At 65.8% G+C, this 57,671-nt stretch carries 37 protein-coding genes and 2 pseudogenes (2 of these 39 only partly in view); 20 read left to right on the forward strand and 19 right to left on the reverse strand.

The genetic code is table 11. From position 1 onward, the window contains the following. Together OEJ37_RS09405 and OEJ37_RS09410 are read right to left on the reverse strand one after the other, a co-directional pair. Nucleotides 1–125 carry the beginning of an SDR family oxidoreductase gene (locus OEJ37_RS09405; RefSeq protein ID WP_174417055.1) on the reverse strand. 664 nt of this gene lie to the left of the window's left edge, so 125 of the gene's 789 nt are visible here — the first part of the coding sequence; it begins with the start codon at nucleotides 123–125; its stop codon lies off the left edge, out of view. Between the two features lie 40 nt (nucleotides 126–165). Further along, nucleotides 166–1,413: a dienelactone hydrolase family protein gene (locus OEJ37_RS09410; protein WP_174417054.1), complete on the reverse strand. Its 1,248-nt coding sequence runs from the start codon at nucleotides 1,411–1,413 to the stop codon at nucleotides 166–168. Nucleotides 1,414–1,766: 353 nt separating this feature from the next. On the opposite strand from OEJ37_RS09410, the gene OEJ37_RS09415 reads away from it, so the two are divergent. Together OEJ37_RS09415 and OEJ37_RS09420 are read left to right on the forward strand one after the other, a co-directional pair. Beyond that, nucleotides 1,767–2,792, forward strand: coding sequence for an AraC family transcriptional regulator (locus tag OEJ37_RS09415; protein WP_208459205.1), 1,026 nt, complete (start codon nucleotides 1,767–1,769; stop codon nucleotides 2,790–2,792). A gap of 500 nt (nucleotides 2,793–3,292) precedes the next feature. Continuing rightward, complete coding sequence (locus OEJ37_RS09420) at nucleotides 3,293–5,497, forward strand: TonB-dependent siderophore receptor (protein ID WP_174417052.1); 2,205 nt, start codon at nucleotides 3,293–3,295, stop codon at nucleotides 5,495–5,497. Nucleotides 5,498–5,519: 22 nt separating this feature from the next. On the opposite strand, the gene OEJ37_RS09425 is transcribed toward OEJ37_RS09420, so the two are convergent. Then, the gene (locus OEJ37_RS09425) at nucleotides 5,520–6,326 is read right to left on the reverse strand and encodes a response regulator (RefSeq protein WP_152857923.1); all 807 of its coding nucleotides are present in this window, start codon (nucleotides 6,324–6,326) and stop codon (nucleotides 5,520–5,522) included. 80 nt (nucleotides 6,327–6,406) lie between these two features. Next, nucleotides 6,407–6,712 (reverse strand): hypothetical protein, encoded by a 306-nt coding sequence (locus tag OEJ37_RS09430; RefSeq protein ID WP_174417051.1) that lies wholly within the window; start codon nucleotides 6,710–6,712, stop codon nucleotides 6,407–6,409. A gap of 757 nt (nucleotides 6,713–7,469) precedes the next feature. On the opposite strand from OEJ37_RS09430, the gene OEJ37_RS09435 reads away from it, so the two are divergent. Continuing rightward, nucleotides 7,470–11,063, forward strand: a complete 3,594-nt coding sequence (locus tag OEJ37_RS09435) for a YadA family autotransporter adhesin (protein ID WP_174417050.1) — start codon at nucleotides 7,470–7,472, stop codon at nucleotides 11,061–11,063. A 272-nt stretch (nucleotides 11,064–11,335) separates the two neighbouring features. On the opposite strand, the gene OEJ37_RS09440 is transcribed toward OEJ37_RS09435, so the two are convergent. The 5 genes from OEJ37_RS09440 to OEJ37_RS09460 are packed head-to-tail and all read right to left on the reverse strand — an operon-like array spanning nucleotide 11,336 to nucleotide 17,355. After that, on the reverse strand, nucleotides 11,336–12,448 hold the full coding sequence (locus tag OEJ37_RS09440; protein WP_174417049.1) for a Rieske 2Fe-2S domain-containing protein: 1,113 nt from the start codon (nucleotides 12,446–12,448) through the stop codon (nucleotides 11,336–11,338). A 24-nt stretch (nucleotides 12,449–12,472) separates the two neighbouring features. Next, nucleotides 12,473–14,173, reverse strand: a complete 1,701-nt coding sequence (locus tag OEJ37_RS09445; protein ID WP_174417238.1) for an NAD(P)/FAD-dependent oxidoreductase — start codon at nucleotides 14,171–14,173, stop codon at nucleotides 12,473–12,475. A 58-nt stretch (nucleotides 14,174–14,231) separates the two neighbouring features. Next, nucleotides 14,232–15,317, reverse strand: coding sequence for a monodechloroaminopyrrolnitrin synthase PrnB family protein (locus tag OEJ37_RS09450; RefSeq protein ID WP_174417048.1), 1,086 nt, complete (start codon nucleotides 15,315–15,317; stop codon nucleotides 14,232–14,234). After that, a complete protein-coding gene (locus OEJ37_RS09455; RefSeq protein ID WP_174417047.1) occupies nucleotides 15,317–16,933 on the reverse strand; it encodes a tryptophan halogenase family protein in 1,617 nt (538 codons plus the stop codon). The genes OEJ37_RS09450 and OEJ37_RS09455 overlap by 1 nt, the downstream gene beginning before the upstream one ends. Beyond that, nucleotides 16,930–17,355 (reverse strand): hypothetical protein, encoded by a 426-nt coding sequence (locus OEJ37_RS09460; RefSeq protein WP_263344104.1) that lies wholly within the window; start codon nucleotides 17,353–17,355, stop codon nucleotides 16,930–16,932. Before OEJ37_RS09460 ends, OEJ37_RS09455 begins: the two co-directional genes overlap by 4 nt. A 385-nt stretch (nucleotides 17,356–17,740) precedes the next feature. Here OEJ37_RS09460 and OEJ37_RS35095 point away from each other — a divergent pair. After that, nucleotides 17,741–17,848 (forward strand): annotated as a pseudogene (locus OEJ37_RS35095) (IS5/IS1182 family transposase); the annotation flags it as partial. A gap of 100 nt (nucleotides 17,849–17,948) precedes the next feature. Here the strand turns inward: OEJ37_RS35095 and OEJ37_RS09470 are convergent. Continuing rightward, nucleotides 17,949–18,548, reverse strand: coding sequence for a LysE family translocator (locus OEJ37_RS09470; protein WP_263344106.1), 600 nt, complete (start codon nucleotides 18,546–18,548; stop codon nucleotides 17,949–17,951). A 243-nt stretch (nucleotides 18,549–18,791) separates the two neighbouring features. On the opposite strand from OEJ37_RS09470, the pseudogene OEJ37_RS09475 reads away from it, so the two are divergent. The 10 genes and pseudogenes from OEJ37_RS09475 to OEJ37_RS09520 form a co-directional block, all read left to right on the forward strand. Next, nucleotides 18,792–19,196, forward strand: a pseudogene (locus OEJ37_RS09475) (transposase); the annotation flags it as partial. A gap of 373 nt (nucleotides 19,197–19,569) precedes the next feature. Then, the gene (locus OEJ37_RS09480) at nucleotides 19,570–21,441 is read left to right on the forward strand and encodes a hypothetical protein (RefSeq protein WP_263344108.1); all 1,872 of its coding nucleotides are present in this window, start codon (nucleotides 19,570–19,572) and stop codon (nucleotides 21,439–21,441) included. 166 nt (nucleotides 21,442–21,607) lie between these two features. Then, a complete protein-coding gene (locus tag OEJ37_RS09485) occupies nucleotides 21,608–22,765 on the forward strand; it encodes a LacI family DNA-binding transcriptional regulator (RefSeq protein ID WP_263344110.1) in 1,158 nt (385 codons plus the stop codon). Nucleotides 22,766–23,214: 449 nt separating this feature from the next. After that, nucleotides 23,215–25,002: a hypothetical protein gene (locus OEJ37_RS09490; protein WP_263344112.1), complete on the forward strand. Its 1,788-nt coding sequence runs from the start codon at nucleotides 23,215–23,217 to the stop codon at nucleotides 25,000–25,002. A 47-nt stretch (nucleotides 25,003–25,049) separates the two neighbouring features. Next, entirely contained in the window at nucleotides 25,050–26,201 is a 1,152-nt protein-coding gene (locus OEJ37_RS09495) for an ABC transporter ATP-binding protein (RefSeq protein WP_263344115.1), read from the forward strand. A 79-nt stretch (nucleotides 26,202–26,280) separates the two neighbouring features. Next, nucleotides 26,281–27,519, forward strand: coding sequence for an ABC transporter substrate-binding protein (locus OEJ37_RS09500; protein ID WP_175920068.1), 1,239 nt, complete (start codon nucleotides 26,281–26,283; stop codon nucleotides 27,517–27,519). 58 nt (nucleotides 27,520–27,577) lie between these two features. Next, entirely contained in the window at nucleotides 27,578–28,501 is a 924-nt protein-coding gene (locus OEJ37_RS09505; RefSeq protein ID WP_263344118.1) for a carbohydrate ABC transporter permease, read from the forward strand. Next, on the forward strand, nucleotides 28,502–29,353 hold the full coding sequence (locus tag OEJ37_RS09510) for a carbohydrate ABC transporter permease (protein WP_263344120.1): 852 nt from the start codon (nucleotides 28,502–28,504) through the stop codon (nucleotides 29,351–29,353). Nucleotides 29,354–29,358: 5 nt separating this feature from the next. Then, entirely contained in the window at nucleotides 29,359–31,512 is a 2,154-nt protein-coding gene (locus OEJ37_RS09515; RefSeq protein WP_174417038.1) for an alpha-galactosidase, read from the forward strand. A gap of 312 nt (nucleotides 31,513–31,824) precedes the next feature. Continuing rightward, complete coding sequence (locus tag OEJ37_RS09520) at nucleotides 31,825–34,584, forward strand: UPF0182 family protein (RefSeq protein WP_263344123.1); 2,760 nt, start codon at nucleotides 31,825–31,827, stop codon at nucleotides 34,582–34,584. 18 nt (nucleotides 34,585–34,602) lie between these two features. On the opposite strand, the gene OEJ37_RS09525 is transcribed toward OEJ37_RS09520, so the two are convergent. Then, the gene (locus OEJ37_RS09525; RefSeq protein ID WP_174417036.1) at nucleotides 34,603–35,973 is read right to left on the reverse strand and encodes an MFS transporter; all 1,371 of its coding nucleotides are present in this window, start codon (nucleotides 35,971–35,973) and stop codon (nucleotides 34,603–34,605) included. A 132-nt stretch (nucleotides 35,974–36,105) separates the two neighbouring features. Then, entirely contained in the window at nucleotides 36,106–36,639 is a 534-nt protein-coding gene (locus tag OEJ37_RS09530) for a toxin (RefSeq protein WP_263344162.1), read from the reverse strand. Between the two features lie 272 nt (nucleotides 36,640–36,911). On the opposite strand from OEJ37_RS09530, the gene OEJ37_RS09535 reads away from it, so the two are divergent. Further along, nucleotides 36,912–37,676 (forward strand): SDR family oxidoreductase, encoded by a 765-nt coding sequence (locus OEJ37_RS09535; protein WP_174417034.1) that lies wholly within the window; start codon nucleotides 36,912–36,914, stop codon nucleotides 37,674–37,676. A 211-nt stretch (nucleotides 37,677–37,887) separates the two neighbouring features. Here the strand turns inward: OEJ37_RS09535 and OEJ37_RS09540 are convergent, their stop codons facing one another. Genes OEJ37_RS09540 through OEJ37_RS09570 form a run of 7 tightly spaced genes read right to left on the reverse strand, consistent with a single transcriptional unit; the run spans nucleotide 37,888 to nucleotide 44,595 of the window. Beyond that, entirely contained in the window at nucleotides 37,888–38,679 is a 792-nt protein-coding gene (locus OEJ37_RS09540) for a MarR family winged helix-turn-helix transcriptional regulator (RefSeq protein ID WP_263344124.1), read from the reverse strand. A gap of 2 nt (nucleotides 38,680–38,681) precedes the next feature. After that, nucleotides 38,682–39,638: an alpha/beta hydrolase gene (locus OEJ37_RS09545; protein ID WP_263344125.1), complete on the reverse strand. Its 957-nt coding sequence runs from the start codon at nucleotides 39,636–39,638 to the stop codon at nucleotides 38,682–38,684. Then, nucleotides 39,635–40,462 (reverse strand): SDR family NAD(P)-dependent oxidoreductase, encoded by an 828-nt coding sequence (locus OEJ37_RS09550; RefSeq protein WP_208457670.1) that lies wholly within the window; start codon nucleotides 40,460–40,462, stop codon nucleotides 39,635–39,637. Before OEJ37_RS09550 ends, OEJ37_RS09545 begins: the two co-directional genes overlap by 4 nt. A gap of 11 nt (nucleotides 40,463–40,473) precedes the next feature. Then, on the reverse strand, nucleotides 40,474–41,742 hold the full coding sequence (locus tag OEJ37_RS09555; RefSeq protein ID WP_175920072.1) for a Rieske 2Fe-2S domain-containing protein: 1,269 nt from the start codon (nucleotides 41,740–41,742) through the stop codon (nucleotides 40,474–40,476). Between the two features lie 24 nt (nucleotides 41,743–41,766). Beyond that, on the reverse strand, nucleotides 41,767–43,068 hold the full coding sequence (locus tag OEJ37_RS09560; protein ID WP_263344126.1) for a Rieske 2Fe-2S domain-containing protein: 1,302 nt from the start codon (nucleotides 43,066–43,068) through the stop codon (nucleotides 41,767–41,769). A 45-nt stretch (nucleotides 43,069–43,113) separates the two neighbouring features. After that, nucleotides 43,114–44,112 carry a PDR/VanB family oxidoreductase gene (locus tag OEJ37_RS09565; RefSeq protein WP_175947160.1) on the reverse strand — a complete coding sequence of 333 codons (999 nt, stop codon included), beginning with the start codon at nucleotides 44,110–44,112 and terminating at the stop codon, nucleotides 43,114–43,116. Nucleotides 44,113–44,142: 30 nt separating this feature from the next. Then, nucleotides 44,143–44,595 (reverse strand): bacteriohemerythrin, encoded by a 453-nt coding sequence (locus OEJ37_RS09570; protein ID WP_174417232.1) that lies wholly within the window; start codon nucleotides 44,593–44,595, stop codon nucleotides 44,143–44,145. Between the two features lie 288 nt (nucleotides 44,596–44,883). On the opposite strand from OEJ37_RS09570, the gene OEJ37_RS09575 reads away from it, so the two are divergent. The 5 genes from OEJ37_RS09575 to OEJ37_RS09595 all read left to right on the forward strand — a co-directional run. Beyond that, the gene (locus OEJ37_RS09575; protein WP_175920073.1) at nucleotides 44,884–46,032 is read left to right on the forward strand and encodes a porin; all 1,149 of its coding nucleotides are present in this window, start codon (nucleotides 44,884–44,886) and stop codon (nucleotides 46,030–46,032) included. A gap of 344 nt (nucleotides 46,033–46,376) precedes the next feature. Beyond that, nucleotides 46,377–48,113: an AMP-binding protein gene (locus OEJ37_RS09580; RefSeq protein WP_263344127.1), complete on the forward strand. Its 1,737-nt coding sequence runs from the start codon at nucleotides 46,377–46,379 to the stop codon at nucleotides 48,111–48,113. A gap of 14 nt (nucleotides 48,114–48,127) precedes the next feature. Next, nucleotides 48,128–48,916, forward strand: a complete 789-nt coding sequence (locus tag OEJ37_RS09585; protein WP_175920074.1) for an enoyl-CoA hydratase/isomerase family protein — start codon at nucleotides 48,128–48,130, stop codon at nucleotides 48,914–48,916. Nucleotides 48,917–49,490: 574 nt separating this feature from the next. Next, the gene (locus OEJ37_RS09590; protein WP_263344128.1) at nucleotides 49,491–50,060 is read left to right on the forward strand and encodes a type II toxin-antitoxin system HicB family antitoxin; all 570 of its coding nucleotides are present in this window, start codon (nucleotides 49,491–49,493) and stop codon (nucleotides 50,058–50,060) included. Between the two features lie 50 nt (nucleotides 50,061–50,110). Then, nucleotides 50,111–57,671: the 5' portion of a GH36-type glycosyl hydrolase domain-containing protein gene (locus OEJ37_RS09595; RefSeq protein ID WP_263344129.1), read on the forward strand. The gene runs 1,085 nt beyond the window's last position; the window shows 7,561 of its 8,646 coding nt (coding positions 1–7,561); the start codon lies at nucleotides 50,111–50,113; its stop codon lies beyond the right edge, outside the window.

The raw sequence follows: 57,671 nt of genomic DNA on the forward strand, positions 1-57,671 counted from the left end.
TTCTCGGTATCGAGATCGAGTATCGCGACGCACGCGCCGGCACGGGTCAGGTCCTGCGCGACCGCGGCGCCGATCAGCGTGGCGCCGCCGGTGACGATCGCGACTTTGCCAGCAAGGGTAGTCATGGGGTATCTCCCGGAATCGAAGGGTGACGGAAGGGCCGCGTCAATGCGCGTCCGGCGATGGTTCGCTGTCCTGCCAGCGGCGCATCAGGCCGTTGGACGGCACGGTTTCGTCGAGCAGCTTGCGCGCCGTTTCGACGCCCGCGACCGGCAGGCCGGCCGGATCGAGCAGGCCGATCTGCACGAGCACGCTCGCCTGATCCCAGTAGATGTGTTCGTGATAGAGCTTGTCGCCGCGAAACTTCACGATCGCGACGAGCGGGATCTCGACGCGCCTGCCGGTCGGCGCGACACCCGGCAGCATCCAGTCGATCTCGGTGGTGTGCGTGAAGCAGAACAGCAGTTCGTCGACGATCTGGCTCGCGCCGATCGTGCGCGAGATCGGCGTGATCGTGGTGTCGGGCGGATTCGCATGCACGAAGTGATGCGTGTAGAAACGCTTGAGCTCGTCGTAGCCGACACCGCCCGTCAGCGTCGGAATATGGTTGACGTACGGCTCGGCCACCATCGTGGCCATCGTCGAGTCGACGTTGCGCGTGTCGAACTCGTGCAGGAGATGCGCTTCCCACAGCGAGGAGAGGTCGTAGTGCGGCCCGAGCGCGGCGCGGAACGCGGCGATCGAGCGCTGATGCGCCATGATCGCGGCGGCCTTGTCGAAATGGTCGCCGCCGATGCGGGCGAACGCGTGATCGACACCCGGATAGACATACACCTCGACGCCTTCGCGCCCCGACAGCGCTTCGGCGATGCGCTGCTGCGCGTCGGGCGGGCAGAAGCGGTCCTGCGCCGCGATCTGCAGCACGAGCCGCCCGCGCTGGTGCACGGCCTCGTCCAGCGCGTGCTCGATGCCGACGCCGTAGTAGCTGACCGCGGCCGCCACGCCCGGCAGCCGGCATGCGGCGAGATACGCGAGCTTGCCGCCGAGGCAGTAGCCGAGCACGCCGGCTTCGCCCGTGCATTCCGGCCGTTGCGTGAGCACGCGCAGCGCGGCGCCGACGTCCTCGACGCCCTTGTTCTCGTCGTACTCGCGATAAAGCGCCATCGCGCGCTCGAAATCGGCAGGGGAATCGCCGAGCTCGATCCCCGGCGACTGGCGCCAGAACAGGTCGGGCACGAGCACCGCGTAACCTTCCTCCGCGTAGTAGTCGGCGGTTTCCCGCATGGTCGCGTTCGCGCCGAAGATCTCGTGGCACAGCACGATGCCCGGCCCCGTGCCGCCGGCCGGCGTGCTCAGGTATGCGCGAAACGTCCCGCCGTCCGGCGACGGAATCTCGATGTAACGTCCTTTCATGTGTCCCTCCATGCTGTTTGTTTCCGTGACGGGCCCAGTATTGGCGGACGAAACGCGCGCTTCTATCCGCTTTCTTCGGCCGGTATCCGCGAACTCCGGAAACCTGACGATCCGGCCGCCGCGCCAGGGCCGGCGCGCGGCCGACTGCGGGTATGTGCGGATACGGAAGCCCCGCACAGTTTTCTACGATGCGCGAACGGTCCGATTCTTGCGTCGTTTGCGCGGGACTTGCGGGTTCGGATGGCCGGACTGTCCGGATACTCCGGGCGCTATCCGGATCGTGCAGCGGGATTCCCCAATACCGGGAACGCATGCACGGCGCGAGTGCGATCGAGCATGACGGGAGAACTTCGATGGCGCAAATTTGCGAAACCGGCTGGCTTGCCGACGCCGCCTGTTTCAATCACGACAACCTGATGCTGCAGTCGGACGATGTCGACGAGGTGCGCGCACGCGTCGCCGATGTGTTCAAGCCGCACCGGCTCACGCCGATCGGCCAGTCGCGCGCGTTGCACAGCTGCATGCACCATGCGCGCTGGGGCAACCTGTCGTTGAACCTGCTCGATTACGGCGGCGGCGTCAGCATCGAGCCGGGGCCGCTCGAACACTTCTTCCTGTTGCAGATTCCGCTGCGCGGCGACGCCGAGATCGAGTGCGGCTCGACGCGCTTCGTGTCGTCGCCGGGCACCGCGTCGCTGATCTCGCCGACGCTGCCGCTCAAGATGCGGTGGGGCGATGCATGCCCGCAAGTCATCCTGCGCATCGAGCGCGAGGTGATGGAGCGCCACGCGCAGCGGCATTTCGGCGACGATCGGCGCGCGCCGGTCGAATTCGAACCGGAATTCAGCCTGTCGTCCCAGCAGGGGACGTGTCTGGCCCAGATGCTGCCGATCCTCGCCGGTGCGATCGCGACGGATGCGCATCCGCTGCGTCACCCGCTCGCGTTCGAGCAGCTCGAATCGACGTTGCTCAACCTGCTGCTGCACGGCCAGCCGAACAGCGCGCGCAACGGCACGCGGCACCTGCCGATGGCGCTTGCGCCGTTCTATGTGCGTCGCGTCGAGGAATACATCCGTGCGCATCTCGACGAGCCGCTGACGATCGAACGGCTCGCCGAGCTCGCCGGTGTCAGCCCGAGCACGCTGTTCGCCGGTTTCCGCAATCGCCACGGGATCACGCCGATGGGCTTCGTGCGGCAGTTGCGGCTGCAACATGTGCGCGAGGCGCTGCTGGCCGACGACACGCCGGGGCTCGCGTCGGTCACCGACATCGCGCTGAAATGGGGATTCGCGCACCTCGGGCGCTTCGCGATCGAATACAAGCGGGCGTTCGGCGAGTCGCCGTCGGCGACGCTCAGGTTGCGGCGCGTGCGGAATTGAACCCGTAGTGAGCCGCCGGCGCGCACGCGCCGTGCGGCTCCCCGGACGTTACCGGGTCGCCTGACGACAAGTTGCCCCCGGCACGGTGCGCAGCCGGCCGGCACGACCGCCAGAACGCGATGCAGCGCGGTCGGCCCCCGAACCTTCTCCCTTCACCGCTTTAGCGCAGCCTGCGCGACCGAGGCCGGTATCCGTTGCGTCGGCCCGCTGCCGAACGGCGGACGATCCGTCACGCGTCGGCGTTTCCTCGCCTGCCCCCACGCGTCGAACCCGTGACTCGCCCGGAAGCGCATTTTTTTTAAAGACCGCGCCACGTTCGACCGGTATGATCGCTGCGCTCGCGAAGGGCGCCATCGGCCAGTGCCGGCCAGTGCAGGCCGACTCGCGCGCGACCGACATCACCAGCACGACCATCAAGACAACACAGGACGGCCGCCGGCGACGCACCGCTCGTCGCCGGGGCCGAACGGGCCGAGACAGCACGACGGAGTATTGAAACAATGTTGACGGAGACAGGGGCGGTGCGACGCGCATGGGCGATCGCTGCCGGGGGAGCGTTGTGCGTGGCCGCAGCGGGCGGCGCGCACGCGCAGGCGTCGAACTCGGCGGCGGCGCCGCAGGCCGGAATGGCGGCGACCGTGCTGCCGCCGATCGACGTGAAAGGAACGGCCGGCGGAACGGCCGGCGGATCGTCCGTCGGGCTCGTCGGGCTACGCACCAGCGTCGGCACGAAGACCGACACGCCGGTGGCCGAGATCCCGCAGACGACCAACATCGTGACCGCGCAACAGATCGAGATGACCGGCGCGGCCGACCTGAACCAGGCGCTGCGCTACGTGCCGGGTTTCGCGACGTTCGGCGCCGACAGCCGGACCGACTGGTATGCGGCGCTGCGCGGCTTCACGCCGACGCTGTACGTCGACGGCATGCCGGCGCCGAATACGGCCGTCATCGCGAACTGGCGCGTCGACCCGTACACGATCGACTCGATCGCGGTGCTGCGCGGGCCGACGTCGGTGCTGTACGGCGCGGGCGAGCCCGGCGCGATCGTGGATGCGCACACGAAACTCGCCGACGGCGAGCGCGTGCGCGAAGCCGGCGTGCAGATCGGCAACGATGCGCGCAAGCAGTTCATGCTCGACGTCGGCGACCGGATCGACCCGGACGGCCGGTATGCGTATCGCTTCGTCGGCGTTGCGCGCGACGGCAATGCGGTGACCGGCCCGAACGGCGACCGGCGCGTCGCGCTGGCGCCGTCGTTCCGATGGCGGCCGAACGCTGACACGTCGCTGACGTTGTCCGCGTCGTTCCTGCAGGACAGCGGCGACATCTCGTCGAACTTCCTGCCCGCGTCGGGCACGGTGCTGCCGAACCCGAACGGCCGCTTGTCGCAGGACATCTACATGGGCGACCCGTCGTTCAACGACTACCGCAAGAAGCAATGGTCGCTCGGCTACGCGCTGGAGCACCGCGTGAATGCGATCTGGACGCTGCACCAGGACGTGCGCTGGTCGCACCTGTCGCTCGACGACGCGACGGTGTTCGGCATCGGCCTGGCGCCCCGCAGCACGACCAACATGATGCGTTTCGCGGGGCTGTTCCAGCTCAACTACAGCCGGCTCGATATCGACAACCACGCGCAGGCGCGCTTCGGCACGGGGCCGCTCGAACACACGCTGCTGCTCGGCCTGCAGTTCGACCGGCAGACGACCACCAACAGCGTGTGGCTCGCGCTGGCGCCGTCGCTGAACCTGTACCACCCCGTCTATCGGCCCGTGACGGCCGCGATCTTCTCCGGCCCGACGTCGCTCGGCCACGTCGACCAGTACACGGCGATGAACGCGGTCGGCGCGTACGCGCAGGACCAGATCCGCTGGCAGCGCTGGACGCTGACGCTCGGCGGCCGCGAGGACCGCGTGAATGCGCGGTTCGACGACCGGACGGCCGGCACGCAAACGCGGCAGGACGTCAGTGCGTTCTCCGGGCGCGTCGGGCTCACCTATCGGGGCGATGCGGGGCTGTCGCCGTACGTGGGTTATTCGACGTCGTTCGATCCGGTCATCGGCGTGCGGATGGCTGGCGGCGGTTTGCCGAAGCCGACGCGCGGCACGCAGACGGAAGCCGGGCTGCGCTGGCAACCGGCCGGCCGGAACCTGATGCTGAACGCGGCCATTTACCAGATCGACCAGACCAACGTCGTGACCCCGACGCCGGTGAATCTCGACCCCACCGGCACGACGTCCGTGCAGACCGGCAAGGTGCGCTCGCGCGGCATCGAGCTGAGCGCGGTCGGCAAGGTGACCCGCGAGCTGTCGGTGGTCGCGTCGTATGTGTATCAGGACGTCAAGAACGTGCAGGCGAACGACGCGTCGCTGAACAATTGGCCGGTGTCCGTGCCGCTGCCGCGGCAGATGGCGTCGATGTGGGCCGACTGGACCTGGCATACGGGTGCGCTCGCGGGCCTCGGGATCGGCGCCGGCGTGCGCTACCAGAGCGCATCGGCCGGCGCGCCCGACAACTCGCTGACGGTGCCGAGCACGACGCTGTACGACCTGGCGATGCACTACGAGATGCGCCACTGGCAGTTCGCGCTGAACGTCGCGAACCTGTTCGACCGGCGTTACGTCGCAGGCTGCACGTCGTACACGGTGTGCGTGTTCGGCAACGAGCGGACCGTGCTGGCCAGCGCGAAATACAACTGGTAACCGCGCTCGCGCCGCTCCCGGCCTACGCACCGCGTTGCGGTTCGCGGGTCGCGGTGCGCCGGCCCGCGTGGCGCTGGCGCCGCCATTCGGTCGGTGTGATGCCGAAACGTTCGCGGAACGCGGTCGCGAAATTCGCCGGTGTGGAAAAGCCGATTTCCTTCGCAATGCTGGCGATGCTGAGCGACGTCGAATCGAGCAGATCCTGCGCGATCCGCAGCCGCTCGTGCCGCAGATATTCGAACACCGTCTGGCCGAGATTGTCGCGAAACGCGCGCGACAGCCGCTTTTCATGCGTGCCGACCGCGCGCGCCAGTTGCTCGACCGTCGGCGGATCGTTCAAGGTCCGCGACAGGTGCCGAATGGCCGCGCGCACGATGATGTCGTCGTCCTGGCCGGACGCGAACGGGTTTTCCGTGTCCGACGGCCGTTCGCGCTTCGTCCGCGCGAGCTGCACGCGAATCCGCGCGAGCACTTCGGCCGGCTCGAACGGTTTCACCACATAGTCGACGCCGCCGATCTCGAGCCCCTCGAGGCGTTCGTGCAGTTCGCCGGCCACGGTCAGGAAGATGACCGGGATCGCGCTCGTCAGCGGATCGGCGGCCAGCAGCCGGCACGCGGTGAAACCGTCCATGCGCGGCATGCGGACATCCATCAGGATCACGTCGGGCATCAGCGCCTGCGCGCGCTGGCACGCCTGCGCGCCGTCGGATGCGATGCTGATCCGGCAGCCCGTGCCGCGCAGGATGTCGATCAGCAAACGCAGCTGGTCGGGTTGATCGTCGACGATCAGGAGATGGGCGTCGCTCAATGCGGAGATCGATGGAGGCATCGTGCACCTGTTCTGGAAAGGCGGCTGGCTGCGATCCCGCGGGTGGCCTGCCCGGTTCGGGAGAATCGTCGGAAGCCGCTCTATGACGACGCAAACGCATCGCACGCTTGCATCGATATTCGGATCGGGCCGGGCTGCGCGGCAGGCAACCGGCCGGCGCAATAGCCGGCGTTCGTTGTTTTGATCGCTGAGCCGGTAAAGGCGCGGACGATTGCCGTGGTCGCGTCGTGAATGGGCGCGGCTACCGGTATCGATGCGAGCGGAATTGTAGGAGCATATTTCGAATCCCGCCAGATGGGTTGTCGATATTTGCGCCATGTTGTTTTACGCATTTTCAGGATGGCCGCGATTTGCGCTGGCAGTTTCGCTGCGTCGATGTTCGTCAAGAATCCGCGAATTCCGCGTGTGTCCGGCACGTAATCGCGCAGTCGCGCCGATTCTCATGCCGCGACTTGCTGGATTGCATTTAATTTGAATCCGCTTCGGCAAAGCATTTATCCGCCTCAAAAAACATTTCGATTAATCTCGGCAAAGCGCAATCGTTTGCGATCTGGCAATATTTTAAGTAACTCATTGAATATATTGGATTTTGCAATCTATAAACAATGTCGCCTTTGATAATCATCGATCGTGTCTCATAATTCGTCCGAACTTTGAGCGACGGATAGCCCAGAACAACCGAAGGCTCCGCGAACCGCGACGGACGTTGCGCGATTCGAGTCCGAAGCATCAGTTGATGCATGCCTAAGCGAATGTCCTGGGCATCGAAACGGAAATCCGGCTGCCGGAGATGAAATAAAAGAGATGAAGTGGGTCGCGGTCGGCGCGACGTTGGATTCGGGGTAGTTATAAAGACGGGTTGAATCTTCTGATTCAGTCGGGGGTGAACTCGTCCATGAATAACGATACGTATTCCTAATGTAGGTAACGAATTAACGGAACGGGCCGAAAAGAGACGGCGTGCCCGGGCTCTCGAACGCCCTGTCGATTTGCGCGGTCGGTGCGTGTCGCGTCCGACACGGCCGGGCCGGGCATCGCGAGCAGGTTCCGCACCGAAGTCGCAATCGCAGTCGAAGTCGAAGCTGTCAATAAAAGTAAGTAGTCCGTATTCAAACCAGACGCTACAAAACGGAGCAGAACAGCATGAAGAGGAATCAGATTTCGGCGCTTGCCGCCGCCATGTTCACGGGTGCAGGTGTGCTGATCGCGGGAGTCGCGCACGCGGACAATTTCGTTGACCGCGGCAATCCGGACAACGCGCTGAACGGCCAGTGCATCGACGGGACGAACCCGCTCTGCGTGGCAACGAAGAGCGGGAGCTACGTGGCGGTGAGCACCGCAAACGTGACGATGGGAACGAATGCCAAGGCCGGCACCAGCGGTATCGCGATCGGCGACCAGTCGAATGCAAGCAGCAAGGGCGGCAGCAGCAGCGGCGGCGCGATTGCGATCGGGGTCGGCTCGCAGGCGCTGGCGAACTCGGCCATGGCGATCGGCACGGTGGCGGTCGCGCAAGGCAATACGTCGCTCGCGGTCGGCCGCCAGTCGGCCGCGGTCGGCGATTTCTCGATGGCGCTCGGCAACGTCGCGGATGCGCACGGCACGAGCTCGATCGCGCTCGGCCACTCGGCGCTGGCGAGCGGCGATCGCTCGATTGCGATCGGCGGCGCGAATCCGACGTCGAGCGACGGCGTATCGAACGGCGCCGCGTACGACGCGGCGACGCAGACGCGCGCCGGCGGCACGCAATCCGTGGCGATCGGCGCGGGCGCGCAGACGAACGACAACAACCAGGTCGCGATCGGCTCGGGCAGCGTCGGCGCGAACAACGGCGGCACGCCGGTATTCGGCGGCACGGCCGCGCCGGTCGGCGGCGCGGTGTCGTTCGGCGCGCTCGGCAGCGAACGCCAGCTCAAGAACGTCGCGGCGGGCGCGGCCGATACGGATGCCGTCAACGTCCAGCAGCTGAAGAACGTGAACAGCACGCTCAGCACGGGCATCGGCAACGTCGATGCGCGTGTAACGTCGGTCGGCAATTCGTTGTCGACGTCGATCACGAACGTCGACCAGCGTGTGACCAATGTGGGCAACAGCCTCAGCACGAGCATCGTGTCGGCAACGCAGAACGTCGTGAAATACACCGACGATTCGCATGCGGCGATCGCGCTCGACGGCAGCAACGGCACCACGATCGGCGGCGTCGCGGCCGGCGTGGCCGATACCGACGCGGTGAACGTCGGCCAGTTGAAGGGTAGCGTCGCGCCGCTGCAAACGTCCATTTCGACGGCGGCTTCGAACATCACGAACCTGCAGAACAGCGTCTCCGGCATCAACACGTCGCTGAGCACGGCGGCCTCGAACATCGGCAACCTGCAGGCGGCCGACGCGCGCAACGTGAAGTACGACGGCGCGAGCGGGTTCGATTCGGTGACGTTCGCCGGCACCAACGGCACCACGCTGCACAACGTCGCGGACGGCAAGGATGTGCACGATGCCGTCAACGTCGGACAACTGAACGGCGGCCTCGCGTCGCTCAGCACGAGCGTGACGAACAACCTCAGCACGACGCTCGGCAACCTGAGCACGTCGATCACCAGCCAGATCGGCGCCGCGACGAAGAACGCGGTGCAGTACGACGATGATGCGCACGGCGGCGTCACGCTCGGCGGCAGCGGCGCGCAGGCGCCGGTCGGCCTGCACAACGTCGCGGACGGCATTGCCGCGGGCGATGCCGTGAACGTCGGCCAGCTCGGCAAGGCGACCGACACGCTCAATCAGTCGATCACGACGCTCGGCAACCAGGTGACGACGAATACCGGCAACATCGCCGCGCTTCAGCAGGATGCGCTCCAGTGGAACGCGGGCCTCGGCGCCTACGATGCAAGCCATGGCGGCAATGGCCCGCAACTGATCAGCAACGTCGCGGCCGGCAAGAACGGAACCGACGCGGTCAACGTCGATCAGTTGACCGCGGCGATTCACGACGGCACGAGCCAGCTCGATGCGCTGGCCGTGAAGTACGACGATGCGAGCAAGCGGCAGGTTTCGCTCGGCGCGGGCAACGGCGGGAGCCCGGTGCGCGTGACCAACGTCGCGGAAGGCAACGTGGCGTCCGGCAGCACGGACGCGGTGAACGGCGCGCAGTTGCGCCGCGCGACCGACGGCACCGCGGCCGCGCTCGGCGGCGGCGCAACGGCGAACCCGGACGGCTCGATCAGCGCGCCGGCCTACAAAGTGGGCGGCGGCTCGTTCAACAACGTCGGCGACGCGCTGACGAACCTCGACGGCCGCGTCGGCAGCAACACGACGACGCTCGAGAATCACGAAACGCGCCTCGGCAATGCCGAAACGAACATCGCCGGCAATACGGCCGCGATCGCCGGGCTGCAGCAGGACGCGCTGCAGTTCGACCCGAAACTAGGCGCCTACAGCGCGGCGCGCGCCAGTGTCCCGACCAAGCTGACGAACGTGGCCGACGGCAACGTCGCCGCGGGCAGCACCGACGCGGTGAACGGCGGCCAGCTGTCGGGCGTGAAATCCGATCTCGAACAGCAGATCACGCAGGTGTCGAACCAGACCGGCGAAGCCGTGAAGAACGTCGTCAAGTATGACGTCGACACGAACGGCAACCGGCTGAATTCGGTGTCGCTCGTCGGCGGCGACGCGAATTCGGCGGTCGTGCTGAAGAACGTTGCGGCAGGCACCAGCGATACCGACGCGGTGAACGTGAAGCAACTGAAGGGCGTGCAGTCGAGCCTCAACCAGCTCGGCGCGCTCGCGGTGCAGTACGACGACAGTTCGAAGAGCACGATCACGCTCGGCGGCGCCGGCGGCACGCGCATCACGAACGTGCAGGCAGGCACGCTCAGCGCAACCAGCACGGACGCGGTAAACGGCTCGCAGCTCAACGCGACCAACCAGCAGGTGTCAAAGAACACGACCGACATCTCGAACCTGCAGGGGAACGTGACCAACATCGCGAACGGCAAGGCCGGCCTCGTGCAGCAGCAGGATCCGAACGGCGCGATCACGGTCGGGAAGGGCACGGGCGGCACCAGCGTGAACTTCTCCGGCACGGCGGGCGACCGCGTGCTGACCGGCGTCGCGGCGGGCGTGAACGACAACGATGCGGTCAACGTCGGCCAGTTCAACAACGCGATGAAGACCGTGGCGGCCAACGACAGGATCCGCACGGCGGTAACCGATGCGAACACGACGTGGATCGCGCGTGCCGATGCGGGTTCGATCGGATCGACGGCAACCGCGACCGGCAAGAACGCGGTGGCGGTCGGCCAGGGTTCCGTCGCCGATCGCGACAATTCGTTCTCGGTCGGCGCGAAGGGCAGCGAGCGCCAGATCACGAACGTCGCGGCCGGGACGGCGCCGACCGACGCGGTGAACGTGCAGCAACTGAACGACAACCTCACGGCCGCTTCGACGCAGGCGAAGAGCTACACCGACCAGCGCATCGGGCAGGTGTACAACTCGTTCAACGACCTGAAGAAGGACATGTACGGCGGCGTCGCATCGGCGATGGCGGTGGCCGGCCTGCCGCAGCCGACGGGCGCGGGTCGCTCGATGGTGTCGGCGGCGACTTCGAACTATCACGGCCAGCAGGGTTTTGCCGCCGGTTACTCGTACGTGACGGAGAGCAACCGCTGGGTCGTCAAGGCGTCGGTGACGGGCAACAGCCGGTCGGACTTCGGCGCGGTGGTGGGCGCGGGGTATCAGTTCTGATGTAGTTCGCGCAGCGTGGAGCAACCGGTGGTGCCGGGCAATGGTGGTGATGCCGGGTACAGCGGGAAATCCTTGGCCCGGGGTCTGTCGGTTGACCCCGGGTCATCGAGGTTCGACACGTTGCGAAGATCGTGTACCACGTGCTGCGAGGCCGGAAGCCTTTCGATGTCGCCCCGTGTTCTGGACAACGGTCTGGCCAGGGGCGGCAAGCGCCGACGGGGCAAAACGGCCGGGCCTGGAGCCTGTTATGAACCTGTATCACGCATCGCCGCTCACTCGCGGCGGCGCGGTCGAGCGGTCGTCTCGGCGACGCGGTCGACCCAGCCCCGGTAGAACGCACGGTACTTGAGCACGAGCTTGTCGTACCTGCTGTACGCGCCGCCGCCGTCCGGCTTCATCCCGTTCCAGATCTTGACGTCGTACCCCGCGGCCTGTCTGGTCTGCAACCCGAACAGCACGTAGTCGGTCGCGCGGCGCAGGGCGCCGCCCACCTTCTTGATCGAGATGAGCATGTGCATGACGTTTTTGCCGTCGCTCACCGGCGTCACACACTGGAGCAGCTTGTATTTGAAGTCTCCGTCCAGGGCGACGGTCATGACGCACCCGCCGGGGTAGCCATCGAAGTGCAGGTTCATCTGCGACATGTTCAGGCCGAGCGCGCGCGACAGCATGCCGAGGGGCCCGAAGTACCGGTCCACGGTGAAGTCGATCCCGGCACCGAACCACGCGCCCGCCCGGGCCAGCGACTCGACCTCCGGCCACTGGCGCCAATCGTCGAAGAGCTTGAGCTCGAAGGCGGAGATCGGGAGCGCGTGCACGGGGGTCGCGTGCTGCGCGTCGTAGAAGTTCTCGACGATCCGCAAGACCGCCGTCGTCGTCTCGAACGCGAAGTGCAGGTGCATGAAGTCGCCGTTGTCGACATCGGCCGCGGCGATTTCGGGCAGCGGGTGCAGCGGCTGCGGTGAGCCGTACCAGAACCACACGTAGCCGTATCGCTCGGCGGTGACCAACGTCGGCTGGCGCGCCCCGCGCGGGACGGGCTCCAGCCGGAGCACCGCCGGGCTGTGGCCGGGAACGTGAACGCACTGGCCCTGCTCGTCGTACCGCCAGTGGTGAAACGGGCACTGGATGCACCCGTCCTTGACCCGCCCGTCGGCCAGGTTCGCGCCGAGGTGCGAGCAGTGGCGATCCATCACCACGGCCCGCCCCGTCGCGCCACGCCACGCCACGTACGGACGGCCGAAGAGCGTCAACTCCGTCGGCTTGTCCTTGAGGTCGTCCGAGCGCATCGCGACGTACCAGCTCGCGGCCAGGCGCGTGGTTGCGTCGTACGCCTCCGTGGGATGCTCCCTGGCGACCGCTTGATCCAATTGAACGTCGTTCATCGTTTTCGTGTCGGTGTCGGCCGGCTACTTCAGCGCCAGGCCGATGCGGGTCGTGATGTACGCCTTGAGCAGCGCGAACATCGGGTTGTAGTCGAAGTACTTTTTCACCTCTGCCGGCGCGCTGGTTTGCGTCCAGTGCATCAGCTTCATCGCCGGCAGCAGGCTGTACTTCGAGTTGTTGAGCTGCGGCTTGGCCCCGGTGATGCAGTACCCGAAGCCGAACATCGGCCTGGCGAAGTCTCGTTCGTCGATGAGGGCGTGAATCCGCGCCGCGGCCTCGTCGGCCGGCTTGCGCCCGGCGCTCACCGCCTCGACCTCGGCTTTGGCGTCGTTGAACAACTGGTAGTACCCCTCCATGTCCGCGCACAGGTACCCGAGGTACGGGGGGTTGTCGTCGAGGTGATCGAGGTCGCCCTCGTCACGCGACGCGCGGAACCTCGCGTGGGCTTGCACGAGCCGGAACTGCCCGAGGATCGTGCCGACCGCCCACAGCCTGTGGAACGCGTCCCACAGGCGGAAGTCCGAGAACGCCGTGTAGCAGCAGCTGACGAAGTCGTCGTTGTGGTCCAGAAGCTTCTGCTGCAGGCGCTCGATGTACTCGAAGCGCTCGGGGGAGAAGTCGTCGTCGCGCAGCGCCTTGATGAGGCGCGCCGCGAGCGCGTGGATGGTCACCGCGGTGTTCTCGAGCCCCCGGGAGAAGAGTGGATCGATGAACCCGTTCGCGTGCAGCATCAGGCAGTAGCGGTCGCCGACGCAGGCGTTCGACGAGAATTGCAGGCGGTCGGTCTTGACCCAGTCGCGCACCGGCACGGCGTCCCGGAACTGCGCCCCGATGCTCGGGAACCGCGCGAGGAACTCGTCGAATTCCTGCTGCGCGGAGATGTCCGTTTTCGGGTAGACACGCGGGTCGAGCTGCAGGCCGACGCTCACCAGGTTGTTGGTCGACCGCGGGTGGTTGTTGAACGGAATCACCCAGAGCCAGCCGCCCGCGAACATGTGGTGCAAGGTCCCCTCGTGCCAGCGCCAGCGCTGCCCCTTGACCTTGAAGATGTCGTCGAACGGCTTGACCCCGAGCATGTGCGTGTAGAGGCTGCGCGAGTGCGTCTTGAAGCGACACGGCTCTTCGCGGAGCTTGAACTTGGTCGCGAGCGGCGCGCGGGGTCCTCCGCAGTCGATCATGTACCGGCCGGTGAACCGTTCGCCCTGGGCGGTGGTCACCGCGACGCCGTCTTTGTCGGCGTGGTATTCGGTCACGTTCGTCTTCTGGCGGACCGTGCAGCCGTATTTGATGGCGGCTTGCAACAGGTAGGCGTCGACGTCTTGCCGGTAATAATGGCTCTCCGGACCCCACGGCAGCTCGGGAATGACGCACTGCGTGAACTCCTTCGGGTCGTGCTCCTGGCCGGGCTTGTGGAACACGAAGCCGAAGTTGCGCTTGATGCCCGTGCTCGACGCGACGTAACGCTGCGTCGAGTAGAACGACGTGATGCGGTCGAGCTCCGGAATGCCGTAGCGATCGGCGATGATGCGGTTCATGAGAGACGTCTCGGGGATCGACGATTCGCCGATCGTGAACCGCGGGTGCGACGACTCCTCGATGATCAGCACGCGAAACTGTTGATTGGCCAGGATGGCCCCCATCTGGGTGCCGGACATGCCCGAGCCGAGAATGATCACGTCGAAGTGGTTGCTGTCGCGCCCGTTCGCGGGGCTGTTCTGAGTCATGGGGGCACACTCTCCTTGTGAGATGGAACACATCGCCGCACGCGTCGGGCGTCAGGTCTCAGGGCTCGTCGAGCGCGGCGCGAAGGCGGGACCGCGCGGCACGCGTGAGCGTGAGTAGATCGCCGAGCATGCTGGGCGCGTACCCGCCGCTGCCGATCGTGGGGCCGCTTCGCCCGACTTCGTACGCCCGCTCCGCCAACTTGAGGTGAGGCGCGCGGAAGCGCAGCAGGATCTCGAAAACGCGGTCGAGGGCCGCCAGTCCGGCCACGATGGGCTCGCCCCGCGCGCCGGCCGCTTGCACTTCGTCGAGCACGCGGTCGACGAGCGCCGGCTCCCCGGCGAACCGGGCGTAGACCGCCCTGAACGCGGGAAGCACGTAGGGCAGGTACGTCTCTTTGAATTCTCGATAAGCTTGGTGGTCCGATTGCGAGCCCCACAGCACGTGCTCCAGCACGAAGAGGGGCATTTCCACGGCACCGGGGCCGAGGTAGCTCCGGCCCCCGATTCGAATCGGTTCGTAGTACGGGCGGAGCTCGTCGTAGAAGACCTGCAGCGAGATGAAGCGGTAGGCGTAAACGATCGATTCGACCATTTTCTGCAGATAGGCTGCCAGCTCGTCGCATCCTTGCGCGAACGCGGGCGAACGCAGGGGCACGTCGTACAGCTCGACTGTCATCTCGATGGCCGCCTCGAGGGCCGCCATCGAGATGCGCACGCTCTCGAGCAGATGCGCTTCGTCGCGCAGCCCGGTGTAGCTCCGCTGCGCGTCGGCCGCCGCAGGGTTCCAGACCGTCACGTGCAGGAGTGTCTCGCGCGGCGGCAGGTCGGTCGCACGCGCCAGCTCGAGCAGCACCGGCTCGAGCCCGGGCACCGCGTCCGCGGGCTCGTGTCCGTGCCGCTTGAGCGACCCGAGGAAGAACCCGATGTCCCGCATCGCGGCGGCGGCTTCGACGAAGCCCCAGCCGGAGGGCACGCCACGCGCCGGGAGGAACTCGCGCAACAGGCCGACGATGCCGGGCACGTCCTTTTTACGGTTCAGGCCCGGCAGTTGCAGAACGAGTGCCCGCGCCCGCAGCGGATCGCAGGCCGCCACCGCGGCGTGCGTGGCCTCGAATGCGCATACCCGGTCCAGGGTGCGCTCCACTACAGGATTTCCGGCGCCGCGAGCGTCGATCCGGGCTGACTGCGAGACAGCCCCGTGTCGCCCTCGCGCAGCGACCGCAGGTAGTCGTAGTTCGTCGGCAGGCTCGTCCGCAGACGCTCGGCCTCGCGCCGGATGCGGGCGAACATCGCCTCGGCCTTGTCGATCGACTCCGGTCGGTGCCGCAAGAGCGGCAGCGACCGGTCGGGCAGCATGCCCAAGCCGGCAAAGATGCAGTAGTAGTTTCCGTTCAACCAGAAGTTCCTGAATTCGTAGTCAAACGTTTCGTAGTACGTGGAATCGTCGAACGACGTGGTGGTCAGCGGCAGCCCCGCCTTGTAGCGCTGAACCTTTTCCTTGATGGCGTCCGAGAGCCGCAGGTCGTGCCGGTTCGCGAGCCAGAACGGCGTGTCGTCGCGCGACGTGGTGAAATAGTGCGCCTGGACGAAATCTCGGCAGTCGTCGAACATGTGGACGATCTCGGCGTTGAACGCGTCGGTCAACCGCGGATCGAACGAGGTATCGGGGAAGTGCTTCACGAGCTGGTAAAGCGCCGCGTAGATGAAGTAGATTCCCGTCGATTCCAGGGGCTCCAAAAAGCACGACGACAGCCCGATAGCGACGCAGTTGTTGACCCACGCCCGCCCGTTGCGCCCGACCCGGAACTTGATCTGGTTGAGCGGCTGCTTGTCCGAGAGGCCCCAGAGGTTGAGGAAGTCGGCGGTGGCCTGGTCGCGCGAGGTGAACTTGCTCGAGAAGACGTAGCCGCTGCCGAACCGGCCCAGCATCGGAATCTTCCAGGTCCACCCCGAATTCATGGCGATCGCGGAGGTGTACGGCTCGACCCCCACGCGCGCGTCGGCGTTGGGCACGGCGCTTGCGACCGCGCTGTCGCACAGCAGGTAGTCGGACATGTCGATGAAGGGCTCTTTCAGGGCCTGGTTGATCAGGAGCCCCCGCATGCCGGAGCAGTCGATGAACAGGTCCGCCTCCAGCGTGCGCCCCTCCTTGGTGGACAGGCTGGAGATGTAGCCACGATCATTCAGGCGAACCTCCACGACCTCGTCGACCACGCGGTTCACCCCGCGTTCGACGGCCCAGCGCTTCAGGAAGTCGGCCACCAGGTGAGCGTCGAAGTGCCACGCGTGGGACATCTGGCGGGTGCCGTCGGACAGGCACGGTGCCAGCTTGCCGTCGAGCGCCCCGGGCTGCGGGTAGCACGCGTACTCCATCGGCTGCTGGAAGCCCTGTTCGCGCTTGCGCAGCCAGTAGTGGGTAAGCGGTACGCCGTCGCAGTTCGGCACGTTGCCGAACAAATGGTAGAAGTGATCGTCGCGCGAGCGCTCGGGTGACTTCCTCCAGTTCACGAACTTGATAGCGGCCTTGAACGCGCCGTTCACCTGAGGCATCCACTCCCGCTCCGGTATCCCGAGGAAGTCGAAGAACACCTTCTGCAAACTCGGGATGGTCGCCTCGCCCACGCCGATTCGGGGGATCGCCGCAGACTCGATGAGCGTAATGTTCGTCTGCTGCTGGAGCGCCCGGACGAGGTACGAGGCGGCCATCCAGCCCGCGGTGCCGCCGCCCACGATGACGATATTCTTGATCGGGTTGCTCATGACGCTCTTCTCATAGGATTTGAAACCTGAATGGATAGCGCCGCCTGATCGAGCTGAATTCGCAACTCGTCCGGTAACGCGTCAAAACGTGTCTGGCTCATCGCGACAAATGACGCCGGGAAGGCATGGTGAATCGCAGCGAAGTTCGGCAACTCTCCGTGAAAAGACTTTCCAACCGCCCCATCGCCTGACGACAGCACACCGTCCAGGGCAATGGAGGACGTCCCTCCACGCAATATCCGGACATCCCTGCATCCCCAGAGTTCGATCCGAGGCTGCTTCCTTCTCGATTCAAATAGAAGCACAACAGAACAATGCGAGGCGCCCATCGCATCGGTGGCACACCGCATAAGGGATGTCGCATAAACAGATTGACTTGCCGATGCGTCAATCGCCATTAGCGCATCGAGATGCTCGGACAACGTCAGTTTCCCGAGGCTTGCCATGCCATGCACTTAACCTCTGCGATACACCATAGCAGTGTTCACGATGGCACAGCTCGCAAAATTTCATATCAATCTCAATTGATCCAGAGAAATACTCAATGCGGAAAATATCGATGAAATATTTTCCGGCAAACTGTTTACTTTTTTAAAAAAGAAATCCTGCTTTTCATTTTGGGCGTGCGTGCCGACGAATTTATTGTATAAAAACGCGAAATGAACGGCTGAATTCATATAAAAGAAATGGGGCCGTCACCATTTCTGAAACAAAGATGTCAACCCTTGCGCATCTCGGCGGTCTTGACCTGCTCCCCGCGTTCAGAGGGTGTTATGAACTTTGCCGCTGATAAGACAAGATGTCGTGATGAAAACCCGCAGGCCTTATCCGAGCGATGCAAGCGACGAAGAATGGTCGTTCGTTGTACCGTATCTGGCCCTGGTGCGAGAAGGCAGTGAACAACGCCGTCACGAGCCAACTGTTGCGTGTGTGCGATGGATGCAAAGCGCAACCCGGTGCCGTGATCCTGGACAGCCGCACATTGCAATCGACACCGGACGGTTCATAACAGGCTCTAGCGGTTGAGTACGGAAAACGCCAGCGTGCCCGCGAACATCAACAGCACTACCGACGCACCGCGAAGCAGCGTTCCGGTATGTGTGGCCAGAGACCGGCGCGCCGTCAAGACGCCGCCGATGGTAAGCCACATCGAACCGATCGTCACGGCGAGCGCCGTGAAGACCGCGATCGAGCAGAGATAGAATGGAACCGATACGAAAGCCTGCGGGGGAAAGATCGCAGTGGCGAACAATAACGCCTTCGGGTTCATGGTCGTCGCGACGAACATGTCGCGAAAGCCGATGCTACCCGACTGGATGTCTTCAAAGCGTGGGCTTTTCCATAGCTGCAGGGCGAGATAGAAAATGTAGGCCGAGCTCCCCAGCTTCAGCACATCGTAAAGCCACGGCCGTGTGGCCGCGAATGTCGCCAGGAAGAAACCCCACAGTGATATCGCGAAGCCATAGCCCGATGCCTCCGCAACCAGGAGAGGCGACGATTTCCGGAAGCCGACCTTGATTCCTGAGGACAGCAGCAGGGTATTTGTCGGCCCTGGCGTGGCCAGGACCAGCGAAACGTAGAGTGCCATCTTCATCATCACTTGCAATGTCGGCATTTTGCTTCCTTGGTGTCGATGGACATATTAGCGCGCCTGTGAACACTGCTAGCGCTAATTGTGAAAGCCTCCACTTGCCGCGTCACAAACTCTCGCCAGTCTCTCGTGTTGGCTTTCCCGCGGCTATTCGTAGCGGGTGATAAATCGATTAAAGACGGTGAATGGGTTCAGGACCTCTGCGAATTCGTTCTCCAGCGCATCGGCCCCGTCGTCATCACCGATCGTGACGAACAGCGTGACCGTCTCGCGGTCGATACTTTGGGTCGGTTGCTGGCACTGCATGTGACACCGGCCAATGAGCAGGATCGCGCACCGGTCGAGCAATTGGCCCATGCGATAGAGAAAATGGCCGGCCAGAGCGTGGCGCTTGCGTACGTGGATCAGGGCTATACCGGCGAAGCGGCTCGTCAGGCAGCACAAAGCCCCGGCATTGAGCAGGAGGTGGTCAAGCACACCGGGGCCAAACGCGGTTTCGTGTTGCTGCCTAGACGCTGGGTGGTCCAGCGCAGCTTCGCATGGGCTGCGCGCTTTCGACGCCTCGCGCGCGACTCTGAACGCTTGCCTCACACGCTGGCCGGATTCCATTTCCTCGCCTTCGCCTGTCTAACGCTGCCCAAAATCATCGACTTCATTCATACAGGTTCATAACAGGCTCTAGGGAAACCCCTAGGTCGGTCGATCTTGACTTGATGATGCAAGGTTCTAAACTAACACGCATTAGTTGCTGAAGCTCCAGGTTGAAAACATTCTGCGCCGTTGCTTTTCATCGAGCATGAACGTGCATATTGTGGGCTGGAGCTTTTATTTTGCTTTGCAGCTAACTCGAGTTAGTAAGCCGCATCGGATTTCGGCCCGGCATTGCGCCGGCTTGTATTGACAGGGCGAGCGTGTCGTTCCCGGCAACGGCGCCCGCCGTCACTTGTTTCGAACTGCAAATCATTGTCCGCGGACGAGCGGAAGAGAAGGTGAGCCGTACCGGGAGCGCCGGATTGCGCTTGTCAATTACGCAAGGAGACTCACGATGGACGTCCGTTCAACGGGGCGCGCGGTTGCGCGCATGAATCTCAAACGCATTGCAAGCGGTTCGGAAGCGGGCGGAGGAACCGTGCCCCATCGGCTGCGCGTGCTTGCAGCCGTTGCCGCGAGCGTGTTCCTGTTCGGATGCGACGGGCAATCGGACAATCCGGTCGCGCGTTCCGTCACGGCGTTGAATGCGGCGGTTGCGATCGACAATGGCGAGCTGACGGCGCACGCCAGCAGTTCCGATTCCGCGAATTCCGCTGCGGCCCTGGCCACGGCATTCAACCAGGCCGTCGTCGAAGCCCGCAAGCTGAACTTCGTGGCCGACAACTGGACCTTCTTCAGCACGCCACAGCCGGCCGGCCTGGGATGGCCGAGCGCATCGAGCGACGCGCGTTGTCCGTCGTCGGCGCAGGATCTGCAGCCCGGTTATCTCGCGGGGCTACAGAATCGCTGCGCCTACTACTCGCGAGACTATGTTCATCAGGCGACAGGCGCGTACTACCTCGGCTTCTACGAACAGAACTACCAGATGGCCGATCACTTCGTGAAGCTCATGCACGACAACGGTGGTGCGATGGCGCCTTACTGGGCAATCGGTGCAAACGGAACGGTCTATGAGCAGAACGACGAATCGCCGGCACCGTTCGAGATCGGCGAGAACATCGCAAGGATGTACCGGTTGACCGCGGACAGCCGCTATCTGGGCGCGGATTTCACGAACTATACGAACAACCTCAACAACGGCTTTACCAACGTCGGCAGCAACAGCTACGTCAATGCCGAGGGTTTCCGGATGGCGCGGGCCCAGACGAACGGCGAGGCGGCGACCTACAACGAGTTCGTGTATGACCGCGGCAACAACCTCCCGAGCAATCTCGTCATCCTGCTGGGCGGCGATATGGCGGCAAGCGAGATTGCCTATTACCGCGAGGTCTCGGCCTATCCGTCGCTGCTCGCGCAAGGCGATGCGACCAACATGACGACCCGGTTCGGCACGCTGTCGACGAATTTCAATGGCGACTGGTATCTGCCGGCCGTGCAGCATTTCTCGGTGGGGCTCGTCGGCACGACGAGCACGACGTACAACGCGTCGAATTACCAGAGCCTGCAGTACTACGATTACTACGCGCAGGAGCCCAATCTATTCCCGCTTTACAAGGGCGTGATTACCGATTCGGGGAAACTGGCGAACCAGGCGAACTACGTCGATACGCAGTCTGAAGCGCTCTATCAGGCGCACGGCCTCGCGTATCCGGGCATCGAGTCGCATACCTACCTTCCGACGGCGTTCTACAACGCGAACCAGCCGGATACGGCGTGGAAATGGTTGACGCGGCTGGCGTCGTGGGAATCCGGCCAGGGCGTCACGGGCTATCCGGAAGTGGCGTTCGCAATGATTTCCGACGTGATCACGAAGGTGCTGGGTCTCGAATTCGATGCGCCCAACAAGAAGCTTGTCACGCTCGCGCGACTTCCGTCGTCGTTCCAGGCCGGCAACAACGTCGCCGTCAACAACATCCCGTTGTACTTCCATGACGGCGGCAACACGATTACGGTCAAGGCGGGCATTGCGCAGACGATGACCGCGAACGGCACGATCGAGACGGATTTCACCTACGATTCCGATCCCGTCGCCCAGCCGGTAAGCGGGTTCCACTGGATCGTGAAGTTTCCGTCGAAGGGCAGCAATACGCAATGCAAGGTCGTGCAGACCTGGGCCAACGGCACGCAATCGACGGGATACTACGCGCTGACATCCGACTCGAACGGGGTGCCGACCTGCGGAGGCAGCGATGGCTCGGGGATCTGGATGAGCACCGGCGATCCGAACTGGAGCGTGACGAAAATCGCGGTAACGCTGTCGTCCTGAGCGGCGATCCGGAGAGCGTGCGGATGCATGGCGCATGCGCACGCCGCGCCGGCTGACCGGCGCGGCAGCCATGTGCCCGGCTAAGGGTATTCACTCAATTTCGTTTCCTTGACCTGTTGCCCGCCGCCTCTATACTAAACCGCGTTAGATGGTTGTCAGGCGAGATGTGACGATTGCGCCGGCAGCCTCGGGTATATTCGGGTCGACGATAGATCCGGGGCGGGGATTGCCTGCGCCAGTCTTCCAACCTGTAGCTAAATCGAATCAGGAGCATTGCGTCGTGAGTCGCGTAACCAGTACCCAGGTCGCCCAGCTTGCCGGAGTGTCGCGCACGACGGTGTCGTTCGTGCTGAATGGCGTAACGGGCATGGGGATCAGCGAAGAAACGCGCGAGCGCGTGATGACGGCTGCGAGGCAACTCGGCTATGTGCCGAATGCGATGGCCCGATCGCTGGCCAGCGGCTCCACGAAAACGATCGCGCTTCTGATGCCGCATGGCGATCACGTGCATGTCGATGTCGATGCCTATCTCCCGCGCTTTCTCGCCGGCCTCAGCGTCGCGTGCCATGCACACGGCTACAAGGTCATGCTCGAGCCCGTGCAAGAGACCGACCGCCCCGGCGCGTTCCTCGATCTCGTGGACAGCGGGCGCATCGACGGCCTGGCCGTCCTGAATCCGCGACGGCTTGACGAAGGGCACCTGCATGAGCTGGCCGAGAAGGGGTTCCCGCTCGTCGTCTTCGGTTCGAACCTGGCCGAGCAGCGTACCGTGTGTGCGATCGGCGTCGACAACCGCGCCGCCGCGCGGCAGGCAACGGAACACCTGCTGGGGCTCGGTCACGAGCGGATCGCGCATATCGGTTTTGCGTCGGAGGACTATCAGGTCGTCCGCGATCGTCTGGACGGTTTCCGGCAGGCGATGGCGATGCATCACGTGGACGCGCGTCCCGAATGGATCGCTTTTGCCGACTACAGCTCGCAGAGCGGCTATGACGCGATGCGGGCCATGCTCGCCGGTTCGCCGCGCATGACAGCCCTGTTCGCCGGAAACGACACGATCGCGTTCGGCGCAATGGCAGCGATTCGCGAAGCCGGGCTGCGCATTCCGGAGGACATCGCGATCGTCGGCTACGACGACATTCCGCTGGCGGCGTTCGCGACGCCCCCGCTGACGACAGTTCGCACCGAGCCGTTCCAGGAGGGGCGCGACGCGGCGGCTACACTGGTCGGGATCATCTCGGGAGATTCGCCGGACGGGCTGTATACCCGCGATATCGCGCCACTGATCGTCCGGCAATCCTGCGGCGCGAACCGGAAGACGTAGCAGCACGTACGCCGCGCGACGGAAACCGCACTAGTACATCGCCGATGTGCCCGGCAAGCGATCGCCGGGCACGACGAAAACAATCACCGGAAATGGAAGCTCGATACGGCAGGCGTTCGGAGAATTTTGCAAATCAGTAAGGAATGCGAATATAAACCGGGATCAGAAAAATCATGAGACGAGACAATCGAAGAGGTGCGCTCCCCCAGCGTAAAGTTCACGCGGCGATACTCGGCGCAGCAATTCTTCATGGCGCCGGGTTGGCGCACGCCGCATGCCCGTCCAACTTCCAGAGCCTGCAGTTCGGCGATCCGGGTTTCGAATCCGCAGGGGCGACGGGCTATGCCTGCCCGACGTCGTGGACGGTCACGTCCGGTGCCGGATGTGCGTCGAACAATCCGCATGGCGGCGGTCGAGCGGCATTTCTGAACGGCGGAGACGGCTACTCCGTGTCCCAGACCGTGACGGCTCCTGTCGCGGGCAACTTCGATGTCTCGGCCTGGATCGCCACGTCCGCCAGCGGCACGGGCGGCACCTTCTCGGTTCAGGTGGCCGGCCAGACCGTTCGAACCGTCACGCTACCGTCGACGATCGCGAATTCGAACTACATCAAGTACACCGTTGCGCATGTTGCCGTTGCCGCGAATCAGGCCGTGACGATCGCATTCACGTCGTCGAGCGGGCGCGCGTGGATCAATATCGACGATATCGAGGTCGCCCCCTCCGCACCCAACGATCCGCAACTCTCGTCGGACAACCCGACCGTCGTCGCGCTGTTTGACTGGGCAAAGGTCAAGGCGAATTCGTGGACGCGCATGGCCTGCACGACCGGCGTGACCAACATGGACGAATCGCACCGGAGCGGGCAGGGCGTCGCCACCTACGCGCCGTCCTACTGGGCCGGCTATCCGTTCCGCTCGTATTACTACGCACGCGATTTCGCGCATCAGTTCGTCGGCGCGCACATGCTGGGGATGGATGTGCAGAACAAGGCGATGCTGGCCGCGTTCGCCGCCACGGCGAACGCGGCGCGCGGCGGCTACCCTGTCTGGGCGCTGAACTTCGACGGATCCATCGGCCTCACCGACTATTCGAGCGATACGTCGTTCGTGCGGGAGCTGCCCGCGCCGTTCGAGCTTGCGCAGCGCATCGGGGACGGCTACCGCTGGACCGGTGACGCCGATTACGCGGCATCGGGCGGGCCGTTCTACGCATTCGTCAGGAACACCGCGAGTACGTTCGTCGACGCGCACTACGGACCGCTCGTCGACGGCACGGCCAATGGCCGGCAGGTCAAGGTCGCACAGGAAAGCGGCGCCGACATCTGGGCCGGCGTGGCCAGCTACAACGAAGGCGCGCCTGGCAATCCGGTCGAGGCGGCCGACGCGCTGTCCAGCCAGTACCGCGCGTACGTCGCGATGCAGCAGCTCGCGACGGCGGCCGGCGATACGACGACGGCGAACACCTATGCGACCCGGGCCGGCGATCTGAAGACCTATTACAACGCGCCATGGAGCGTGTATTCGTCCACCGATTCTACCGACGTGGTGCGCTCCTACGATCCGTCGGCAGTCAAGTCGATCGCCTGGGGCGGCGAGATGAGCTGGTTCCCGCCGATGAAGGGGATCATGAACCCGGGCGCGCGCCGGGACCGGTACATGGGATGGCTCAACACCACCGCGCTCGGCCAGGCACCCGCCAACCTCGAAGCCGCGACCTATCTGCCGGACGCATTCTTTGCGGTTCACGACGGCACTACCGCGTGGGCGTGGATGCAATACGTGTACAACCGCATCGACGACGTCCACGGCGGTTACGGCAACAACTTCGTCAACGGAGACTATCCGGAAGTGTCGTTCACGCTCGTCGGACAGGCGATCGCCGGGCTGCTCGGTGTCGAGCCCGACGCTGCCGCGGGCAAGCTGACCACCCTGTCGCAACTGCCGGCCACCGGCATGGCCTGGCTGCAGGTCTCGCACATTCCGATCGGCGCGGGGAAAGTCACCGTGCGACATGACGGCGCGACACGCAGCACGCTCGCCAACGAGAACCCCGCTGGCGGAACATCCTATTCATGGCATGCGCGATTCGCGGGCGTCTACTCGACCGTTACGGTCAACGGCGTGGCGCGTGCGGCGAACACCGAACAACCTGAAGGCAGCGGCGGGGCGACCTACACGTACGTCGACGTGACGGTCGCCCCGCAAGGCACCGCGGTCGTACAGGTTTCGAAATAGGCACGCGGCATGCGCCTGAACAAGAAGACATTCAAGTGGAGACTGGCATGGCAAGCGTAGTACTGAGAGGCGTGTCGAAGGCGTACGGCAGCGGTCTGCCGATCGTGCGGGATGTCGATCTCGACATCGCCGAAGGCGAGTTCTGCGTGTTCCTGGGCGCGTCGGGCTGCGGGAAATCGACGTTGCTTCGCATGATCGCCGGGCTCGAGGACATCACGGACGGGGAAATCTTCATCGGCAACCGGCGGATCAACGAGGTGCCGCCCGCGCGGCGCGGCGTATCGATGGTCTTCCAGAGCTATGCACTCTTTCCTCACATGACCGTCTATGAAAACCTGTCGTTCGGCCTGACGCTGTCGCGCGTCGACAAGGCGACGATTCGCGACAAGGTGCTCGGTGCGGCGCGCGCGCTGCAGATCGAACACCTGCTCGATCGCAAGCCGCGGGCGCTGTCGGGTGGGCAGCGGCAGCGTGTCGCGATCGGACGGGCGATCGTGCGCGAACCGGGCGTCTTCCTGTTCGACGAACCGCTGTCCAATCTCGATGCGGCGTTGCGCGTGCAAACGCGCCACGAGATTGCGCGCATTCACCGCGAGATCGGCCATGTATCGACGATCTACGTGACGCACGACCAGGTGGAGGCAATGACGCTCGCCGACCGTGTCGTGCTGCTCAATTCGGGCGAGGCGACGCGCCGGCACGGCAGTCTCGCGCAGGCCGGATCGCCGCTCGAGCTTTACCACCATCCGCGCAACCGCTTCGTCGCCGGGTTCATCGGGTCACCGAAGATGAATTTCATCGACGCCGTGCTGGTCGACGCCGAGGAGCGGCAGGCGCGGGTGCGTCTCGCGAGCGGCGAAGTGCTGTCGGCCTGCGTCGATGCCCGTCGGTTGCGCCCGGGCGAACCGCTCACGCTCGGCATTCGCCCGGAGGATTTCACGCTCGGCAGCGAGAGGCAGCATCTCGTGCGCGAGGCGACCTGGCAGGAGCGGCTCGGCGAAGCGACCTACGTCTACCTGCGCGGCGACGACGCGGGGCAACAGTGGATCGCCAAGCTGCCCGGCACGACGAACGTTGGTGCGGGCCACCGTCTTTCACTGTTCATGCCGCCCGACAAGCTGCATGCGTTCGACGGCGGCGGGCAGGCACTGCGGCGCTGCATCGACGAGGAAGCGCCGCTGCTGGCCTCGTACGCGTGAACCGCGCGTGAACCGGACGCAATCAACGCAACGATACGAGCGGCGCGACGCCGCCGCGAACCACAAGGAGGAGATCCCCATGAATACGCGCAGGAACGTGTTGAAGACCGTGTTGTGCACATTGGCGGCCACGGCCGCATTGAATGCCGGCGCCGCAACCCTCGTCATCAACACCGATACGTCCGATGTCGCGGTGAAGGCCGCGTTCGACGCGGTGGTGGACGGCTTCAAGGCGGAAAATCCCGACCTGCAGGTCAAGGTCAACCGCTTCGACCACGATGCGTACAAGACGGCGATCCGGAATTTCCTGACCGCCGACGCGCCCGATGTCGTGAACTGGTATCCGGGGCACAAGATGGAGCCGTTCGTGCGCGCGAAGCTCTTCGAGGACGTGTCCGATCTGTGGGCGAAGGGGAATCTCGACGTCAAGCTCAAGTCGGCGGCGGCGGCGATGACGCTGGACGGAAAGAAGTGGGGCATTCCGTACACGTATTACCAGTGGGGCATCTATTACCGGAAGGACATCTTCGCGAAGTTCGGCATCGAGCCGCCGAAGACGTGGCAGGAATTGCTCGACGCGTGCGCGAAGCTCAAGGCGAACGGCATCACGCCGTTCGTCATCGGGACGAAGGAACCGTGGACGAATCTGGCGTGGTTCGACTACCTCGACCTGCGCGTGAACGGCTTTCCGTTCCACATGGCGTTGACGAGCGGCAAGGTGCCGATGACGGACCCGCGCGTCAAGGCCGTGTTCGATCGCTGGGATCAATTGACGAAACCCGGCTATTTCCTTGCCAATCACGCGTCCTACACGTGGCAGGAGGCGGCCGCGTCGCTCGCGCAAGGCAAGGGCGCGATGTACCTGATGGGCAACTTCGTGGTGGCGCCGATGAAGCAGGCCGGCCTCGGCCCGGACAAGCTGGGCTTCATGCCGTTCCCGACGATCGATCCCGCGGTGCCCCGTGCGGAGGAGGCGCCGATCGAGTCGATCCACATCCCCGCCAACGCGCGGAACAAGGCCGACGCGCGCCGCTTCCTCGCCTACATGGCGCGCGCGGACGTGCAGGCCCGGTTCGGCGAGCGCACCGAGGAACTCCCCGTCAACCAGGATGCGCCGCCGCCGGGCGATCCGTATCTGAAGGCAGGCGCGGCGCTGCTCGCGAAGGCGCAGGGGCTTTCGCAGTTCTTCGACCGCGATGCCGCGCCCGAGCTGACCCAGGCTGCGATGGACGGATTCGAGCGATACATGCTGAAACCCGACACGCGCGGCGAAGTGCTCGACCGGCTGGAGCAGGTTCGCCAGCGCGTCTACAAATAACGATCGAATCGTGCCCCGGACGGATGCGGTGCCGCGTTCGTCCACCACCGGAGGCTTCGTGCAATCCACTGCCACATCCGTCGGCGCTCCGCGCGTCACGTTCTGGGAGCGTCACCAGCGCGCGATCGCGCCATGGCTGTTTCTCGCGCCCGCACTCGTACTGTTCGCCGTCTACGTCGTGGTTCCGATCGTCCGCTCGATCGGCTTCGGCTTCTATGCGTGGGACGGGTTGAGCACGCCCCACTTCGTCGGCCTGGGCAACTACCTCGAACTCCTTCGGGATCCCGATTTCTGGACTGCGTTCAGGAACAACGTCATCTGGCTGGTCGGTTTTCTGCTGGCCGTTCCGGCCGGCCTGTTCTTCGCGCTGTTCCTCAATCAGAACGTGTTCGGGATGCGGGCCGTCAAGTCGATGTTCTTCTTTCCGTTCGTGATCTCGCAGGCCGTGATCGGGCTCGTGTTCGGCTGGTTCTACGATCCGTCCAACGGCATGCTGTTCCACGTGCTCCACTGGTTCGGCATCCCGCCCGTGGCCGTGCTGTCCGACGAGCGCTACGTCACGTACGGCATCGTTGCCGCCGGGCTCTATCCGCAGATCTCGTACTGCATGATTCTCTATCTGACGGGCCTGTCGAACGTGCGGGCCGACCTGATCGAGGCGGCCCGCCTCGAAGGCGCGCACGGCTGGTCGATGCTGCGTCGCGTCGTTCTGCCCCAGTTGCGGTCCGCGACGTTCGTGGCGATCGTCGTGACGGTCGTCGGCGCGCTGCGCAGCTTCGACATGGTGTCGATCATGACCCAGGGCGGCCCGTACGGATCGTCGAGGGTGCTCGCCTATTACATGTACGAACAGGCGCTCGGCGACTACGGCTATCGCGTCGGCTACGGCTCGGCGATCGCGACGATCCTGTTTCTGCTGATGCTCGTCTACATCGGCTTCGTCATCGTTCGCGTCTACACGCAGGAAAAGGAGCTTGCCTGAATGTTTCCCACACCGATCGAACAGGCCGGCCGTTCCGCGCAATGGCTGTACCGCGCCGTGCTTGCCGTCGCGCTCGTCGTCTGGCTGCTGCCGCTTCTGGCCGTCGCGCTGACGTCGATTCGCGGGTCTGCCGACATCTTCGCCGGCAACTACTGGGGGTGGCCGAGCGAGTGGCGCGTCGTGGAAAACTATCGCGCCGTGTTCGCGGATACGCCCCTTGCGCGATATCTCGTCAACACCTGCCTGATCACGCTGCCCGCGGTGATCGGCGCGGTGGCCCTCAGCTGCATGGCCGGCTACGCGCTCGGCGTCTATCGGTTCAGGCTGAACCTGCCGGTCTTTTTCCTGTTCCTGGCCGGCAACTTCGTGCCGTTCCAGATCCTGATGATTCCGGTCCGCCTGATGAGCCTGCAACTGGGGCTCTACAACTCCGTGCCGGGCCTCGTGCTGTTCCATGTCGCGTTCAATACCGGCTTCTGCACGTTCTTCATGCGCAACTTCATCATCGAGCTGCCGCGCGAGCTGATCGAAGCGGCCCGCATGGACGGGGCGACCGAGTTCCAGGTCTTCTACAAGGTCGTGCTGCCGCTCGTGCGGCCGGCAATGGCGGCGATCTCGGTACTGGTCTTTACCTTCGTGTGGAACGACTACTTCTGGGCAACGGTGCTGGTGCAGGGCGATCACGCGATGCCGGTCACGGCAGGGCTGAAGACGCTGAGCGGCATCTGGGTCGCTCAATGGCATCTCGTCGCGGCCGGGTCGATCGTCGCAGCCCTTCCGCCTGTCCTGATCTTTTTCTTCAAGCAGAAACACTTCATTGCCGGCCTCACGATGGGGGCCACCAAAGGGTAAGACCTATGTTCGATACGAAACTCGTGTGCCTGAACGGCTCCAACGTCTGCATTGCGCTGGAGGAGTCGTCCGGCATGCCGCCGATATGGCGTCACTTCGGCGCGAAGCCCGACGAACGCGCCGGCTTCTGGCGCGCGGCGAGCGCGCGACCGCACCCGCCTACGGTGCTCGACGGCGATCCCCCGTTCACGGTTCTGCCGACGCACGGATTCGGCTGGTTTCACCAGCCTGCTCTGGCTGGAGCCCGCCCGGGGACGGACGGCGACACGGACTGGGCGCAGCAATTCCGTCTCGACGAAGTCCGCCGAAACGAACACGGCATGGTGCTGACGCTGAGCGACGAGCAAGCTGCGTTGGGCATGACGCTCGGTTATGCGATCGACCCGGCGTCGGATGTCGTGACGATGTGGGCCGAGGTGGAGAACCGCGGGGAGACGCCGTTTCGCGTGGACTGGCTTGCCGCAGCGTCGGTGCCGTTGCCGCCCGAAGCAGACCAGGTACTGGGTTTCTCCGGGCGCTGGACACTGGAGTTCCAGGAAACGCGCGAGCGCCTGGGCGTCGCGACGTGGCGCCGGGACAACCGGCGCGGTCGTACTTCCCACGACTCGTTTCCGGGCGTGATGATCGGATCGTCGCTCGGGGACGATGAAGGCCATGTTTATGGCGCGCATCTCGGATGGAGCGGAAACCATTCGATCGTCGTCGAACCCATGGCCGATGGTCGTCGGCAACTCCAGTTGGGCGAGTGGCTCGCCCCGGGGGAAGTCGTGCTTGGCCCCGGGCAACGCTATCGCACGCCGTGCGCATACCTGTCGTATGGCGAGCGTGGCCTGAACGGGCTGAGTGCCGGGTTCCATCGCTTCGTTCGCGCGAACATGCTGAACTCGCCGCAGCAGCCCATGCGCCCGCGTCCCGTCATGCTCAACACCTGGGAGGCCGTGTATTGCAAGCATGACCCCGAGGATCTCGAGGAACTGGCCCGTGCCGCCGCGCGGCTGGGAGTCGAGCGCTTCGTGCTCGACGACGGCTGGTTTCATCGACGCAACAACGATCGCGCGGGGCTGGGCGACTGGTGGCCCGATGCCGACAAATATCCGCGCGGACTCGCGCCGCTCGTCGAGCGCGTGCGCGGCCTCGGCATGGAATTCGGGATCTGGATGGAGCCGGAGATGGTCAATCCGGATAGCGAGCTGTATCGCGCCCATCCCGAGTGGGTGCTCCGGCTCGACGGAAGGCCGCTGGTGACCGGGCGCAACCAGCTGGTGCTCGACCTCGCGGAGCCCGAGGTGGAGGCGCATCTTTTCGAGCAGGTCGGTGCCTTGTTGCACGAGCATCCGATTTCTTACGTCAAGTGGGACATGAATCGCGATCTTGCGACCGCGGGCCATCGCGGCCTCGCGGCCTACCGTCGCCAGACCTGTGCGTTCTACGCGTTGCTGGGCCGGCTGCGTCGCGCGTTTCCGTCGGTGGAGATCGAGAGCTGCGCATCCGGCGGGGGGCGTGCCGACTATGGTGTGCTGGAGTACGTTCAGCGGATCTGGACGAGCGATTGCAACGACGCGCTGACCCGGATCGGCATCCAGCGCGGCTTCCTGCGTTTCTTTCCGCCCGAGGTGATGGGCGCGCACATCGGCGCGGAATGCTCTCATACGACGGGGCGACGGCATACGCTGGCATTCAGGGCCGCCGTCGCGATCTTCGGTCATCTCGGGCTCGAAATCGATCCGCGAACCTTCTCCGCCGAGGAATTCGACGAAACCCGCCGCTGGATTGCGCTGTACAAGACGTGGCGGCCGGTCCTGCACGGCGGAACCCTGCGGCAGGGACATGCCGGAAGCACGCTGTCGTGGACCCAGGCGGTCGCCGACGACGGGATGTCATCGCTGCTGGCGGTCTATCGATTGCACGAGGACGAAACGCGCTATGCATTGCCGCTGCGCATCGAGGGACTGCGGCGCGATGTCGTGTATCGCGCCCGCTTCCTTCATGTGCCCGTCGCGCCGCACTTCGTGCATCAGACCGACCTGTTCGCGGCGATGGCCGGCGAAGGAGTGGAGTGTTCGGGGGCGACGTTGCTGGACATCGGCATGCCGCTGCCGCCGCTGCCGCCCGAATCGTGCACGCTGATCGCGCTGGAGCCGGTGAGGAACACGGCGTAAGCGGTCGGTTCGACGAACCGTGCAGCGAGCGCCTGTTCGTGGCGGTTCGTCAGCAGGGGGGGCGATCTCGTGCGGATCGTCTACCCATGCTTCGCATGGCCTTCCGCGAGCGGGGTTGATCGAGTTTGCTGCACTGCACCGCATTGCGATCCACCGTCCCGCGCGACGCCGCACATGCGGTCGGATGGCGACGTACCGGCAACGGGCGTAGCATTCAGACATGCGGCCGGCCGCGATCCCGACTGACGGATCGGCGGCACACCCGATCCGGCCGCGGCCGGCCACGCATGATGGCCCGGCAAAGGAGCATCGATGCGCTCGCAAGCAATGTCCGTCTCGCTCCTGAGGCGCTATGGGATCGCGGCTGCGGTCGTCATCGCCTGCCTGATCGTCATCGGGCGCATCACCGGTATCCTGGTCGACTGGCTTTGGTTCTCGTCGATCGGCTATGCCGGCGTCTTCTGGACGATCCTGTCAACGAGGGTGCTGCTGTTCGTCGCGGTGTTCGCCGTGTCGGCGGCCGCGATCGGCGTGTCGGGGTTGCTCGCGCATCGTTATGCCAAGCCCGTCGATGTCTGGCAGGTGGAGGACACGTCGTCGACGCGTGCGGAGGAGGTGCTTCGAGCGCTGGCAGGGGAGGTCGCGTCGCGCATTCCATGGCGCACGGTCATCGCCGCGGCTGCCGTCTTCCTGGGGCTTGCGATCGCCGCCGGTGCGATGTCGAGCTGGGATGTCGCGCTGCGCTTTCTGCATCGGGTGCCGTTCGGCGCGCGCGATCCGATCTTCGGCAAGGACATCGGTTTCTATCTGTTCGCGCTACCCGCGTGGATCGTGCTGAAGAACCTGTTGCTGCAAGTGGTCGCCTGCTGCGCGATCGTCCCAGCCAGCGTCTACTGGCTGCGCGGCGACATCATGGCCCGCCCGCGGAAGGGGCTTTCGTCGGCAGCCGCCGTGCACGGTTCGGCGCTGCTCGCACTGTTCTTCCTGCTGAAAGCCTGGTCCTGGTGGCTCGAGCGCTTTCTGCTGCTCTACGACAACAACGGTGTCGTGGTCGGCGCCGGCTATACGGATGTCCACGTGATGCTGCCGGTGCTGTGGCTGCTCGTCGGCCTTGCGATTGCGTCGGCCGTTGCGATGCTGGCCAACCTGCGCCGGCCCGGCTATCGGCTGCCGGTCGCTGCGGTGCTGCTGGTGTTCGGCACTTCGTTTGCGCTGGGCATCGTCTATCCCGCGCTGTTCCAGCGCTTCTATGTCAAGCCGAGCGAGCTGCAGCTCGAGACGCCGTATATCCAGCACAACATCGCGTTGACGAGGCAGGCTTACGGTCTTGCGCAGATCGAGGTCAAGCCGTTCGCGGCCGAGCAGGGGCTGAATCTCGCGTCGCTGGAGGCCAATCGCGCGACCGTCGACAACATCCGCCTGTGGGACGTGCAGCCGCTGATGGATACCTATGCGCAGTTGCAGGAGATCAGGACTTACTACAAGTTCTTCTCCGTGGATATCGATCGCTACCGGCTCGACTCCGGCTATCGGCAGGTCATGCTGTCGGCGCGCGAGCTGGAGCAGTCGATGCTGCCGGAGAACGCGCGAACCTGGGTGAACCTGCATCTGCTGTTCACCCACGGCAATGGTGTCGTGATGTCGCCGGTCACCGAGAAATCCACGGAAGGCCTGCCGTCGCTCTATCTGCGCGACATTCCGCCTGCCGCGGATGGCGGGCCGGCGATCCGCGAACCGCGCATCTACTTTGGTGAAGGCGACCAGGGTTATGTGATCGTGAAGGGCAGCGTGCCCGAATTCGACTACCCGAAGGGAGACAGCAACGTCTACACGTCCTACAGCGGGCGCGACGGTGTCGCGATCGGCGGCGCGGCGCGCCGCAGCCTCTTCGCGTGGCAGTTCGGCGACCCCAACATCCTGCTCACGCACTACATCACGAACGACAGCAGGATCCTGTTTCACCGCAACATCCGGGACCGGATCCGCACGATTGCGCCGTTTCTCGCGCTCGACCACGACCCGTATGTCGTGGCAAGCAACGGACGCCTGTTCTGGATGCAGGACGCCTATACGACCAGCCGCTGGTTTCCGTATGCGCCGCCCGGTGTCGGCGACGGCGCCAACTACATTCGCAACGCAGTGAAAGTGGTGGTCGACGCTTACAACGGCACGGTCGACTTTTACGTCAGCGATCCTTCCGATCCGCTGGTGCGGACTTACGCGCGCATCTTCCCCGGCATGTTCAAGCCGCTCGACGCGATGCCGCAGGATCTTCAGCGGCATATTCGCTACCCGGAGGATCTGTTCCTGATCCAGGCGAACCTCTACCGCGCTTACCACATGGACGCACCGGAAGTGTTCTATAACCGCGAGGACCTCTGGCAGTTTCCTCGCGCGCTGGGCGATATCGACGGCGGTGACGCCGCGAACACGCAGATGGCGCCGTACTACACGATCATGAGGCTGCCCGGCGACGCGCAGGCCGGCTTCGTGCTGATGCTGCCGATGGTGCCGAGCCAGCGCGAGAACATGATCGCGTGGCTGGCCGCGCGTTGCGATCCGCCCGGGTACGGCAAGCTGATCGTCTACGCGTTCCCCAAGGACAAGCTGATCTACGGGCCGTACCAGATCGAGGCGCGCATCCAGCAGAGCACGGAAATCTCGCAGCAGATCTCGCTGTGGAACCAGATGGGCTCACGCGTGATCCGCGGCCATCTCGTGGTCGTGCCGATCGAGAACTCGATTCTCTACGTGTCGCCGCTTTATCTGCGCGCGGCGTCGGGCCAATTGCCCGAGCTGAAGCGGGTGATCGCGGCCTACGGCGATCGCGTCGTGATGGAGGAAAACCTGAGCGAGGCGCTCGCGGCGCTCTTCAAGGAGAAGGGACCGGGGCCGGTGGCGGCGCCGGCCCGCGGCGCGGCGGATGCGCGCGCCCGCGACGCGCTGGCCCATTACGACCGCGCGATCGAGCGGCTGAAGGCGGGGGACTGGGCCGGCTTCGGCGCGGAACTCGATGCGCTCCGGCCGTTGCTCGAAGCGCTGGGCGCCGTTCGCGCGGACAACAAGAAGTGATTGGCGCGCGGCGAGCCGTCAGGTTAGCGGCGGCGCGTGCCCATGATCCCCCAGATCCCGCGCATCGTCGTATTCCCGCGAAATATCCTTGTTCGTGTAGTCACCGAGCTTCGATGCGGCGACCAGGCTCAGCACCGCGCACACCAGCACGTACACCGCGATCGCATACCCCGAATGGTAGTAGGCGAACAATGCCGTCGCGATCAGCGGCGCCGGGCCGCCTGCAATGACCGAGGCGAGCTGATACCCCATCGACGCACCGCTGTATCGCAACCGCCCGGTAAACGACTCGGCGATCAATGCGGCCTGCGGCCCATACATCATCGAATGCGGCACCAGCGACAGCACGATGGCCGCGAAGATCCATAGCGGATTCCGGCTATCGACCATCGCGAAGTAGAGGAATCCGAACACACCGACGGCCGCCGCGCCGATCATGTACATCCGCCGCCGCCCGATCAGATCCGACACGTGCCCGAACAGCGGAATGGTGAAGAATTCGACCACGGATGCAGCCAGCACCGCCGTCAGCAGCAGTTCGCGCGTGACGCCGAGCGCCGTGATTCCGTAGGTGAACACGAACGCCGTGAAGATATAGAACGGCGCCTGTTCGGCCATCCGCGCAAACGCCGACAGCACGATATCCCTCGGCTGCTTGCGCAGCACTTCGAGCATCGGCGTCTTCTCGATCCGGCGCTCGGCCAGCAGCTTCGCGAAGATCGGCGTCTCGAGAATGTTCAGCCGGATATAGAGCCCGATCGCGACCAGCAGGATGCTGAGGAAAAACGGCACGCGCCAGCCCCACGCGAGGAAGCTGCTGCCGGAAAGCCAGCTCATGGCCAGCACGGCGAGGTTGGCGAGGAACAATCCCGCCGGCACGCCGAACTGCGGCCACGACGCGACGAAGCCGCGATGCGCATTGGTGCGCGTCCACTCCATCGACATCAGGACCGAGCCGCCCCATTCGCCGCCGACGCCGACGCCCTGGATGAAGCGCAGCACCGTGAGGAGGACGGCGCCCCAGATGCCGATGGTTGCGTAGGTCGGAACGAAGGCCACGGCGAACGTGGCGAGCCCCATCAGCAACAGGGTCACGATCAGGGTGGCCTTGCGTCCGATGCGGTCGCCGTAATGGCCGAAGATCGCGGCGCCGACCGGCCGCGCGACGAAGCCGACGGCATAGATCAGGAACGCCTGCAGCGTGCCGACGAGAGGGTGGGACTGAGGGAAATACAGCTTTGCGAAGACCAGGCCGGTGACCGTGCTGTAGAGGAAAAAGTCATACCATTCGATCGTGGTGCCAATCGTGCTGGCGATGACGGCGCGGCGCAACTGGCGCCGGGCTTCCTCGTCGGAGAGGGGCGTGGCCGCGGATTGCATGGCAGCCATTTCGATATCTCCCAAAAAAGGGCGACAGAGAAATAAACCATACGCCCGGCGATGGGTTCCGGCAAGTGCAAGCCGCGAATGGCGTGTACGGCGCCCACACCTTTCAGTCAGAAGTCCTGATATATCGCACGCTCAACCACCGGCGCGGGCATGCATGTCGATGAACGCGCGGGTGCGCGACGGCTCGGTGATTTCCGTCCATTGCAGATGCGCGTATTTCGGGTCATCGCGAAGGTTGGCGAACTTGACGCGGTTCCCGGCGAAGGTGGTGCATGACCACAGCAGCACCGAGTCCCGGGAGAAAAATGCCATCCGCAGCGACTCCCGGTTGCCGTGAGAAAGCTCGGTGCGCATGAGCCCGCGGCTTACCGTGCGCCAGAGCACCCGGGAGAACACCGTCCAGCGCCCGAAGTTGAGCCAGACGACGTGCGTGGCCCTCGACCAGAGCACATCGCGCACGGCGCTGTAGTTGCCGTCGGCGACCCATCGGTCGCCGGCCGTCGCGGCCAGCACGGCGTTCTCGAACTGTTCGGGCGGCATGGCTGTCCAGTCCGGGCCCCAGTAGAGTTGATCGAGTTCGATGTGCGGGTAGCCTGCAGCCGCCGCCAGTGCACTGGCGAAGGTGGATTTCCCCGACCCGCTTGTTCCGACGACGACGAAGCGCATGTGTTTGACCGCGGTCGAATCTCGAAGCCGCGTATTGTGCCTCATGTGTCGAAGCGACGGATCGTCGTCGATCGGTTCCAGGCCATTCGAGAATCGCCTGATGGATTCCGCCATAAGAGGCCGGCTCAAAAACGCTTGAGACGTTTTTTATTTTCCTGGCGGGCAGGCAGCCAGGGAAAATTCCGCCCGAATTGAATAGCAAGAAACGGAATGTTTGCGCGGCTGGATGCGACCAGACTAAGCACTGATCAATCCGGACATGAGAAAAGACAATGAACGTGCTTGCAAACAAGGTCGCCATCATCACCGGCGCCAGTTCCGGAATTGGACGCGCGACCGCGTTGCTTTTCGCTCGCGAGGGCGCGGCGGTGGTCGTTGCCGCCCGTCGCAAGGCTGAGCTGGAAAGCCTTGTGAAGGAAATCACCGCACATAAAGGAACGGCGGTATGCGTCGCGGGCGACGTCAGGGACGAGACTTATGCGCAGACGCTCGTGCAGACGGCCGTTGACCGCTTCGGTGGCCTGGACATTGCGTTCAACAACGCGGGGACGCTTGGCGAAATGGGGCCCACGCCACACATATCCGAAACGGGTTGGGGCGAGACGATCGATACCAATCTCACGAGCGCGTTCCTCGGTGCGAAGCATCAGATCCCGGCGATGATGCTTCGTGGCTCGGGAAGCGTCATCTTTACTTCGACTTTTGTCGGGTACACGGTCGGCTTTCCCGGCGTCGCGGCCTACGCCGCCAGCAAGGCAGGATTGATCGGATTGACCCAGTCACTCGCCGCGGAGTTTGGGCCGAGGGCCATTCGCGTCAACGCAATCCTTCCTGGTGGAGTCGACACCCCGATGGGGCGCGCAATGAGTGCGTCGCCCGAAGCAATGGCTCATGTGGCGGGACTACATGCGCTCAAACGTATTGCCACGCCGGAGGAACTCGCGCAGTCGGTCCTCTACATGGCTTCCAGCGCCTCTTCGTTCATGACCGGCGGGGCGCTGCTGGTTGACGGGGGGGTATCGATCAATCGCACCTGATGTTGGGGCTTGGGACGCTTTAAACGGCCCGGAAACGAATTCAGGAACTTCGACGTGAACGCATCGGCCCGACGAATCGCAGTCGCGGTGACCGGCGCGGGCACGTCGGCTGGATCGACGTGGAGGGGCGCGGTCATTCTCGCGTCGCCAGCGGCAACTTCCCGTGATCGATCGCGATCCCGATAACGGCCTCCAGGCGTCGGCCCGCCGCTTACTTCCCGCCGCGCGGCGCGCGCCGCGTTTGCCGGGGCCGCGCCGCGGACGGCGCATTTTCGGCGTCGTCGCCTTCCGGGAGCACCAGATCTTCCATCAGCGCCAGCGTGCGCAGGCAGAACTCGTTGCCGGCCTCGCGCTCGGCTTCGGAAAAATGCGCCATCGCGGGTGCGATCGACGATTCGTTCGCGAGCTTCACGACGGCCTTGTCGACGACGTCGAGACCCTTCCTGGTCAGGTGGACGATGAATCCGCCGCCATGGCCCGGATCGGGCTGGCGCTCCACCATCCCGAGGCTCGCGAGGCGGTCGATCTTCTTGGTGATGGCGCCCGACGTCACGAGCAGCGCGCGGTACAGATCGGTCGGACGTTTCGCGTACGGGTGCCCGCTGCGGCGCAGCGCGAGCAGCACGCGCATGTCGGATCCGCTGATGCCCCACATGCGCTGGCACATCTTGTCGAACGACTGCTCGACGAGCGTGCCGATCCGCATGAAGTAGATCGCCAGCAGGAAATTCGACAGATCGAGATCGCTGTGCTCGTGCTGCCACTGCAGCGTGATCAGTTCGATCAGGCTGTGACGCGGCAGATTCGCCTTGGGGGCGAATTCCGTCTGCGCCGGCGTTGTTTTTGTGCCGGTTCGGCTGCGGGCGGGCTGCTTCGCGTCTGCGGTGCTCATCTCGATGGCTTCCTTGGAAGGGCGTGCGACCGGGTCGATCGTAACGGGGCTATGACCGGCGTCGCTGTCCGCCATTGTACGTAAGTTTCCCGGTCGCACGTCCGCATGCATCGCTACCCGGCCTGCACGGCCGCGCGCAGCATGTCGGCAACCTGCCGCTGGGCCAGTGCGGCGGCGCCGACCTCGCCGCGCATGCCGTAAAACGTGTGCGGCATGCCCGCATAACGCACGCACGTCGTAGGAACGCCCGCTTCGGCGAGCTTGCGCGCATAGGCTTCGCCGTCGTCGCACAGAACGTCGCACTCGGCGGTGATCACGAGGGCTGGCGGCAGGTCCGCGTGACTTTCCGCATGGAACGGGGACAGCGTCCAGATCGACGGCGACACGCCGTGCTCGAGTGCGTACTCGCGGAACGCATGCGCGACGTCGGCGGTGCGCTGCACGAAACCCTCCGCATAAACGGACCGCGATGCGTGCATCTGCGTGGCGTCCGTCGCCGGATACACGAGCGCCTGCGCGAGGATGCGCGGCTGTGCCTGCTCCCGCGCGAGCAGGCATACGACGGCGGCGAGATTGCCGCCGGCCGATTCGCCGAACACGGTCAGCCGCCCGGTCGGAAGCCCGTGCTCGTGCCCGTGCTCGACAGCCCAGCAGGTCGCCGCCCACACGTCTTCCAGCGCCGCCGGGAACGGATGCTCGGGCGCAAGCCGATAGTCGACGCTGATCACGGCCAGCCCGGAGTCGCTGGCCAGGTGCCGGCACACGGCGTCGAAGCTGTCGAGATTGCCCATCCGCCAGCCGCCGCCATGAAAGGCCATCGTCGCGCCGACGGCGCCGGCGGGATGGTAAATGCGCACCGGGATGTCGCCGCCCGGGCCGGGAATCGCGAGGTCGAAGACCTTGTCGACGCGGGGGCCGGGCGTGCGCGTGGCCGTGCGCGCGGCGATGCCGGCGCGCGCGTCGGCGGCGCTCATCTGCGCGAGGCTCGGCCGCGCGGCGGCGGCGTCGGCGAACGCGCGCAGCGACGGATGAAGGAGATCGCGTGGCGACGGATGTTTTGTCTGGCTCATGGCGTGGGCGTTGCCGACGGGGCAAACGTGATGGCGGGAATGGCGGCCTTTACGCCCAGGCCGCCGTCGACGGTGACGATTTCGCCGGCCATGTGCGCACTCAGGTCCGACGCGAGGAACAGCAGGTGGCCGGCGATTTCCGCGGGCGTGGCCGCGCGCCCGATCGGGATCGCTTCGCCGACCCGCGTCCAGGTCGCTTCGTCCAGCCGCTGGTTCAATCGCGGGGTGCGCACGAACCCCGGCGACACCGCGTTGATACGCACGTTGTACGGCGCATACTCGACGCCCGCGCAGCGCACGAGATGGTGCAGCGCGGCCTTCGACGCCGCATACGCGACCTCGCTCGGCACCGCGCGATCGCCGGCGAGCGAGCCGACGAACGCGAACGTGCCGCCGCCGTCGGCCTTCATCATCTCGCCGCCGATCTGCAGCGCGAGGTACGCATGGCGCACGACGATGTCGAACTGCTGGTTCCACGATGCATCGTCGACAGCGGCCAGCGGCTTGATGCCCGCCACGCCGATGATGTCGACGACGCCGTGGACGCGGCCGAAATGCTGGCGCGCCGTGTCGAACACGCGCTGCATGTCGTCGCGCGACGTGGCGTCGGCTGCGCACGGAATCCCGTCGACGGCTTCGGCGATGCGGCGCGCGAGTGCTTCGTCGCGATCGACGCAGAGCACGCGCGCACCGGCCTGCGCGAGCGCATGAACCGTCTGCTCGCCGATGCCCTGGCCGGCGCCGAGCACGACGAAACCGCGTCCGTCGAGTCGCAGCAGGGACAGGTAGTCCGGCGTGTGGCTGCGGGTTGGATCGTTCGTCATCGAGATTCTCCTCACGCTTCGATGGTGTCGCGATGCGACGGCAGCAGATCCTGCCAGGCCGCATCGTCCGCGAGTGGCCGGTCGCATGCGCTGACGCCGCTCAGATCGAGCCCGAGCGCCGGCGGCTGCTCGTCGTTCATCACGCGCCTGACCGCTGCCAGCAGCGCACGGCGCACGCGCACGACGGCCTGGTCCGCGGGCACCAGATGCTCGCGCGAACGGTCGTAGAGCGGGCCCTGGGACAGCCCGATCGTCGCATCCTCGACTTCGACGCCGCGCAGGCCGGTCCAGTTTTCCTGCATCAGCGCGCGGCTCTGGCCGAACGAATCGGCCCAGCTCGCGTTGAACGTGCAGTGCTTGCGATCGTAATACTTCGGATCGTCCAGGCCGAGCAGCTCGACGATCTTCTCCTCGGTGATCGGCGAATCACCGTGCACGACGATGTAGGTGCTCGTGTGCGTGTCGTCCTCAGGCACTTCGAGCACGGTGAACAGAAACGCCGGTGCGGGAATGATGCGGCCGTACGGCACGATGAACGGCACGACGCGCGCGTTGCGTACGCCCGGCTCGTCGGTCTTGCGCAGCGCGACGTAGTGAAAGCCGAACGCCGTGTCCTCGATCTTCAGCGACGGCTCGAGGTCGTTCGACGCGAGCGCGGCCGGATTCACGACGTCCGGATTGCGCGTGAACGCGTCGTCCTTCCAGCCGGGCCGCGCCATGTTGGTGTGCAGCACGCCGACGTGCGAGCTGTCCTCGCCGCCTTCGACCAGTTGCAGGTAGTTGCACGCGACGTTGATGCGCAGCACGACGCGATGGTTCGGTTCCGCGTCCATGAACGCGTAGCGCGAGAACGCGGGCTCCAGTTCCTTCGGGCCGACGTACGCCCATACGATGCCGCCGGCCTCGCGCACCGGAAATGCAGGCGCCTTCATCCGCGCCGCGTACTTCGGGTCCGCATGGTTCGGCGTTTCCATCACGGCGCCGGACACGCTGAACTTCCAGCCGTGATACAGGCAGCGAATACCGCCTTCCTCGACGCGGCCGAGCGCGAGCGACGCGCCGCGGTGCATGCACAGCTCCTCGAGCAGGCCGACCTGGCCGTTCGAGTCCCGGAACGCGACGTATTGCTCGCCGAGCAGGCGCACGCGCAGCGGCGCGCAGTCCGGACCCGGCAGTTGCGCGGACGTGCAGACCGGGTGCCAGTAACGTCGCATCAATGCGCCGCCGGGCGTACCCGGGCCGACGCGGCACAGCATCTCGTTATCTTCGTGGCTCAACATGTCGAACTCCTGTTTCAGCTTGGGTTATGCGTTGCGCTGCGTGCGTGTGCCGGAAGACGACACGATCCGGTGGTGCGGAACCAGCCGTCGCCAGTCCTCGCCCGGGCCGATTTCGCCGGAAATGCCGATCGCGCGGCCCGATTCCGCGTGCAGCGCCGGAATGTCCTGCTGATCGCGCTCCGCGCGCGCACACGCGAGCAGCGTGCGATGAAGCCGGCTGATCGCGAGATCCGCGCTCGACAGCATTTCCCGCGACCGGTCGCGGATCGCGCCGCTCGAGATGCTGCATGCGGCGTCTTCCTGCGTGATGCTGTCGAATCCGGTGAAGTGGCCGTCGCGCTGCGCGCGGCGATCCTGGCGATAGCCGTTCGCAAACGACATCGCCGCCGGCGAGTCGCAGGTGTCGAGCGTCATCCCGTATTTGCGCAGCGTCGGCTCGTCGAGGCCCACGAACTTGAGCTGCGCGCTGCGCAGCGGCTCTTCGCCGACGGGCTTGCCGGCATCCCACCACACGTGGAAGAAATAGCAGCGCTCGTCGTTGATCGGGACTGCTGCGAGCCACACGTCGCCGTTCGCGTTGGCGATGAAGCCCGGCGCAATGAACGACGTGACGCGGGCGATGCGGTTGTCGCCGGCCTGGCGGATCGCGACGTAATGAAAGCCGAAATCCGTCTCGTCCGCCTCGATCGTCGGGGCCGCGTCGAACTGCATGTGCGTGATCTTCCCCGCGTAGTCCAGGTCGGAGTCGTTGGTCTGGGCCAGCGCGGAGCTGTGCAGCACGGTCAGATGCGACGAGTCGACGAGCCCTTCGATCACCTGCACGAAGTTGCAGTTGACGATCGCGCACACGTTGATGCGATGGGCATCCGGCTGGTCCATGAAGGCGCGGTGCGGGAACGGCGGCGCCTTGCCTTCCGGGCCGAGGTACGCCCACATCAGGCCGCCCGCTTCGCGCACCGGGTACGTGCGGCCCCTGATGCGATCCTTGAATTTCGGATCGGGGACGTTCGGCGTTTCGAGCACCGTGCCGTCCACCGCGAATTTCCAGCCGTGATAGATGCAGCGCAGGCCGTCGCCGTCCGCACGGGCGAGCTGCATCGACGCGCCGCGGTGCAGGCAGCCTTCGTCGTACAGGCCGGGCCGGCCGTCCCGGTCGCGCCAGACCACGAAACGCTGCCCGAGCAGCTCGATCGTGTTCGGATCGCCGTTCGGCTGCGGGAGATCGGACGACTGGATCACCGGCAGCCAGAAGCGGCGCATCGCATTGCCCATCGCGGTGCCCGGGCCGGTGCGGCACATCAGTTCGTTATCCTGCTTGGTCAACATGTTGATTCCCTCGTTCCAGATTTCAGCGGGTCGCGAGCGGCGGCATCAGAGATCGAGTACCAGCCGTGCGGTCTTCGCGCGCGAGCAGCACGGCATGAAGCTGTCGTTGCGCGCCTTCTCGTCGTCGGTGAGATAGAGATCCCGATGGTCGGGCTCGCCGGCCAGCACCCTGGTCATGCAGGTGCCGCAAACGCCTTGTTCGCACGACAGCGGCAGGTTGAATCCGGCGTCCAGCAGCGCATGCGCGACGCTTTGGCCGGCACCCACCCGGATCACTTCGCCGCTGCCGTGAATTTCGATTTCGAACGGTGTGTCTTCGTCCGACGGCTCGACCGGCGCCGCCGCGAAATATTCACGGTGCAGATGCGCGTCGCTCCAGCCGAGCGCGCGCGCGGTCTGCAGGATGTGATCCATGAAGCCCGTGGGCCCGCAGACATACAGATGCTTGTCCGCCGACGGCGAGCCGATCGCGGCGCGCGCGTCGAGGTGCTGCGCGGCCGGGCCGTCATCGGCGTGAACCTGCACCCGTGCGTGCGGATCGTCGGCGGACGACATCTGCTGCACACGCTCGACGAATGCCATCCGCGACGGCGAACGGCCGCAGTAGTGCAGCGCGAAAGGCCGGCTTTCGCGCGCCAGTTGCTGGGCCATGCCGAGGATCGGCGTGATGCCGATGCCGCCCGCAAACAGCAGCGACTGCTCGGGGCCGCGGTGCAGCGCGAAGTGATTGCGCGGCGTGCTGATCGACAGCGTGTCGCCCGCGCGGACGTCGTCGTGCAGGCTCGCGGATCCGCCGCGCGATTGCGGATCGCGCAGTACGCCGATGCGATAGCGCGACGGCTCGCCGGGCAGGTCGTACAGCGAGTACTGACGCACGAGCCCGCCCGGCAGGTGCACGTCGATATGCGCACCGGCTTCGAAGTCGGGCAGCCGTTCGTCCGACAGCGACGCGAGTTCATAGCCGACGATGCCGTCGGCCAGCCACGTCTTCGCGGATACGACGACTCGCAGCAACGCGTTCGATGGGGGGGTGTTCCGTTCCATGATGAGTGCTCGTATGAAAGGGGGCGTGCGTCAGGCCGCGATGGGAAGACGGCGCCGGATGACCACCGGAGACGCGCCCAGTTGTTGCTGAACGAGCCAGCGCGCGAGCCCCTGGTCCATCACGCGCACATGCTCGGGAAACCACCCGGCCAATGCGCGGGCAAAGGAACGGACGACCTGCGGCCGGCCTTCGGCCAGCGCGGCGCGAACTTCGTCGGTAGACCGAAGCACGGCCGCGTGTTCGTCGATATGGCAGCCCGCTGAGCCGTAGGCCGTGTCGCGCATCGCGGCGTCTTCGTCACCGAAGTGGCGGTGCGCATGCTCGGCAAACGCGTCGAGCGCACGCCCGAGGTCGTCGTCCGGCGTCGTAAGCAGCGCATTCACGCACTCGACGAATTCGTGGTGCGTGTCGTCCATCGATCCATGACCGAGCGCGTAGTCGTCGCTCCAGACGAAGCCGGCCGTGTCGGCCGATGACGGCATGCTCCGGGGACGGGCGCCCGCCTGATGATCTTCTGAATCTTTCATTTCCATATCTCGCTACCTGAACTGGATCAGACGAATCTCATGTGTCTTCCACGGAAGATAAATAACGATGAGCCGGATGTCGAGTCAGGGAAAACTATGATTGGCCGGAATTTCCCGTGCATGGCCCGTGTGAGCGTCGCTTCGAGCCGGCATAGGGTAATTCACGACCCGGCATTCGGTTGACACGGAAGATGCGCGATTACTATCTTCCGTGGAAGACAAGAATCACATGGAGGCGGCAAAATGAGTCTGCGGACAAATGGGTTTGGAGAACGGCTGGTGCGGCGCAACGCGGTCCGGCTCGGACTTTCGACGCTTGCGGTGTGCGCGTCGGGAGTCGCGCACGCGCAATCGAGCGTGACGCTGTACGGGATCATCGATACCGGGGTCGAATACGTGACCAATGTCGGCCCCCAGAAGCAGAGTGTGGTGAAGGTGCCGCAACTCACCGGGTCGTTGCCGTCGCGGTGGGGCATTCGCGGCAAGGAGGATCTCGGCGGCGGCCTGAGCGCGGTCTTCGTGCTGGAGTCGGGTTTCTCGCCGGGGCAGGGCACGCTGAACCAGAGCGGCCGCCTGTTCGGCCGGCAGGCGTACGTCGGGCTGTCGGGGCGGTGGGGCACGCTGTCGTTCGGCCGTCAGTATTCGCAGATCTATTGGGCGATACCGGGCGATACGATGGGCCCGAACATCTATGCGGCGGGGCTGCTCGACACGTATCTGGCCCAGGCGCGTCTCGACAACACGATCGTCTACAGCATTACGTCGTCGGGCTTCACCTTCGGCGTCAGCTATTCGCTCGGGCGCGATGCGGTGGCGCCCGCGGCCGCCGGCGGATGCGCGGGCCAGTCGCCGACCGACTACCGCGCGTGCAAGACGATCGCCGCGATGCTGAAATACGAGACGGACAGCTGGGGCATCGCGACCGCGATCGACCGGAACAATGGCGGCGGTGGCCCCGGCTCGCCGCTGCCGCGCAGCTCGCAGACCGACACGCGAGCCGTCATCGACGGCTACGTGAAGTTCGGCACCGCGACGATCGGCGGCGGCTTCCTGCACCGCATCGATCACGGGGAGATGGCGCCGGGCGTCGTCGATGCGAGCAGCAACTACTGGTGGATCGGGGCGACCTATCTGCCGGTGCCGAGCGTCGTCCTCGACGCGCAGTTCGGCCATCTCACCGTGAGCGGATACGATGCCGGCGCCTCGGTGATCGCGGCGCGCGCGATGTATCTGCTGTCGAAGCGCAGCTCGGTGTACGTGACGGCGGGGCGCATCTTCAACCAGCGCAACTCCGTGCTCACGATCGACGGCGGCACCGCGGGCACTTCTTCGTGGCCGGCGGCCGGCGTGGATCAGACCGGGGTGATGGTCGGCATTCGTCACATGTTCTGAAGAAACGGCACGCGCATCGCGATGCGTGTGCCGGCGACGGATGTCCTTCGGGATGTCCGGTCGTTGCTGCCCCTCCTGTAGAGAAGATATCTTCCATGGATGGCGTAATTTCGCCTTTCGATGGAGCGCCAGCGCATTGCCTCAATCGATTTCCCATGCGGAAAGCATGAAGAACTCCATTTTTATCGATTATTTGTTTGCGAGTGCTCGTCATTTCGACGCAGGTAAACCACCGTATTGACATCTTCCATGGAAGATACAATGATGCACTCCAGAACCTTGCCGGACGGAGTCCACGCACCAATCGTGGCGAGCCTAGCGCCGGTGAAACACTGGAGACACGTATGAAGATTCAGGCTGGAACATCCGGGCCCGGCGGTGATGCGACGCTGCCGGTCGGTGGGCTTTCCTACGTCAAGGGCGACACGGGTTCCGCGTTGAGCGAACTGACGGTGCCGGCCCTGCTGGCCGAAACCGTGAAGCGCCACGGCGAGCGTCCCGCTGTCGTATTCCGCGCGCAGGGCGTTCGCTGGAACTGGCAGGCGTTCGCCGACGAGGTCGATGCGATGGCGGCCGGCCTGCATGCGATGGGCTTGCGCCGGGGCGACCGTATCGGCATCTGGTCGCCCAACCGGTTCGAGTGGACGGTGACCCAGTTTGCGACCGCCCGGCTCGGCCTGATACTGGTCAACGTCAATCCGGCGTATCGGCTTGCGGAGCTTGAATACGCGCTGAACAAGGTGGGCTGCAAAGCCATTGTCGCGCCGGAGTCGTTCAAGACGTCCCGTTACCTGGACATGCTGCAGACCCTCGCCCCCGAACTGCCGCATTGCGAGCCGGGCGAGTTGCGCGCGGCAAGGCTGCCCGCGCTGCGATGGGTGATTCGCATGGAGGATGTGCGTACGCCTGGCATGCTGACGTATCGGCAGGTGCTGACGCGCGGCGCGGGTGTGTCGATGGTCGAACTGGATGCGATCGCCGCTGCGCTCGATGCCAACGACCCGATCAACATCCAGTTCACCAGCGGCACCACCGGCGCGCCCAAGGGCGCCACGTTGACGCATCGGAACATCATCAACAATGCGCGGTTCGTGGCCGCGGCCATGAACTTGCGGGAAGAGGACCGGCTGTGCGTGCCCGTGCCGCTGTATCACTGCTTCGGCATGGTGATGTCGGTGCTGGCGTGTACGGCCAGCGGCGCGTGCATGGTCTTTCCGGGCGAGGCGTTCGATGCGTCGGCCACGATGGCGGCCGTCAGCGACGAGCGTTGCACCGCGCTGCACGGCGTCCCGACGATGTTCATCGCGCAGCTCGACCACCCGGAATTCGCCAGGCATGATTTCTCCAGCCTGCGCACCGGCATCATGGCCGGCGCGCCGTGCCCGATCGAGGTGATGAAACGCGTCGTGGCGAACATGCACATGACGGAGGTCACCATTGCGTACGGCATGACCGAAACCAGCCCGGTCTCGTTCCAGAGCGCGACGGACGATCCGCTCGACAAGCGGGTTTCGACGGTCGGCCGCGTCCAGCCGCATCTCGAATGCAAGGTTGTCGATGCGGACGGGCGTGTCGTGCCGGTGGGCGAGACGGGCGAACTGTGCACGCGCGGCTACTCGGTCATGCTCGGCTACTGGGATGACGAAGCGCGAACGCGAGACGCGATCCGCGACGGCTGGATGCACACCGGCGACCTCGCGACGATCGACGCCGACGGCTACTGCAATATCGTCGGGCGCGTGAAGGACATGCTCATTCGCGGCGGCGAGAACGTCTACCCGCGCGAGATCGAAGAGTTCCTGTTCCGCCACCCCAAGGTGCAGAGCGTGCAGGTATTCGGCGTGCCCGATCAGAAGTATGGCGAGGAGATTTGCGCGTGGATCGTGCTCAAGCCGGGCCAGGATGCGTCCGAGGACGAGATCCGCGACTTCTGCCGGGACCAGATCGCGCACTTCAAGATCCCGCGTTATATCCGCTTCGTCGAAGAGATGCCGATGACGGTGACCGGAAAGGCGCAGAAGTTCGCCATGCGCGAAAGCATGATCCGGGAACTCGACCTGAATGTAAGCAAAACTGCCTGATCAAGGAGACATACATGAAATCCGTCCGTTTCGAGCGTCGCGATTCCGTCGGCCACATCGTGCTCGCGAACCCGCCGCTCAACCTGATTGCCAGCGCGTTTTCCGAACACCTGAGCGAGGCCATCCACGAGGCCAGCGAATCGAACATCCGGGCGCTTCTCGTCCGCGCAGAAGGCCCGAATTTCAGCCAGGGCGGCGATATCCTCGATTTCATCGACAAGGAATTCAACGCGTGGCGCACCTTCATCAGCGATATGCATCACGCGTATCGCAAGATCGAAGCGCTGCAGATTCCGACCGTGTGTGCCGTGCGCGGCCGGGCCTGGGGCGGTGCGTTCGAACTGGCGCTCGCGTGCGACCTGGTCGTGGCCGCGGATAATGCATCGTTTCGCTGCATCGAGCCGTCGGTCGGCACCATACCCGTCTGCGGTGCGGTTCAACGGATTGCGGAACGAGCGGGGCCGGCGCGCGCGGCGCGCTACGTGATGTTGAGCGAGGTGATGTCGGGCACGACGGCGGGTGAGTTGGGCATCGCCGCATTCGTGGCCCCGGAAGCCGACGTGGAACAAGCCGCGCTGGATCTGGCGATCCGGCTGTCGAATGGCCCGACGCGCTCGTATGCGGCCATCCGCGCGCTGCTGAAAGCCTGGTCCGCGGGTGGTGTGCCGGGTGCCGACCAGGTGGTGCTCGATCTCGGGATGCCGTTGCACAACACCGAGGATGCGCGACGCGGGCGAACGGCGCGCGTCGACGCGATGAAGCGAGGCGTGGAGCCCGAGCCGGTCGTTTTCTACGGCCGCTGATGCGAGACGTTCCACGGGCGGATCGAGCACCGGCACCGGCGCGGCGCCCGCCGCGTCATGCCCGGCAACCGCGGGCGTGAGCGCCGGATTCAGGTTGTCCACCATCGCACGGGGATCGGGATCGTCGCACTGCGTTCCTTCGTCGTTGCTTGGGCGATGTTCACCGCCCGTTACCGAAGCGCGCCTGGATGAGCTTCGCAGACCTGTGACGCTTCGACGAACCTGGCCGCGATCCCGGCCTGCGTCGGATCGCGGGCCCCCGTGCCTGTTTTAGCGCCCGGGACGCCCGTTGCGCGTTGCGCGACATCGAATCCTGCGGCGCGACCGGGATCGCGACAGCGCGGGTTTCTCACGACCGTACGGACGGTCACATTCCAATCCACGGTCTTTCCGCCGATCTCGTCGCGCAGGTGCGCCAGGGGCGTCCCGGGCGTGCCGGCAACAGACGAGGTCGACGCGCCTGATGCGGGCAACGCACTCGATCGCCGTGCAAATCATCCGTACGGCGCCGTACGTGGATCGAGCGCGTTGCACTTGCCCGGCGCTTACGGCACGGCATCGGGCGATCCGGCGCGTGCCCGGCGGGCAGGTCAGCACGAAACGTGCCCGAAGACTGTTCTTCAGCGTACCGACTCGCCGGGCCCCGCGATGCACGATGACGTTCGTCGCATTCTTCTGCCGGGAGCGGTTCATGAAATATCCGATCTATATCACGCGGCGCGGGAATCCCCGCTATCGCGGCGCGCTTGCGGATTTTCCCGAAGTCGACGTGGAGGGCGACTCGTATGGCGAGTTGCAGGCGGCCGCCGCGCAACGGGTCATGGCCCGCTATGACCGGTCCGCGCGCCTCGTTCCGCCGCCGACCACGGATATGTCGGTATTGCAGGCGTCGGAGCCCGATGCCGGCGACGGGATCTGGCGGTTCTTCGACATCGACCTGACCGGGGTGACGTCGAGTTCCGTGCGGATCGAGCTGTGCCTGCCGAAGCGCATCGTGCACGACATCGATCGGACGGCGAGCGCGCTGCACACGACTCGCGATGCATTCGTGTCGATGGCGTGCGAGCACGCCGCCGACCGATCCGCTCAGCACGACGGCTTGCGTGGCGAACCCGTCGCGACATCGCTGCCGGAAGCGGTTTGACGGCCCGGGCGCGCCTGGCCGAGCGGTGCTGCCATCTGGGAGAAAGCCTGTTGAAGATTCACGTTGCGCGCGTGTCGCGACGCCGGACCTCGCCGTGGAGCAATGCCCGGCCGATTCGCGAGGAGTTCTTCGGCGACGAGCGACTGGCGCAGCATGCGGGCAGCCTGGCTCGCGCGCAGAAGGTGTTGCCCGGTGCGGCGTCGGTCCCGTCGCTGGCGACCCGGCTGAAGGACAACGCGGATCATCTGCTGAAGGCCTACCGGAACACGGTGGCCGCAGACGCGCGCGGCGAGGAAATCACGCCCGCGGCGGAATGGCTGCTCGACAACTACTATCTTGTCGCGGAACAGGTGCGGCAGATCCGCGACGATCTTTCCCCCCGCTATTACCGGCAACTGCCCAAACTGAGCAACGGCCCGTTCGCCGGTTATCCGCGCGTGTTCGGGATCAACTGGTCATTCGTCGCCCATACCGACAGTCGTTTCGATCCCGATGCGCTATGCCGTTTCATGCTTGCCTATCAGGCCGTGGAACCGCTGACGATCGGCGAACTGTGGGCGGTGGCGATCACGCTGCGGATCGTGCTGATCGAAAACCTGCGGCGACTCGCGGATCAGATCATCGACGACCGGCGCGCGCGGCTCGACGCCGACGCGCTCGCGGATCGCCTGCTCGGCGAAGGCGGGCAGGCGCGGGTGGAGACGGCGCCGCTCGTCGCCCGTTACGAGCAGGCCGTATTGCACGATGCGTTCGCGGTGCAGCTGATTCAGCGGCTGCACGATCCCGATCCGGCCGTCGCGCCGGCACTGGCGTGGCTGCATCGGCACCTGGCGGCGCGCGGCGCGACGCCGGACCAGATCGTTGCGTCCGTCAACCATCAGCAGGGCGCGGCCAGCCTGACCGTGCGCAACGTGATCACCAGCATGCGGCTGATTTCGGAGGTGGACTGGACCGATCTGTTCGAGCGCATCAGCCTGGTCGATCAGGTGCTGCGCAGCCACCCGGGCTTCGCGGAGATGGATTTCCCCACGCGCAACCTGTATCGCGACGCGGTCGAAGCGCTTGCGCGCGGCGCGCCGGTCAGCGAACTCGAGATTGCCCGCCGCGTCGTCGCCGATGCGGCGGCGCAGGGTGCGAGCCGCGCGCCGGTCGCAGGCGCGGCGCCGGGCCGCGAGACGGACCCCGGTTACTACCTGCTGGCCGACGGCCGCGCCGCGCTCGAAGCGGAGATCGGCTATCGGCCGCCCGTTGCGCTGTGGTTGCGGCGCCTGACCCGCCACGCGGGTCTCGGCGGTTATCTCGCCCGTATCGGGCTGATCGCCGCACTGCTGCTGGCGGGCATGCTGGCGTGGCTCACGCGCGTCGAACCACCCGGCCACTGGCTGATCTGGCTCGGCCTCGCCGGCCTGCTGCCGGCGCTCGATGCCGCGCTCGCGCTCGTCAATCGCAGCGTGATGCGCGATGTCGGCGCGAAGATCCTGCCCGGCCTCGCATTGCTCGACGGCATCCCGCCGGACCTGCGCACCCTGGTCGCCGTGCCGGTGCTGCTGACGACGGAAGCGGCGCTCGCCGAGCAGATCGAGCAACTGGAAATTCACCATCTGGCGAGCCCCAACGGCGCGCTGTACTTCGCATTGCTCTCCGACTGGGTAGACGCACCCGCCCCGCACGCCGACGGCGACGACGGGCTGCTGGCATTCGCGTCGGCCGGCATCGACCGGTTGAATGGCCTCTATCCGGCGGCGCCGGGCGAAGGCGAGCGCTTTCTGCTGCTGCACCGCAAGCGCGTGTGGAACGACGGCGAACGGTGCTGGATGGGCTGGGAGCGCAAGCGCGGCAAGCTGCACGAGCTGAACCGGTTGCTGCGCGGGGCGCAGGACACGACGTTCGTCGCGCCGGCAGGCCGGCCGCCGCGCGTGCCGCCGGACGTGCGCTACGTGATCACCCTCGATGCCGATACGCGGCTGCTGCGCGATACCGTGCGCCGCCTGGTCGGCAAGATGGCGCATCCGCTCAACCGGCCGCTATTCGACTCGGCGAGCCGGCGCATCGTCGAAGGCTACGGCGTCCTTCAGCCGCGCGTCACGTCATCCCTCGCGAGCGGCGACGAGGGCTCGCTGTTCCAGCGCGTGTCGTCGAGCGCGCACGGCATCGATCCTTACGTGTCGGCCGTGTCGGATGTCTATCAGGACCTGTTCGACGAAGGCTCGTATGCGGGCAAGGGCATCTACGACGTCGATGCGTTCGAGGCGGTGCTCGCCGGCCGCGTGCCGGAGAACACGGTGCTCAGCCACGATCTGTTCGAAGGCATTTTCGCGCGGGCCGGGCTGGCGTCGGATATCGAGGTCGTCGAAGCGTCGCCGTCCCGCTACGACGTCGCGGCCGGGCGCCTGCACCGATGGGCGCGCGGCGACTGGCAGCTCCTGCCGTGGTTGATTTTCGGCCATGAGCCGCTGACGGCGGTCGGCCGCTGGAAGATGCTGGACAACCTGCGCCGCACGCTCACGGCACCCGCGATGCTGGTCGCGCTGCTGGCCGGGTGGATGCTGCCGCTGCCCGCGTCGCTCGCCTGGAGCGCGTTCGTGCTGATGACGATCGCGCTGCCGTTCCTGTTGCCCGTATTGAGCGGGCTGGTGCCGCGCTGGCGGCGCACGCACGTGAAGATGACCACGCGCAGCGTGCTTCATGCGTGGTCGACGGAGCTGCGGTTCGCGTTGACGCGGTTCGGCCTGTCGATCGTCATGCTGCCGCAGCAGGCGTGGTCGATGGGCGACGCGATCGCGCGCACGCTGTTTCGCGTGGGGATCAGCCGTCGCCACCTGCTCGAATGGACCACGGCGGCCGAAGCCGGTGCGCGCGAGCGGCGGACCCTGGCGCTCACCTATCTGCAGATGCGCGGCGGCGTGACGCTCGCGCTGCTGGGTGCGGCCGCCGGCGTGGCGGCGGGCTGGCGCTTCGATCGTCATGCGGGCTGGCTGGCCGTTCCGTTCGCGCTGGTCTGGCTCGCGGCGCCCGCGATCGCCTACTGGCTGAGCCGCGCACCGCGGCCGGCGGGCGAGCTCGCGGTGGCGCCGCACGATGCGCGCCAACTGCGGCGCGACGCGCGCCGGACCTGGCGTTATTTCGAGACCTTCGTGACGGCCGACGATCAGATGCTGCCGCTGGACAATTTCCAGGAGGACCCGAAGCCCGTTGTCGCACACCGGACCTCGCCCACCAATATCGGGCTGTACCTGCTGTCCGCCGTCAGCGCCCGCGAGTTCGGCTGGCTCGGCACGCTGGACGCGGTGTCGCGGCTGGAGGCGACCCTCGCGACGATGCGGCTGATGGCGCGCTATCGCGGCCATTTCTACAACTGGTACGACACGCGCGACCTGCGGCCCCTCGAGCCGCGGTACGTGTCGTCGGTCGACAGCGGCAATCTCGCCGGCCACCTGATCGCGCTCGGCAACGGTTGCCGCGCGTGGGCGAATCAGCCCGCCGGCGTGGGGCGGCAGGCCGCGCATGAAGGGATCGGCGATACGCTCGCGCTGTTGCACAACGCGGTGTGCCGGGAAGGCGACGCCCGGACGGCCTTGCACGGCGAATTCGAACGGGCCGCGGCCGAGCTGGAGGAGGCGCTCGCCGCGCCGGCCGGGGACGACGGCGCACCGGACGGCCGCGCCGCGTCGGAATGGCCTGCGATCACGATCCTCGCCGCGACGGTCGCCGATGTCGCGCGTGCGCTGATGGACGATATCGGCCGGGTGCGGGGCGGCGACGTCGACGACGTGCTGTTCTGGGCGCAGGCGCTGGAGCATGCGGTGCAGGGGCATTGCCGCGACGCGACGCGCACGCCGGACGAAGCGGACGTGTTGAACAAGCGTCTTCGTGCGCTGGCCGATACCGCGTTGCAGATGGCCTATGCGATGGAGTTCGGCTTTCTGCTCGACCCGGTGCGGAATCTGCTGTCGATCGGCTATGCGGTGGCCGACGGACGGCTCGATCCGGGCAACTACGATCTGCTGGCGTCGGAGGCTCGCCTGGCGAGTTTCGTCGCGATCGCGAAGGGCGATGTCCCGGCGCGGCACTGGTTCCGGCTCGGCCGCCTGGCGACGCCGATCGGGCACGGCGCGGCGCTGATCTCGTGGTCGGGATCGATGTTCGAATACCTGATGCCGTCGCTGGTGATGCGCGCGCCGGGCAGCAGCCTGCTCGCGCGTACCAATCACCTGGTGGTGCGTCGGCAGATCGCCTATGCCGACGGCTTGCGCCTGCCGTGGGGCATGTCCGAATCGGCGTACAACACGCGCGACATCGAGCTGACCTATCAGTATTCGAGCTTCGGCGTGCCGGAGTTGGGGCTCAAGCGCGATCTCGACCAGAACCTGGTGGTCGCGCCCTATGCGACCGCCCTCGCGGCGATGGTCGCGCCGGACGCCGCCGCGCGCAACTTCGAGCGGCTGCGCGCGGCCGGCGCGTGCGGGCGCTTCGGCTTCTACGAAGCGCTCGACTACACGCCCGCGCGCGTGCCGGAAGGCATGCCGGTGGCCATCGTGCGGGCGTTCATGGCGCATCACCAGGGCATGTCGATCGTGTCGATCGCCAATGCGTTGCTGGGCGGGCGCATTCGCGCGTTCTTCCACGGCGAGCCGGCCGTCCGCGCCACCGAGCTGCTGTTGCAGGAGCGGGTGCCGGGCCGGGTCGCGGCAGGGCGGCCGCGGGTCGACGCGAGCCCCGCCGGCAGGATGCATGGCATCGATGCCGGCGTCGCGCGGCGTCTGCTGTCGGCGGACGATCCCGCGCCCGTCACGCATCTGCTGTCCAACGGCCGCTACGCCGTGATGCTCACGGCCGCGGGTTCCGGCTACAGCCGCCGCGACGATCTGGCCGTCACGCGCTGGCGGGAAGACGCGACGCGCGACGATTGGGGCAGCTATCTGTATCTGCGCGACGTCGACAGCGGCGACGTCTGGTCGGCCGCGTGGCAACCCACCGGCGTGGCGCCGGACAGCTACGAAGTGACGTTCACCGAGGATCGCGCCGAGTTCGTGCGGCGCGACGGCACCTTGACGACGTCGCTCGAGGTGGTGGTATCCGCCGAGGACGACGCGGAGGTGCGGCGGGTGTCGGTGGCCAATGCGGGCACCCGCGCCCGCGTGATCGAATTCACGTCCTACGCGGAAATCGTGCTCGCGCCGCCCGCCGCCGATCACGCTCACCCCGCGTTCTCGAAGCTGTTCATCGAGACCGAGTACGTGCCGGCGTCCGGCGCGCTTCTGGCGACGCGGCGCAAGCGCGCGCCGAACGAGGCGGAGGTCTGGGCCGCCCATCTGGCGGTGACGTCCGGCGAAACCGTCGGCGCGGAAGAATTCGACACCGATCGATTGCGCTTCATCGGGCGCGGGCGCGGCATTCGCCTGCCGCTTGCGCTGACCGAACGGCGTGCGCTGGGCGCTTCCGAAGGCGCGGTGCTGGACGCGGCGTTCACGTTGCGGCGGCGGCTGCGCATCGAGCCGGGCGCGAAGGCGAGCATCGCCTACTGGACCATCGTCGCGGATTCGCGCGCGCAGCTGCTCGACCTGGTCGACAAGCATCGCGACGGCGAATCGTTCGCGCGTGCGGCGATGCTCGCGTGGACCCAGGCGCAGGTGCAACTGCGGCATAGCGCGGTGAGCCTCGACGAGGCCGCGTTGTTCCAGCAGCTGGCCGGATACATGCTCTACAGCGATGCGTCGATGCGGCCGGGTTCCGCCGCCCTGCTGCGCCATGCGGCGGCGGTGTCGGCGGCGGGCGGCGTGGGCGCGTCGCCGCTATGGACGCATGGCGTATCGGGGGATCTGCCGATCCTGCTGGTGCGGATCGACGACATCGAGCACATCGCGATGGTGCGGCAGCTGATCCGCGCGCACGAGTACTGGCGGATGAAGCGGCTCGAGGTCGATCTGGTCATCGTCAACGAGCGCGCGGCGTCATATGTGCAGGATTTGCAGGCGGCGCTCGAGGGGCTGGTGCGGGCCCGGCAGCAGCCGGCAGAAGCCGGGCGCGGCAGTATTTTCGTGCTGCGCGACGACCTGATGGCGGCGGCGGCGCGCGCGCTGTTTCCGTCGGTCGCGCGAGCCGTGCTCGCCGCGCGCAACGGCCGGCTGGTGGACCAGTTGCGCCGCCTCGCGGGTTCACCGCCGCCCGCCCGCGCGGATGCCGCGCGCCAGCCGCTGCCACCGCCCACGATTGCGCCGCCGAAGGGCGGGCAGGCCGGCGCCGGTCTCGAATACTTCAACGGCATCGGCGGTTTCGCGCGCGGCGGCCGCGAATACGTCGTGATCCTGCAGCCCGGTCAATGCACGCCGATGCCGTGGGTCAACGTCGTCGCGAATCCGTCATGCGGCTTCCTGACCTCGGCGGAGGGGGGCGGCTATACCTGGGTGACGAACAGCCGCGAGCATCCGCTGACGCCATGGTCGAACGACCCGGTCACCGATCCGCCCAGCGAGGTGTTCTATGTCCGCGACGACGAGACCGGCATGCGCTGGGGGCCGCAGGCGGGCGCGATCGGCGACGATGCGCCGGGCGCGACCGCTTTCGTCGCGAGTCATGGCCAGGGCTACAGCCGGTTTGCGCATACCGCCGCCGAGGTCGCCGTCGAATTGCTGCAGTTCGTGCCGCTGGCCGATCCCGTCAAGATTTCCCGCCTGAGCTTGCGCAACCTGTCGGACCGGACCCGCCGGCTGTCCGTCGCGACCTATGCGGAGTGGGCGCTGGGCGCGTCGCGCAGCGCCGCGGCGCCGCACACCGCGAGCGAGATCGACCCGGCCACCGGCGCGCTGTTTGCCCGCAACGACTGGAGCCAGGCATATCGCGGCAGGGTGGCGTTCGCCGATCTGTGCGGCCTGCAAACCGCCTGGAGCGCGGACCGGCGCGAGTTCATCGGCCGCAATGGCGTGCTGAGCGATCCGGCCGGTTTTCCGGGCAGCGTCGGTGCGCCGCCGCTGTCGGGCCGGGTCGGCGCCGGGCTCGATCCGTGTGCCGCGTTGCAGACCACGGTCGACCTCGAACCCGGCGGTGTCGTCGAAATCGTCTTGCTGCTCGGCGAAGGCGCGGATGCGGCGGCGGCGCGACAGTTGATCGAGCATTACCGTCAGGCGGACCTCGACGCGATATTCGCCGCCGTGACGGCGTTCTGGGACGAGACGCTCGGCGCGCTCCAGGTCGAGACGCCGGACCGCGCGATGGACCTGATGCTGAACCGCTGGCTGCTGTACCAGACGCTGTCGTGCCGGATCTGGGCGCGTGCGGGCTTTTACCAGGCCGGCGGCGCGTACGGTTTTCGCGACCAGCTGCAGGACGGCATGGCGCTCGCGGTTGCCCGCCCGGCCCTGACGCGCGAGCATCTGCTGCGGGCGGCGGCGCGCCAGTTCCCGGAGGGCGACATGCAGCACTGGTGGCTGCCTGAAAGCGGCAGCGGCGTACGCACGCGGATCTCCGACGACCGCGTCTGGCTCGCCCATGCGGTCGCGCACTACGTCGACGTCAGTGGCGACGGGGCGATTCTCGACGCGTCGATCCCGTTCATCGACGGGCGGCCGCTGGCCGCCGACGAGCAGGACGCGTTCTTCATCCCGCGCATCTCGG

The sequence above is a fragment of the Burkholderia sp. BKH01 genome, from assembly GCF_025685725.1.
Taxonomy (GTDB): domain Bacteria; phylum Pseudomonadota; class Gammaproteobacteria; order Burkholderiales; family Burkholderiaceae; genus Burkholderia; species Burkholderia pyrrocinia_C.

Coding starts and splice junctions, on each gene's coding strand:
- OEJ37_RS09515 (WP_174417038.1), top strand. CDS start 29,359: ATGTTCGATACGAAACTCGTGTGCCTGAACGGCTCCAACGTCTGCATT.
- OEJ37_RS09575 (WP_175920073.1), top strand. CDS start 44,884: ATGAGTCTGCGGACAAATGGGTTTGGAGAACGGCTGGTGCGGCGCAAC.
- OEJ37_RS09470 (WP_263344106.1), bottom strand. CDS start 18,548: ATGCCGACATTGCAAGTGATGATGAAGATGGCACTCTACGTTTCGCTG.
- OEJ37_RS09525 (WP_174417036.1), bottom strand. CDS start 35,973: ATGGCTGCCATGCAATCCGCGGCCACGCCCCTCTCCGACGAGGAAGCC.
- OEJ37_RS09445 (WP_174417238.1), bottom strand. CDS start 14,173: ATGACTCAGAACAGCCCCGCGAACGGGCGCGACAGCAACCACTTCGAC.
- OEJ37_RS09540 (WP_263344124.1), bottom strand. CDS start 38,679: ATGCATGCGGACGTGCGACCGGGAAACTTACGTACAATGGCGGACAGC.
- OEJ37_RS09565 (WP_175947160.1), bottom strand. CDS start 44,112: ATGGAACGGAACACCCCCCCATCGAACGCGTTGCTGCGAGTCGTCGTA.
- OEJ37_RS09425 (WP_152857923.1), bottom strand. CDS start 6,326: ATGCCTCCATCGATCTCCGCATTGAGCGACGCCCATCTCCTGATCGTC.
- OEJ37_RS09435 (WP_174417050.1), top strand. CDS start 7,470: ATGAAGAGGAATCAGATTTCGGCGCTTGCCGCCGCCATGTTCACGGGT.
- OEJ37_RS09535 (WP_174417034.1), top strand. CDS start 36,912: ATGAACGTGCTTGCAAACAAGGTCGCCATCATCACCGGCGCCAGTTCC.
- OEJ37_RS09455 (WP_174417047.1), bottom strand. CDS start 16,933: ATGAGCAACCCGATCAAGAATATCGTCATCGTGGGCGGCGGCACCGCG.
- OEJ37_RS09580 (WP_263344127.1), top strand. CDS start 46,377: ATGAAGATTCAGGCTGGAACATCCGGGCCCGGCGGTGATGCGACGCTG.
- OEJ37_RS09415 (WP_208459205.1), top strand. CDS start 1,767: ATGGCGCAAATTTGCGAAACCGGCTGGCTTGCCGACGCCGCCTGTTTC.
- OEJ37_RS09530 (WP_263344162.1), bottom strand. CDS start 36,639: ATGCGCTTCGTCGTCGTCGGAACAAGCGGGTCGGGGAAATCCACCTTC.
- OEJ37_RS09520 (WP_263344123.1), top strand. CDS start 31,825: ATGCGCTCGCAAGCAATGTCCGTCTCGCTCCTGAGGCGCTATGGGATC.
- OEJ37_RS09570 (WP_174417232.1), bottom strand. CDS start 44,595: ATGCCGTCATCGGCCGACACGGCCGGCTTCGTCTGGAGCGACGACTAC.
- OEJ37_RS09410 (WP_174417054.1), bottom strand. CDS start 1,413: ATGAAAGGACGTTACATCGAGATTCCGTCGCCGGACGGCGGGACGTTT.
- OEJ37_RS09440 (WP_174417049.1), bottom strand. CDS start 12,448: ATGAACGACGTTCAATTGGATCAAGCGGTCGCCAGGGAGCATCCCACG.
- OEJ37_RS09550 (WP_208457670.1), bottom strand. CDS start 40,462: ATGACGAACGATCCAACCCGCAGCCACACGCCGGACTACCTGTCCCTG.
- OEJ37_RS09420 (WP_174417052.1), top strand. CDS start 3,293: ATGTTGACGGAGACAGGGGCGGTGCGACGCGCATGGGCGATCGCTGCC.
- OEJ37_RS09585 (WP_175920074.1), top strand. CDS start 48,128: ATGAAATCCGTCCGTTTCGAGCGTCGCGATTCCGTCGGCCACATCGTG.
- OEJ37_RS09545 (WP_263344125.1), bottom strand. CDS start 39,638: ATGAGCCAGACAAAACATCCGTCGCCACGCGATCTCCTTCATCCGTCG.
- OEJ37_RS09555 (WP_175920072.1), bottom strand. CDS start 41,742: ATGTTGAGCCACGAAGATAACGAGATGCTGTGCCGCGTCGGCCCGGGT.
- OEJ37_RS09500 (WP_175920068.1), top strand. CDS start 26,281: ATGAATACGCGCAGGAACGTGTTGAAGACCGTGTTGTGCACATTGGCG.
- OEJ37_RS09495 (WP_263344115.1), top strand. CDS start 25,050: ATGGCAAGCGTAGTACTGAGAGGCGTGTCGAAGGCGTACGGCAGCGGT.
- OEJ37_RS09510 (WP_263344120.1), top strand. CDS start 28,502: ATGTTTCCCACACCGATCGAACAGGCCGGCCGTTCCGCGCAATGGCTG.
- OEJ37_RS09560 (WP_263344126.1), bottom strand. CDS start 43,068: ATGTTGACCAAGCAGGATAACGAACTGATGTGCCGCACCGGCCCGGGC.
- OEJ37_RS09480 (WP_263344108.1), top strand. CDS start 19,570: ATGGACGTCCGTTCAACGGGGCGCGCGGTTGCGCGCATGAATCTCAAA.